The 46,777-nt window shown below is 55.1% G+C and carries 60 protein-coding genes and 1 rRNA gene (1 of these 61 running past the window's edge); 4 read left to right on the top strand and 57 right to left on the bottom strand.

What is annotated here, in order from left to right; translation table 11 throughout:
* From ACFFT4_RS18015 to ACFFT4_RS18005, 3 genes are all read right to left on the bottom strand, one after another.
* Positions 1-200, bottom strand: a 16S ribosomal RNA gene (locus tag ACFFT4_RS18015); the annotation flags it as partial.
* A 354-nt stretch (positions 201-554) separates the two neighbouring features.
* Positions 555-785 carry a hypothetical protein gene (locus ACFFT4_RS18010; RefSeq protein WP_378049977.1) on the bottom strand — a complete coding sequence of 77 codons (231 nt, stop codon included), beginning with the start codon at positions 783-785 and terminating at the stop codon, positions 555-557.
* A gap of 179 nt (positions 786-964) precedes the next feature.
* The gene (locus ACFFT4_RS18005; protein WP_378049975.1) at positions 965-1,576 is read right to left on the bottom strand and encodes a stage II sporulation protein M; all 612 of its coding nucleotides are present in this window, start codon (positions 1,574-1,576) and stop codon (positions 965-967) included.
* A gap of 208 nt (positions 1,577-1,784) precedes the next feature.
* Here ACFFT4_RS18005 and pdaB point away from each other — a divergent pair, with 208 nt between their 5' ends.
* Complete coding sequence (pdaB, locus tag ACFFT4_RS18000) at positions 1,785-2,585, top strand: polysaccharide deacetylase family sporulation protein PdaB (protein ID WP_378049972.1); 801 nt, start codon at positions 1,785-1,787, stop codon at positions 2,583-2,585.
* On the opposite strand, the gene ACFFT4_RS17995 is transcribed toward pdaB, so the two are convergent.
* On the bottom strand, positions 2,578-3,192 hold the full coding sequence (locus ACFFT4_RS17995; protein WP_378049970.1) for a KinB-signaling pathway activation protein: 615 nt from the start codon (positions 3,190-3,192) through the stop codon (positions 2,578-2,580). The two genes, pdaB and ACFFT4_RS17995, sit on opposite strands and share 8 nt — an antisense overlap.
* Before the next feature lie 132 nt (positions 3,193-3,324).
* Between ACFFT4_RS17995 and gerD the strand changes: the two genes are divergently transcribed.
* Positions 3,325-4,029 (top strand): spore germination lipoprotein GerD, encoded by a 705-nt coding sequence (gene gerD / locus ACFFT4_RS17990; RefSeq protein WP_378049968.1) that lies wholly within the window; start codon positions 3,325-3,327, stop codon positions 4,027-4,029.
* Between the two features lie 64 nt (positions 4,030-4,093).
* On the opposite strand, the gene salA is transcribed toward gerD, so the two are convergent.
* The 43 genes from salA to ACFFT4_RS17775 all read right to left on the bottom strand — a co-directional run bounded on the left by salA (position 4,094) and on the right by ACFFT4_RS17775 (position 29,803).
* Entirely contained in the window at positions 4,094-5,224 is a 1,131-nt protein-coding gene (gene salA, locus ACFFT4_RS17985; RefSeq protein WP_378049966.1) for an iron-sulfur carrier protein/transcriptional regulator SalA, read from the bottom strand.
* Between the two features lie 45 nt (positions 5,225-5,269).
* Positions 5,270-6,088, bottom strand: coding sequence for an N-acetylmuramoyl-L-alanine amidase CwlD (gene cwlD, locus ACFFT4_RS17980; protein WP_378049964.1), 819 nt, complete (start codon positions 6,086-6,088; stop codon positions 5,270-5,272).
* A 62-nt stretch (positions 6,089-6,150) separates the two neighbouring features.
* Complete coding sequence (gene sat, locus ACFFT4_RS17975) at positions 6,151-7,329, bottom strand: sulfate adenylyltransferase (protein ID WP_378049962.1); 1,179 nt, start codon at positions 7,327-7,329, stop codon at positions 6,151-6,153.
* A 44-nt stretch (positions 7,330-7,373) separates the two neighbouring features.
* Entirely contained in the window at positions 7,374-8,066 is a 693-nt protein-coding gene (locus ACFFT4_RS17970) for a phosphoadenylyl-sulfate reductase (RefSeq protein ID WP_378049960.1), read from the bottom strand.
* Positions 8,067-8,242: 176 nt separating this feature from the next.
* The gene (locus ACFFT4_RS17965; RefSeq protein ID WP_378049958.1) at positions 8,243-8,995 is read right to left on the bottom strand and encodes a Fic family protein; all 753 of its coding nucleotides are present in this window, start codon (positions 8,993-8,995) and stop codon (positions 8,243-8,245) included.
* 175 nt (positions 8,996-9,170) lie between these two features.
* A complete protein-coding gene (gene rpsI, locus ACFFT4_RS17960) occupies positions 9,171-9,563 on the bottom strand; it encodes a 30S ribosomal protein S9 (RefSeq protein ID WP_378049956.1) in 393 nt (130 codons plus the stop codon).
* An 18-nt stretch (positions 9,564-9,581) separates the two neighbouring features.
* Positions 9,582-10,019: a 50S ribosomal protein L13 gene (rplM, locus tag ACFFT4_RS17955; RefSeq protein WP_378049954.1), complete on the bottom strand. Its 438-nt coding sequence runs from the start codon at positions 10,017-10,019 to the stop codon at positions 9,582-9,584.
* Between the two features lie 273 nt (positions 10,020-10,292).
* A complete protein-coding gene (gene truA / locus ACFFT4_RS17950; RefSeq protein ID WP_378049952.1) occupies positions 10,293-11,123 on the bottom strand; it encodes a tRNA pseudouridine(38-40) synthase TruA in 831 nt (276 codons plus the stop codon).
* Between the two features lie 93 nt (positions 11,124-11,216).
* The gene (rplQ, locus tag ACFFT4_RS17945) at positions 11,217-11,582 is read right to left on the bottom strand and encodes a 50S ribosomal protein L17 (protein WP_378049950.1); all 366 of its coding nucleotides are present in this window, start codon (positions 11,580-11,582) and stop codon (positions 11,217-11,219) included.
* Positions 11,583-11,615: 33 nt separating this feature from the next.
* Positions 11,616-12,560: a DNA-directed RNA polymerase subunit alpha gene (locus ACFFT4_RS17940; protein ID WP_378049948.1), complete on the bottom strand. Its 945-nt coding sequence runs from the start codon at positions 12,558-12,560 to the stop codon at positions 11,616-11,618.
* Between the two features lie 169 nt (positions 12,561-12,729).
* A complete protein-coding gene (gene rpsK / locus ACFFT4_RS17935; protein WP_378049946.1) occupies positions 12,730-13,128 on the bottom strand; it encodes a 30S ribosomal protein S11 in 399 nt (132 codons plus the stop codon).
* A gap of 16 nt (positions 13,129-13,144) precedes the next feature.
* Complete coding sequence (gene rpsM, locus ACFFT4_RS17930; protein WP_094050606.1) at positions 13,145-13,513, bottom strand: 30S ribosomal protein S13; 369 nt, start codon at positions 13,511-13,513, stop codon at positions 13,145-13,147.
* A 25-nt stretch (positions 13,514-13,538) separates the two neighbouring features.
* The gene (gene rpmJ, locus ACFFT4_RS17925; protein ID WP_003333770.1) at positions 13,539-13,652 is read right to left on the bottom strand and encodes a 50S ribosomal protein L36; all 114 of its coding nucleotides are present in this window, start codon (positions 13,650-13,652) and stop codon (positions 13,539-13,541) included.
* 153 nt (positions 13,653-13,805) lie between these two features.
* On the bottom strand, positions 13,806-14,021 hold the full coding sequence (gene infA / locus ACFFT4_RS17920) for a translation initiation factor IF-1 (RefSeq protein WP_116065578.1): 216 nt from the start codon (positions 14,019-14,021) through the stop codon (positions 13,806-13,808).
* Between the two features lie 2 nt (positions 14,022-14,023).
* Complete coding sequence (locus ACFFT4_RS17915; RefSeq protein ID WP_378049943.1) at positions 14,024-14,332, bottom strand: hypothetical protein; 309 nt, start codon at positions 14,330-14,332, stop codon at positions 14,024-14,026.
* Between the two features lie 15 nt (positions 14,333-14,347).
* On the bottom strand, positions 14,348-15,094 hold the full coding sequence (gene map / locus ACFFT4_RS17910) for a type I methionyl aminopeptidase (protein ID WP_378049941.1): 747 nt from the start codon (positions 15,092-15,094) through the stop codon (positions 14,348-14,350).
* 6 nt (positions 15,095-15,100) lie between these two features.
* Entirely contained in the window at positions 15,101-15,745 is a 645-nt protein-coding gene (locus ACFFT4_RS17905; RefSeq protein ID WP_378049939.1) for an adenylate kinase, read from the bottom strand.
* A gap of 27 nt (positions 15,746-15,772) precedes the next feature.
* Positions 15,773-17,071, bottom strand: coding sequence for a preprotein translocase subunit SecY (gene secY, locus ACFFT4_RS17900; protein ID WP_378049937.1), 1,299 nt, complete (start codon positions 17,069-17,071; stop codon positions 15,773-15,775).
* Positions 17,071-17,514, bottom strand: coding sequence for a 50S ribosomal protein L15 (rplO, locus tag ACFFT4_RS17895; RefSeq protein WP_378049935.1), 444 nt, complete (start codon positions 17,512-17,514; stop codon positions 17,071-17,073). The genes secY and rplO overlap by 1 nt, the downstream gene beginning before the upstream one ends.
* Before the next feature lie 40 nt (positions 17,515-17,554).
* Positions 17,555-17,734 (bottom strand): 50S ribosomal protein L30, encoded by a 180-nt coding sequence (gene rpmD, locus ACFFT4_RS17890; RefSeq protein WP_378049933.1) that lies wholly within the window; start codon positions 17,732-17,734, stop codon positions 17,555-17,557.
* 13 nt (positions 17,735-17,747) lie between these two features.
* Entirely contained in the window at positions 17,748-18,245 is a 498-nt protein-coding gene (rpsE, locus tag ACFFT4_RS17885) for a 30S ribosomal protein S5 (RefSeq protein WP_378049931.1), read from the bottom strand.
* A gap of 29 nt (positions 18,246-18,274) precedes the next feature.
* Positions 18,275-18,640: a 50S ribosomal protein L18 gene (gene rplR, locus ACFFT4_RS17880; protein WP_378049929.1), complete on the bottom strand. Its 366-nt coding sequence runs from the start codon at positions 18,638-18,640 to the stop codon at positions 18,275-18,277.
* 61 nt (positions 18,641-18,701) lie between these two features.
* Positions 18,702-19,244 carry a 50S ribosomal protein L6 gene (gene rplF, locus ACFFT4_RS17875; protein ID WP_378049927.1) on the bottom strand — a complete coding sequence of 181 codons (543 nt, stop codon included), beginning with the start codon at positions 19,242-19,244 and terminating at the stop codon, positions 18,702-18,704.
* Between the two features lie 30 nt (positions 19,245-19,274).
* Positions 19,275-19,673, bottom strand: coding sequence for a 30S ribosomal protein S8 (rpsH, locus tag ACFFT4_RS17870; RefSeq protein ID WP_378049925.1), 399 nt, complete (start codon positions 19,671-19,673; stop codon positions 19,275-19,277).
* 30 nt (positions 19,674-19,703) lie between these two features.
* Positions 19,704-19,889: a type Z 30S ribosomal protein S14 gene (locus ACFFT4_RS17865; protein WP_027087364.1), complete on the bottom strand. Its 186-nt coding sequence runs from the start codon at positions 19,887-19,889 to the stop codon at positions 19,704-19,706.
* Positions 19,890-19,981: 92 nt separating this feature from the next.
* Positions 19,982-20,524, bottom strand: a complete 543-nt coding sequence (gene rplE / locus ACFFT4_RS17860) for a 50S ribosomal protein L5 (RefSeq protein ID WP_378049922.1) — start codon at positions 20,522-20,524, stop codon at positions 19,982-19,984.
* A gap of 35 nt (positions 20,525-20,559) precedes the next feature.
* Positions 20,560-20,913: a 50S ribosomal protein L24 gene (rplX, locus tag ACFFT4_RS17855; RefSeq protein ID WP_378049920.1), complete on the bottom strand. Its 354-nt coding sequence runs from the start codon at positions 20,911-20,913 to the stop codon at positions 20,560-20,562.
* Between the two features lie 45 nt (positions 20,914-20,958).
* A complete protein-coding gene (gene rplN, locus ACFFT4_RS17850; RefSeq protein WP_378049918.1) occupies positions 20,959-21,327 on the bottom strand; it encodes a 50S ribosomal protein L14 in 369 nt (122 codons plus the stop codon).
* Between the two features lie 34 nt (positions 21,328-21,361).
* Positions 21,362-21,625: a 30S ribosomal protein S17 gene (gene rpsQ / locus ACFFT4_RS17845; protein ID WP_378049916.1), complete on the bottom strand. Its 264-nt coding sequence runs from the start codon at positions 21,623-21,625 to the stop codon at positions 21,362-21,364.
* Positions 21,626-21,648: 23 nt separating this feature from the next.
* Positions 21,649-21,846 carry a 50S ribosomal protein L29 gene (rpmC, locus tag ACFFT4_RS17840; protein WP_094050620.1) on the bottom strand — a complete coding sequence of 66 codons (198 nt, stop codon included), beginning with the start codon at positions 21,844-21,846 and terminating at the stop codon, positions 21,649-21,651.
* A complete protein-coding gene (gene rplP / locus ACFFT4_RS17835) occupies positions 21,833-22,270 on the bottom strand; it encodes a 50S ribosomal protein L16 (protein ID WP_116065564.1) in 438 nt (145 codons plus the stop codon). Before rplP ends, rpmC begins: the two co-directional genes overlap by 14 nt.
* 2 nt (positions 22,271-22,272) lie before the next feature.
* Positions 22,273-22,935: a 30S ribosomal protein S3 gene (gene rpsC / locus ACFFT4_RS17830; RefSeq protein ID WP_378049913.1), complete on the bottom strand. Its 663-nt coding sequence runs from the start codon at positions 22,933-22,935 to the stop codon at positions 22,273-22,275.
* A 13-nt stretch (positions 22,936-22,948) separates the two neighbouring features.
* On the bottom strand, positions 22,949-23,287 hold the full coding sequence (gene rplV, locus ACFFT4_RS17825; RefSeq protein WP_094050623.1) for a 50S ribosomal protein L22: 339 nt from the start codon (positions 23,285-23,287) through the stop codon (positions 22,949-22,951).
* Between the two features lie 185 nt (positions 23,288-23,472).
* Complete coding sequence (rpsS, locus tag ACFFT4_RS17820; protein ID WP_378049911.1) at positions 23,473-23,754, bottom strand: 30S ribosomal protein S19; 282 nt, start codon at positions 23,752-23,754, stop codon at positions 23,473-23,475.
* 60 nt (positions 23,755-23,814) lie between these two features.
* Positions 23,815-24,645 carry a 50S ribosomal protein L2 gene (gene rplB, locus ACFFT4_RS17815; RefSeq protein ID WP_378049909.1) on the bottom strand — a complete coding sequence of 277 codons (831 nt, stop codon included), beginning with the start codon at positions 24,643-24,645 and terminating at the stop codon, positions 23,815-23,817.
* Between the two features lie 30 nt (positions 24,646-24,675).
* Positions 24,676-24,969 carry a 50S ribosomal protein L23 gene (gene rplW / locus ACFFT4_RS17810; protein ID WP_094050626.1) on the bottom strand — a complete coding sequence of 98 codons (294 nt, stop codon included), beginning with the start codon at positions 24,967-24,969 and terminating at the stop codon, positions 24,676-24,678.
* A complete protein-coding gene (gene rplD, locus ACFFT4_RS17805; protein ID WP_378049906.1) occupies positions 24,969-25,592 on the bottom strand; it encodes a 50S ribosomal protein L4 in 624 nt (207 codons plus the stop codon). The genes rplW and rplD overlap by 1 nt, the downstream gene beginning before the upstream one ends.
* 31 nt (positions 25,593-25,623) lie before the next feature.
* On the bottom strand, positions 25,624-26,250 hold the full coding sequence (rplC, locus tag ACFFT4_RS17800) for a 50S ribosomal protein L3 (RefSeq protein WP_378049904.1): 627 nt from the start codon (positions 26,248-26,250) through the stop codon (positions 25,624-25,626).
* Between the two features lie 45 nt (positions 26,251-26,295).
* A complete protein-coding gene (gene rpsJ / locus ACFFT4_RS17795) occupies positions 26,296-26,604 on the bottom strand; it encodes a 30S ribosomal protein S10 (RefSeq protein WP_116065558.1) in 309 nt (102 codons plus the stop codon).
* A gap of 474 nt (positions 26,605-27,078) precedes the next feature.
* A complete protein-coding gene (spoVAE, locus tag ACFFT4_RS17790) occupies positions 27,079-27,429 on the bottom strand; it encodes a stage V sporulation protein AE (protein WP_378049902.1) in 351 nt (116 codons plus the stop codon).
* Complete coding sequence (gene spoVAD, locus ACFFT4_RS17785) at positions 27,426-28,442, bottom strand: stage V sporulation protein AD (RefSeq protein WP_378049899.1); 1,017 nt, start codon at positions 28,440-28,442, stop codon at positions 27,426-27,428. Before spoVAD ends, spoVAE begins: the two co-directional genes overlap by 4 nt.
* Before the next feature lie 2 nt (positions 28,443-28,444).
* The gene (spoVAC, locus tag ACFFT4_RS17780) at positions 28,445-28,930 is read right to left on the bottom strand and encodes a stage V sporulation protein AC (protein WP_378049897.1); all 486 of its coding nucleotides are present in this window, start codon (positions 28,928-28,930) and stop codon (positions 28,445-28,447) included.
* Between the two features lie 12 nt (positions 28,931-28,942).
* Positions 28,943-29,803, bottom strand: a complete 861-nt coding sequence (locus ACFFT4_RS17775; protein WP_378049895.1) for a DUF421 domain-containing protein — start codon at positions 29,801-29,803, stop codon at positions 28,943-28,945.
* Between the two features lie 196 nt (positions 29,804-29,999).
* On the opposite strand from ACFFT4_RS17775, the gene ACFFT4_RS17770 reads away from it, so the two are divergent.
* Complete coding sequence (locus ACFFT4_RS17770; RefSeq protein WP_378049893.1) at positions 30,000-30,206, top strand: DUF1657 domain-containing protein; 207 nt, start codon at positions 30,000-30,002, stop codon at positions 30,204-30,206.
* 143 nt (positions 30,207-30,349) lie between these two features.
* Positions 30,350-30,928: a YitT family protein gene (locus tag ACFFT4_RS17765; RefSeq protein WP_378049982.1), complete on the top strand. Its 579-nt coding sequence runs from the start codon at positions 30,350-30,352 to the stop codon at positions 30,926-30,928.
* Positions 30,929-31,090: 162 nt separating this feature from the next.
* Here ACFFT4_RS17765 and tuf read toward each other — a convergent pair whose 3' ends face one another.
* The 10 genes from tuf to rpoC all read right to left on the bottom strand — a co-directional run.
* A complete protein-coding gene (tuf, locus tag ACFFT4_RS17760) occupies positions 31,091-32,284 on the bottom strand; it encodes an elongation factor Tu (RefSeq protein ID WP_378049891.1) in 1,194 nt (397 codons plus the stop codon).
* Between the two features lie 101 nt (positions 32,285-32,385).
* The gene (fusA, locus tag ACFFT4_RS17755) at positions 32,386-34,461 is read right to left on the bottom strand and encodes an elongation factor G (RefSeq protein WP_378049889.1); all 2,076 of its coding nucleotides are present in this window, start codon (positions 34,459-34,461) and stop codon (positions 32,386-32,388) included.
* A 39-nt stretch (positions 34,462-34,500) separates the two neighbouring features.
* On the bottom strand, positions 34,501-34,971 hold the full coding sequence (rpsG, locus tag ACFFT4_RS17750; protein WP_378049887.1) for a 30S ribosomal protein S7: 471 nt from the start codon (positions 34,969-34,971) through the stop codon (positions 34,501-34,503).
* Between the two features lie 57 nt (positions 34,972-35,028).
* Entirely contained in the window at positions 35,029-35,451 is a 423-nt protein-coding gene (gene rpsL, locus ACFFT4_RS17745; protein ID WP_378049885.1) for a 30S ribosomal protein S12, read from the bottom strand.
* Between the two features lie 321 nt (positions 35,452-35,772).
* Positions 35,773-40,299, bottom strand: a complete 4,527-nt coding sequence (locus ACFFT4_RS17740; protein ID WP_378049884.1) for an S-layer homology domain-containing protein — start codon at positions 40,297-40,299, stop codon at positions 35,773-35,775.
* Positions 40,300-40,680: 381 nt separating this feature from the next.
* Positions 40,681-43,761 (bottom strand): ATP-binding protein, encoded by a 3,081-nt coding sequence (locus ACFFT4_RS17735; protein ID WP_378049882.1) that lies wholly within the window; start codon positions 43,759-43,761, stop codon positions 40,681-40,683.
* On the bottom strand, positions 43,761-44,909 hold the full coding sequence (locus ACFFT4_RS17730; RefSeq protein WP_378049880.1) for a response regulator: 1,149 nt from the start codon (positions 44,907-44,909) through the stop codon (positions 43,761-43,763). Before ACFFT4_RS17730 ends, ACFFT4_RS17735 begins: the two co-directional genes overlap by 1 nt.
* A gap of 3 nt (positions 44,910-44,912) precedes the next feature.
* Entirely contained in the window at positions 44,913-45,617 is a 705-nt protein-coding gene (locus tag ACFFT4_RS17725; protein ID WP_378049878.1) for a hypothetical protein, read from the bottom strand.
* Entirely contained in the window at positions 45,614-46,471 is an 858-nt protein-coding gene (locus ACFFT4_RS17720; RefSeq protein WP_378049876.1) for an ATP-binding cassette domain-containing protein, read from the bottom strand. The genes ACFFT4_RS17725 and ACFFT4_RS17720 overlap by 4 nt, the downstream gene beginning before the upstream one ends.
* Positions 46,472-46,635: 164 nt before the next feature.
* Positions 46,636-46,777, bottom strand: the 3' portion of a protein-coding gene (rpoC, locus tag ACFFT4_RS17715) for a DNA-directed RNA polymerase subunit beta' (protein WP_378049874.1). The gene runs 3,482 nt beyond the window's last position; 142 of the gene's 3,624 nt are visible here — the last part of the coding sequence; its start codon lies off the right edge, out of view; the stop codon is at positions 46,636-46,638.

The raw sequence follows: 46,777 nt of genomic DNA, 5'->3' as shown, positions 1-46,777 counted from the left end.
TCATGCGACCAAACCGTTTATCCGGTCTTAGCATCCGTTTCCGAATGTTATCCCGATCTTGAGGGCAGGTTGCCTACGTGTTACTCACCCGTCCGCCGCTAAGTTACTCAAGAGCAAGCTCCATCATAACTCCGCTCGACTTGCATGTATTAGGCACGCCGCCAGCGTTCGTCCTGAGCCAGGATCAAACTCTCCATAATAGGACTCACCGAAGGTGATGTCCAAAGATCTTTCACGGCAGGGCTTCCAAAGGAAGTCCCGAGAGTGAAAGATCCCTTACAGAGCCTTTGAGGCTCATTTCCTGCTGGTATTGCTTGTTGTTTCTTACGCTCAATGTTCAGTTTTCAAAGAACAATCGGTATTTCCTTTTTCGCCCACCGCGTTAACGGCGACCTTTATAATGTATCACAGCTGACTAGCTCTTGGCAACAGGTATTTTCTGGTTCCTTGTTTTGCCGCTCTTTCAAACCTGCCAGCTCGTCCGCCCAAAAAGCGGGGCGAAAGCTAATTTATCATATAAGCATGATGCAGGTCAAGCTTTAATTGCGATTTTTTCAAGATTTGTGGCTTTGCGGCTTCAAGCCGAGCGCGTACCGGGATAATTCCCTTGGCGGAGCAATGCGGGCATACATCCGAAAAATGATTTTATACCGTCTCGTTATCGCTTCTTTAACCGGTCCGTCCAACCGGCGGTCGCTCATATCGAGCAGCATTTCGTCCATTTCCTTACGCAGCAAATAGTCGAATTCCTTGCATTCCTTGTCCGTAAACATCATACCGAGCATAGAGTGCGAACCCTCCCGTAATTATGCAGCTTAGAGGGCCGGAACTTTCGCCACATGAAACCCAGTGGAATGCTCCGGCGTGTTCTACTGTTATGCTCCTTTTCTGCCAACTTTATGACACCGGGATCCGGAAATCGAATCGTTCAAAGCTTTCGTCGGCAGTCAGTCGGCAGCCGGCCTCAGCTCTTCATCAGCCAATATGTAATCGTGCTCTCGACAACCGCGCCCAGCAGCAGCAGGGAAACGATAACGATCAGCGCCGGCACCGCTCCCGTCGCCGTGCGGACAAACGGGCTCCACGGCTCCTTTTTTCCGAAGGCGGACCCGAACACTCCTCCGATTAAAGTCATTCCGAACCGGATTCCGAACGCGCACGCCAAGAACACCGCGCTCATTTCCAGAATGCCGTGCGGGAGCAGCCCCTTGACGACAAGCTGAAATACGTTCTCTCCGCTCGCCGAGAAGCCCGCCAGCAAATAGCCGACCATCATTCCGTTGGCAATCAGCGTGTAGATCGGCATCAAGCCTGCGATAATGCCCATCCCCATAGCCATCAGCGAAGCGACGATATTGTTCACCGTGATCAGCAGAAAGGCCGTCATTTCGGGCGTGTCGGATTGCTGGATCGAGCCGGAGATCGAAGCGATCTTGCTCACCTGATCGTTCAAAAACTCCGTCGGAGCGTTGGGATTTCCCCCGATGACCATTCCGGCGAAAAACAGCATGATCGAGAAGATGAAGTACGGGCGGATTTCCTTCCAAGCAAGCAGCAAGCCTGCGCGAGTAAACATAAGCTTTTCCCCCAATTGGCCGGTTGTCCCCTTTGACGCTGTCGAATCGCGCCAGCGAATGTCCGGTACGGATTTTTGAGCTTTCTCTATACGAATATCTCTATGGGTCAAGCATACATTGATAGTATCCAAGTCCGCGGCTAGTCCAGTGTATAAGCAGGGAGAAGTCGTCAGACCATTTCACTCCGGAAAGGAGCCGATCGAATTCATGAATCCTTTTTTCGTTTTTAACGGACGACGCATCAAGAAGGTATTCTTCCTTACGGTGGCGGCCATTCTGTCCGTAGCCGTCATCTGGGTCGAGAAAAACAACCTGAGCGTCTTCGCGCCGCACCCTCCCGCCGCCGTCTATAACGTGCCGACCGACCGCAAGGTGATCGCCCTGACATTCGACATCAGTTGGGGAGAAAAAAGAGCCGAACCGATTCTCGAGATTCTGAAGGCGAAGAACGTGCAGAACGTCACCTTTTTCCTGTCGTCCCCCTGGAGCAAAGCCCACCCGGATCTGGTGAAAAAAATCGCCGAATCCGGCTACGAAATCGGCAGCCACGGCCATAAGCACGACAACTACAGCCAATACAGCGACGAGGAGATACGCCGCCAGATTACGATCGCGGACGGTATTTTACGGGATATGACCGGCAAGTCGCCCGCGCTGATCCGGCTGCCCAACGGAGACTTCGACAAACGCGTTCTTCGCATTGCCGACGAACTCAATTACAAAGTCATTCAATGGGACACCGATTCGCTGGATTGGAAAAACCCGGGGGCGGACTCGATCGTGAGCCGGGTCGTGGAGAACGCGCACGAGGGCGATATCGTTCTGATGCACGCCAGCGATTCCAGCAAGCAGACGCACCAGGCGCTGCCACTTATTATCGATCAGCTGCGCGCCAAAGGGTACGAATTCGTAACCGTATCGCAGCTGATCAACCAGACGGAAACCAAAAGCAAAGTCGTGCAGGACCGTTCCGCCTGGAACGAGCTGGCATCCCCTTACTTTATTTAGCCGAAGCGACGGCCGGCCGGGACTCGGTCGGCTGTCCCAATATTTTATGCAGCTGCATGATCTGGTAACCGTTGCAAATGAACAGCGGGATGAGCTGGTACATCAACGAGGACAGGTCCCCCGTTCGGAATGCGGGGATCGCTTCCAGCACGGTAATCGCGACCATGAAGAATATCGTCGGAATCCACGCCCCTGCCGATGTCTGGCTGACTTTAAACCAGGCGACCAGGGCCGAGCTGGCGAGCAGTCCCAGCGGAACGGCCCAGAACGTCACAGCCGGAAATTCGGAATCGTAAGTCCAGTAGGCGATCTCGAACAGGACGAACAAAGCCAGAAAGCCTTGAATCGCCACCCAGTAATACGGACGCTTGAAAATGCTGCGGGCGATGTAATTCAGCATCATGTACGCGAAAAAGCCCATATGCGCGAACGCTCCGAAGGTCATTCCGATCAGAGCCATCATCAGAACGTAGGATAACCACCCGCTCGCCTCGACGTTGCGAAAGTCGGGATTGAATAATTGAATGCACACGCTTCCTGCCACAGTGACGATAGCCCCGATTACAATCGTCATCCCGAATAATTTCATCCATTTGCGTAAGCTCAAGTGGGGAAACCTCCTCTAAGTAATCAACCTTCATTTTACCATGAACAAGCTAAAAAGCCATGAACAACTCCTTATATTCACAAGGTTGTCGAAGCATACTACAGCCATAACCCTATGAAGGGAGTGGACGGTATGCGATATCGCCTGCGAGGGCTCGGATGTCTGCTGGGGGTTTCTCTCCTGCTGACCTCATGCGGACAGGAATCCGGGGGCGGGGGCAATGCGCAAGTCAGTTATAAAGAAGTCAAATCGATGGTCATCGACATCCTGGGCTCCGAAGAAGCCCAGAAGGCGATGGAGAAAGCCTCCACCGCCCAGTACGGCGAAAGCACGCTGCAGATGAAAAGCATGACCCCGTCGGATCAGGCCCAGGTCAGACTGGTCGTGAAGGACGTTCTGACCGCGCCGGAATATTCGACCATTCTGGAAGGAATTATGCGCGACCCCAAGTTCGCGGGAGAATTCGCCAAGGCGGTCAGCAAAGACAACAAGCAGATCCATAAGGATCTGATGAAGGATCCGGCCTATCAGAAGGAACTCGTAGATATGTTCAAAACGCCGGAAATGGCCAAAATTTTATCCGACTCGATGAAAAATCCCGACGTTCGCAAGGTCATCATGGGCTCCGTTACCGAGCAGATGCAGAATCCTCTGTTCAAGCTGGAAATCATGAAGCTTCTGCAGAGCGTCGTGAAGGAAGAACTGACCCCGCAGGCCGAGAAAAAGCAGCAGAAGAAAGAGGGCCAAAGCGGCGGCGGTGAAAGTGCCGAAGGCGGGGGCGAGGAAGGCGGCGGCGAAGGCGAAGCGGAAGGCGACGGAGGAGAAAGCGAATCTTGACGCAGCAAAAGGCTATTCGCGGGACGGAATTCTTTCCGCTTCCGGAATAGCCTTTTCGTTTGCCTTATTTGCCGCAGCGGTCGATAACCGCTTGCGCCAGCGTTAAGTATTCGCGCCCGATTTCCGATTCCGCCTTGTATACCGACGGAGAGAAGTCCGGCTCTGCCGGATGGTTGTCGGGAGCTCCGAGCGGGAATTGCGCCAGCAGCTCCGTGCCGAGCGTCTCGGCCAGCTTGCCGCCGCCTCCGCGCCCGAATACGTACTCCCGCTCGCCCGTCGATTTGCTCTCGAAGTAGGACATGTTCTCGACGACGCCGATGATCTCGTGATTCGTCTTGATCGCCATCGCTCCGGCCCGGGCCGCGACGAACGCGGCGGTCGCGTGAGGCGTCGTGACGATGATTTCCTTGCTCTGCGGAATCATCTGGTGAACGTCCAAAGCCACGTCCCCGGTTCCCGGCGGCAGGTCGAGCAGCAGGTAGTCCAGCTCGCCCCAATCGATCTCCGCGAAGAAATTGCGCAGCATCTTCCCGAGCATCGGTCCGCGCCAGACGACGGGGCTGTTGTCCTCGACGAAGAAGCCCATCGAGATCACCTTCACCCCGAAACGTTCGATCGGCTTGATCTTGTCGCCGACCTGCTCCGGGCGCTCCTCGATGCCCATCATATCCGGAACGCTGAAGCCGTAAATATCGCTGTCGATCAGGCCGACCCGCTTGCCCTTGCGGGCCAGCGCAACGGCCAGATTGACCGTGACGGTCGACTTGCCGACGCCGCCTTTGCCGCTGGCGATCGCGATGAACTCCACGCCGCTCTCCGGATGGAGAATCGTATGCTGCTCCAGACCGGCTCCATGCCCCCGTACGGGAGCTTCCTGGGCCGGGGCCGCCGTCGCGGCTCCGGAAGCGGAGGAACCGCTCCCCCGGCCTCCTGCAGCCTCCGCCAGCTCGCGCTCCGTCATTGCGCGAACGCGAATATGGGGCTGAACGCCAGCGAGGCCGGAGAGCGCCTTGGCAATGTCCTCTTCCACGCCGGAAGCCTGTCCCAGGCTATCCGGATGAAGGACGACGGTCAGCGAGACGCCCGACTCCCGAATCATCATGTCCCGAACCAGCCCAAGAGCGGCGAGACTTCGTTTAAGGGTAGGCTCCAGCACGGGCTGCAGAGCCTCCAGTACATTTTCTTTGGTGACCACGAATTCGACCCCCATCACATTGTATTGCGTCCTATCCTATAAGCATTATAGCACAGGCTTGGCCGAATCACCGGATTGTACGGAGGACTCCGGCGTTCCGGACGCAAATTTGAGAATACCGCGGTAGATGGACGCCGCTACCTTCCGCTGGTACTCCTCGTCCGCAAGCAGATGGGCTTCCTCGGGATGCGACAGAAATCCGACTTCCACGAGCGCGGTCGGCATCTTCAGCGTCTTGAGCAGATAGACGGTATCGGCTTGCTTGGCGATCCGCTGCGTGTTGCCGAGCATGCTTCTCAGCTCGGTCTGGATATCCGCGGCCAGCCGCTTGCCTTCCGCATTACTGGCCGAATAGAACGTCTGCGCGCCGGACCATCTGGGAGAAGGGATGCTGTTCATGTGGATGCTGACGGTCAGATCGGCCTGCTTCTGGCTGACCTCGTCCGCTCTGCGCAGCAAATCCTCCGTTTTGCGGCGGGAGTAGCTCTTCGTCTCGGGCCGGGCCAGATCGTAATCGCCCTCCCTGGTCAACAGCACCAGCGCCCCGGCCTGCTGCAGATAATCCCGCAGATACAGCACGATGGCCAGGTTCAGGTCCTTCTCGATCACGCCCTCCCTGCTGACCGCTCCGCCGTCCGCGCCCCCATGTCCGGCGTCGAGGGCGATCACCTTGCCGGACAGCGGAAGCGTCCAATGCGTCCAAGTGCGCGACGACGGAATTTCGCTCAGGAACACGGTGGCGATCAGCGCCAGCAAGCAGAAGACGATGCCGAGCCTGAACAAAGCCTGCTTCGTGATCCAGACGACGACCCTTTGGCGGCTTTTCGGCAAGCGAAGCCGCGGTTTGCGATGTTCGTTTAACAAAATAAATCCACCTCGTCCCGGGAAAACTCCCTACATCATATGGGACAAGGCGGATTTTTATGTTAGATCGAATAGCTTTTGCTCGCTTCGGCCATGCCTTCGATCAGAATGGCGGCCACTTCCGGACGCGAAAACTCCGGCGGCGGGCAAATTCCCTCTCGCAGCAAAGCGCGCACCTTCGTGCCGGACAGCGTCAGATGGTCTTCCTTGCTGTGCGGGCACGTCTTGCTCGAAGCCATGTTCCCGCATTTCTTGCAGAAGAAGCTGTGCTCGAAATAAAGCGGCGTAATGCCGAGTTGTTCGGACGTAAACGTCTTAAGCAGATCCTGCGCTTCGTAGGTGCCGTAGTAGTCGCCCACGCCCGCATGGTCCCTGCCGACGATAAAGTGGGTGCATCCGTAGTTTTTGCGCACCAGCGCATGGAAGATCGCTTCACGCGGACCCGCGTAGCGCATGGCCGCCGGGAATACGCCCAGGAACACGCGGTCGTTCGGGTAATAGTTTTCCAGCAGGGCCAGATAACTCTTCATTCTGACGTTGGCCGGAACGTCGTCGGATTTCGTCTCCCCGACGAGCGGATTGAGGAACAATCCGTCGACGATTTCCATCGCCGCTTTTTGGATATATTCATGCGCCCTGTGCACGGGGTTGCGGGTTTGGAAGCCGACGACGCTCTTCCAGCCTTTCTCCGCGAAGATGCGCCGGGTTTCCGCGGGGTCGAAATAAAACTCGTTGAACTTCTCGGGAACGGGACGATTCAGCACTTGCACCGGTCCGCCGATATAGGTGTCCGGGCGGTCGAACAGCTTCACCACGCCGGGGTGCTCCATGTCGTCCGTCTTGAACACCTTCACGGCTTCGTGCCGCTTATCCGCTTTGTAGATGCTCTCTACGTCGATTACGCCGTAGACGACGCCGTCGCTCTCGCCGACCAGAGCCGCCTTCTGCCCCACGGACAGCTTCTTCGCGTAATCCTCCGAAACCGCCAGCGTAATCGGGATACTCCAGATCTCTCCGCTCGTCAGCTTCAAGTCGTTCACTACGGACAAGTAATCGTTCTCGTTCATAAATCCGGTCAACGGGCTGAACGCCCCGACGCCGATCAGATCCAGATCGGAGATCGTCCACGCATTGACGGGGATCGCTACCCATTCGGCGGCCTGGGCCAGCAGAGCCTCGCGTTCCTCCCCTTCGACTACCCGGTTAATCAACGTTCCACCGTGCGGCAATATTGCGCTCATCTTCTGAATGGCTCCTTCGTTAAGCGATAAATTTCCGTACTCTATTACTTATGCAAGCCGCACTCCGTTTTCTCATTGCCCGCCCAGCGTCCGGACCGCGGGTCTTCGCCCGGCATAACCGGTTTCGTGCAATACTCGCAGCCGATGCTCGGGAAGTTCTGATCGTGCAGCGGATTGTAGATCAAGTCGTTCTCCCGAATATACGCCCACACGTCTTCCGAGGTCCATGCGGCAATCGGATTAAACTTCACGAGCCCGAACTTGGTATCGTACTCCACTTTCTTTGCGTTGGCGCGGGTCGGCGCCTGATCACGGCGAATGCCGGTAATCCACGCTTCGTACCCGGAAAGCACGCGAGTCAGCGGCTCGACCTTGCGCAGGTTGCAGCAAGCGGTAGGATCGCTCTTCCACAGCTGGGCTCCGTATTCCGCCTCTTGCTGCTCCGGCGTCAGCTTGGATTTGACCTCGACGAACTTCAGGTTGTACCGCTCGGCAATGCGATCCCGCGTCTCGTACGTTTCCTTGAAATGAAAATCCGTATCCAGATAGAAAATATCCGTCGACGGGCTGATCTTCTGGATCATATCGACCAGCACGACGTCTTCCGCTCCGAAGCTGCACGCGAACGTAATGTTCGGGAACGTCTCGATCGCCCACGCGATAACGGTCTCGGCAGGCGCGTTCTCGAACTCCTCCGCTTTGACGCGAATCAGATTTTCCTTCTCGATCAAGTTCATTTTCTCTCGACCTCCACTTAAACCCTAGTATTTAAGTATGAATACACCCATTATACGCCTGCGACGGAAATACTTCAATCCAAAATAGATTAAAGTATATGCAAAACCCGCCGCATCAAACAAAAAAAGGAACGAATTTATCGTCCCTTCCGATGGAGAAAACAAGGTACCCTCCGCTATCCATTTAGTTTCTCCGCCATTTCCAATATAGCGATATACCGCTTCAATTCTTCCAGTACATATTCTTGAACAAGCTCGACGAGTTTCGAAGGATCGCCCTCATTCTCATGGTAGAATTTAAAACTGTCATAATATCTGCGCGTATCTTGAAATTTCACGTTGATTGGCGGATACCCGGCCGATAATAAATCAAGATTCATCAGCAGTCTGCCCGTCCGGCCATTGCCGTCAATAAACGGGTGAATGCTTTCGAACTTCAAATGAAAGGCTGCAATGCGCTCCACAACATGCATTTCATTCATGCGGGTATGATATTCGTCTATAAGCTGCTCCATCTTAAAAGGAATCTCGTATGGCTGTGAAGGCGTATAGTTGGAGCCCGTTATAATCACCGGTACGCTGCGATACTTCCCTCTCTCGCTCGAAATCCCCATTAGCACAAGGCTATGGATGTTCTTAATTATTTGTTCCGATAACGCCTGCTTCTCCTTCACCGTTTCTTCCACATAGTAATACGCTTCTTTATGTCCGACAGCCTCCAGATGATGACTCAAAGGCTTTTTGTCAATAGTGAGGCCTTCCTTTAGAACAAGCGAAGTTTCCTCCAACGTCAAAGTGTTTCCCTCGATTGCGTTGGAGTTATATACAAAATCAATCATGAAGTCCTCTGCCAGCCTCTTCACGCTATCTGCCGAAAGCGGGCGCAAGGATTTTAACTTGGTGAACAACTTATCCAATTCTTGAAACAATTTGTGCACCTACTTTTTTCAAATGTCTTTGGATTAATTATACATACACTCGTACAAAATTGAAACGAACGCAGCTGTGCGGATTATTTTATAACGTTGAACTTTTGACAAAAAAAAAGCCCTCGTCCCTTTGGAAATAACTCCAAAGAGGCGAAGGCCTTGATCCAGCTGTGTTTTAACGCTTCGAGAATTGAGGCGCGCGGCGAGCCGCTTTCAAGCCGTATTTCTTACGTTCCTTCATGCGCGGATCGCGAGTCAGGAATCCGGCTTTCTTCAGCGGGGAGCGAAGCTCCGGATCCGCTTTGATCAGAGCGCGGGAAATGCCGTGACGGATTGCGCCGGCTTGACCGGAAGTACCGCCGCCGTGCGCGAGCACGAGGATGTCGTACTTGCTGCCCGTTTCGGTCAGATTGAGCGGTTGCTTAACGATCAGCTTCAACGTCTCTACGTCGAAATAGTCGTTGATTTCACGCTTGTTGATAATGATGCGGCCTTCACCCGGCACGAGACGAACCCGCGCAACGGAGTGCTTGCGGCGACCCGTTCCTAAATATTGCACTTGAGCCATTCGAAAGTCCTCCTTTTATTATCCGCGAAGTTCGTAAACTTCAGGTTGTTGGGCTTGATGTGGATGTTCGCTGCCTGCGTACACTTTCAGCTTGCCTTGCAGCTGATGTCCGAGCTTGTTCTTCGGAAGCATGCCGTATACCGCCAATTCGATAATGCGGGCAGGCTTCTTGTTCAGCATTTCCTGAGCGGTCGTCGCTTTCAGTCCGCCCGGATAGTGAGAGTGCGTGTAGTATTTCTTTTGTTGCAGCTTCTTGCCTGTCAGAACGATTTTCTCCGCATTGATGACGATAACGAAATCTCCGGTATCGATGTGGGGAGTAAATTCCGGCTTGTGTTTGCCGCGGATCAAAGATGCAGCTTCGCTGGCCAGACGACCGAGAGTTTTGCCTTCGGCGTCGATGATGTGCCATTTGCGCTCGACTTCAAGCGGCTTAGCCATATAAGTAGTACGCATGAAACATCCTCCTTCGGGTATTTTCCCTGCTTGTATGGGGTACGTCGATTACATTTCGTTCATTATTCGCATAGTCATATCGGGTACTGCTTGCAAACGATGCGTCTGACTTGGATGTTGGAAACCGAATCGCTTCGATTCCGTCAAACACACCAAAAGATCGGCATTTCCGCGCTGGGGCCGTGGGTAGCCACGCAGAAAGCACAAAGATTATTGTACATGAAACCAGGCGTATATGCAAGCAACGATTAGCAAAAAATTAAAGTTTGCCGCTCATGTCGGCAGCTGCCCGTATACGACCTCCCACAGCGATAAGCCGTGCGGAACGGCCGTCGGTCCGGCCAACGCCCGATCGCGGGCGGCGAGGATGTCCGCGACGTTCTGCGGCTCTCGCTTGCCTTCGCCGACCTGAATCAACGTTCCCGCGATAATCCGCACCATGTTGTACAGAAACCCCGTTCCGGTCACGTACAGATGAACGATTCCTCTCGTCTTGCCGGGATAATGCCGCTCGTCCCACTCCCGGTTGTAGATCGGGTTCGCATACAGACCATCCGACTCCAGCCTGCTCTCAAGCTCCAGATTGGCCCGAACAATCGTGCGCACGTGGCTGGGCTTGGTCGATAGAGGCGACGTAAACGTGGAAAAGTCGTGCTCTCCGACCAGATACGCCAGTCCCTCCCTCATCGCTTCCAGATCAAGCGGGGTAGGATGGTGAAATTCATACCTTCTGCGAAACAAATCCGGCACCCGGTTGCAATTGATCGTATAGCGGTAGGTCTTGTTCAAGGCATGATGCCGGGAGTGGAAATTGTCGGGAACGAGATACGCGCTCTGAACGACGATGTCGCCGGGCAGTCTCGTATTCAGCGCGATCGCCCAGCGTTCGATCGGAATGCTCGACGACGTCAGGAAATTCACGACCTGGCATCTGGCATGCACGCCGGCATCCGTACGGCCCGATCCCAGCAGGCGCGCCCGCTCGCCGGACAGCTTGAAGATCGCCTCCTCAAGCTTGCCCTGAACGGTGCTCTCGCCCGGCTGGCTTTGAAATCCGCTATAGTCCGTTCCGTCATAGCTGACGATTAGAGCGATATTGCGCACGCCATCTCCTCCAGCCTGTCGTTAGCCGCCAAGTCCCACAAAAAAAGGATGATCCGAATGCGAGATTCGGTCCATCCTTTTTTGCTCCGCTGCTTACGCGCGGTCCACCAGCTCGAGATACACCATCGGAGCCGAATCTCCGCGGCGAGGTCCCAGCTTCAGAATGCGCGTATATCCGCCCGGACGCTCCGAATAACGCGATGCGAGCTCGGAGAACAGCTTTTGGATGGCGTCTTGCTCGCCATTCAGCGTCTCGCGACGAACGAACGCCGCCACTTGGCGACGAGCGTGCAAGTCGCCGCGCTTAGCCAACGTGATCAGACGCTCTGCGATCGAGCGAACTTCCTTGGCTTTCGCCTCGGTCGTCTGGATACGCTCATACAGGAACAGGTCGGTCGTCAGATCGCGGAACAATGCTTTCCGCGCGCTGGAATCGCGACTCAGTTTTTGATAAGCCATTTTGTTTTCCCTCCTTTGCTGCTGGTAACGATGCTATTCCTCAAAGCGCAAGCCGAGTCCCAATTCTTCGAGCTTCTCTTGAACTTCCTCCAGAGACTTGCGGCCCAGGTTGCGGACCTTCATCATGTCTTCCTCGGTTTTCGTGATCAGCTCTTGAACGGTGTTGATGCCGGCGCGCTTCAGGCAGTTGTAAGAACGGACGGAGAGATCGAGCTCTTCGATGGTCATCTCGAGCACTTTTTCCTTCTTGTCCTCTTCTTTTTCCTTCATCGTCTCGGTATCTTTGGCCTCATCCGTAAGTCCTACGAACAAGGAGAGATGGTCGGTCAAAATTTTGGCGCCCAAGCTCACCGCTTCTTCAGGCCGGATGCTGCCGTCGGTCCATACCTCAAGCGTAAGCTTGTCGTAGTTCGTGACCTGGCCGACACGCGTATTCTCGACTTGATAGTTGACGCGGGTAATCGGGGTATAGATCGAATCGACCGGAATGACGCCGATCGGCTGATCTTCCTTCTTGTTTCGATCCGAAGGGACGTAACCGCGGCCTACGCGCGCGAAAATGCGCATGTGAAGCCGGGCTCCCGAAGCCAGAGTCGCAATGTGCAAATCCGGATTCAGAATTTCGACGTCGCTGTCCGCGCGAATATCGCCGGCCGTTACGACTCCGTCGCCTTCCGCATCGATCTCGAGCACTTTCTCCTCGTCCGAGTGGATCTTCAGCGACAAGCGCTTCAGATTGAGGATAATTTGCGTTACATCCTCGATCACACCCGGAATCGTGGAAAATTCATGAAGCACGCCGTCGATCTGTACCGATACTACGGCGGCGCCCGGCAAGGACGACAGCAGAATGCGGCGGAGAGAGTTGCCGAGCGTCATGCCGTAGCCGCGCTCCAGCGGCTCCACGACAAAACGCCCGTATCTCTTGTCATCATGAATTTCCACGGAATCGATTTTTGGTTTCTCGATTACTATCATAACCAAAACCTCCTTCAAAACGTCGCAGACGTTGCCTTTGTTCCCCCGACGAAAGCTTTCGTCTTCATTCACATAGAGAAATGTTTATAGGGTAAACCGTGTAGTATGCCTAACCGTTACAACCATTATTCTCAAGTTGTTCTTGTTTGATACCACAACAGCAACGTTGTTAAACGCGGCGGCGTTTCGGAGGACGGCAACCGTTATGCGGGATCGGCGTTACGTCTCTGATCATGCTGACTTCAAGACCGGCAGCTTGCAACGAACGAATCGCGGCTTCGCGGCCTGCGCCGGGACCTTTAACGGAAACCTCAACCAAACGCATTCCATGTTCCATCGCAGCGCGAGCCGCGGATTCGGCAGCCATCTGAGCTGCGAACGGCGTGCTCTTACGGGAACCTTTGAAACCGAGGTTACCGGAGCTTGCCCAGGAAATGGCATTGCCGTGCGGGTCCGTAATCGTAACGATCGTATTGTTGAACGTGGAACGGATATGTGCCACGCCGGAGTCGATGTTCTTCCGATCACGACGCTTGGTACGAACGACTTTCTTGCCCTTTTGTGCCATGTTTTGTTATCCCCCCTTATTTCTTCTTGTTCGCTACCGTACGACGCGGACCTTTGCGTGTACGAGCGTTCGTCTTCGAACGTTGTCCGCGAACCGGAAGACCGCGGCGGTGACGGATGCCACGATAGCAGCCGATTTCGATCAGCCGTTTGATGTTTAGTGCAATTTCGCGACGCAGGTCGCCCTCGACCTTCACTTCTTTGTCGATCGTTTCGCGCAGACGAGCCAACTCGTCTTCGGTCAGATCACGAACGCGAGTGTCGGGATTGACGCCCGTGGACGCCAGCACCTTCTGGGAAGTGGACTTGCCAATTCCGAAGATGTACGTCAGGGCGATTTCCACGCGCTTGTCGCGCGGGAGGTCAACACCAGATATACGTGCCATAGTTTAGAGGCACCTCCTTCTATCGTTAGCCTTGTTTTTGTTTATGCTTCGGGTTTTCGCAAATAACCATCACGTTACCTTTGCGGCGAATGACTTTGCATTTTTCGCAAATCGGTTTGACCGACGGTCTCACCTTCATGATAATACCCTCCTTAATTGTGCGATCCGAACGTGCGCGTCTTCGACGTCGCGGTCCGGTCGTCACGAGTGCGATCCGAACGTGCGCGTTCTTTGACGTCGCGGTTCGGTCGTCACGGGTGTGACAGCGACTGTTGTCACGGAGCGAACGAACTTATTTGCGGTACGTAATGCGACCGCGCGTCAGGTCGTAGGGAGACAATTGAATAACCACTTTATCCCCCGTCAGAATCCGTATGAAATGCATCCGGAGCTTGCCGGAAACATGAGCAAGGATTTGATGTCCGTTCTCGAGCTCTACCTTGAACATGGCATTCGGCAACGGTTCAACGACCGTACCTTCCACCTCGATGACGTCCTCTTTGGCCACCGTCATTCTCCTTTCTCTTCAGCATGCGTTTCGAGCCGTCGTTCAACTTGACCGATAGCGAACCGAAGCTTCGCGTTGGTTACGCGTCCAGTGTCGCGAATGCTGCTGGCGACTTCCTCGCTTCGGACTCCGATCCGTTCGAGATGCAGCACGTTTTTGCGTTTGGGCCGATCGAAGCGGCGTTTATCGCCGTCGGCCACGAGCGCGAACCGCTCCTCGACGAGGGCGATCACGACCGCTAGCTCACCTTCGTCTTTGCCACGCCGGCTTCTTACGAGATCGCCGGGCGCAAGCTTCACTTGTACCGTCATATCCTTCACCTGGCTTTACGCACGGGTCAATATTTCGTACCCGTCATCGGTCACGGCAATCGTATGCTCGAAATGCGCGCACAGGGATCCGTCCACCGTAACGACCGTCCAATTGTCGGACAAGGTCTTCACGTAGCGTTCTCCCAGATTCACCATCGGTTCGATCGCGAGCGTCATTCCCGGCTTCAGTCTCGGTCCCCGATCCGGCGCTCCGTAATTCGGAATTTGCGGTTCTTCGTGAAGAGCCGCGCCTACGCCATGACCGACATATTCTCTGACGACGGACATGCCGGCGTCTTCGATGACCTTCTGAATGCCGTGGGAAACCGTGAACAGCCTGACGTCCGGGCGGACCAACTCAAGTCCCGCATAGAGGGAAGCTTCGGTCACGTCCAGCAATCTTTGGGCTTCGCCGCTGATCTGCCCGACTCCGTACGTCCATGCGGAGTCGCCGTGATACCCTTGATACTGTGCGCCGATATCGATGCTGATGATGTCGCCTTCTACGAGCTTCCGCGGTCCGGGGAACCCATGCACGAGTTCCTCGTTCGTGGAGGCGCATATGCTGGCGGGAAAACCGTTGTAACCTTTGAAAGAGGGAACGGCGCCTTGGCTTCGGATGAACGCGTCGGCGATACGATCCAGTTCGGCGGTCGTAACCCCGGGAACGATCGCTTGTTTCATCAAGCGATGCGTCTCCGCGACAATTCGGCCCGCCTCACGCATTAAGTTCAACTCTTTCTCGGACTTGATCACGATCATGGCCGATTAACCTCTGAGCAAGGACGCGATGTCGGATGTTACCGCATCGATATCCTTCTCTCCATCGACTTCTCGGAGCAACCCTTTGTCGCCGTAATACGTCAGCAGCGGAGCCGTCTTGCTCGCATATTCGTCAAGACGCGTGCCCACCTTCTCCTCCGTATCGTCGGAACGCTGATACAGCTCTCCCCCGTCCTTGTCGCAGATGCCTTCCTGCTTCGGAGGGTTGAAAACAATATGATACGTTGTGCCGCAAACTTTGCAGATCCGTCTTCCGGTCAAGCGGGCCAGCAAAAAGCCGCGGTCCACCTTGAGGTTGATGACATGGTCGATTTTGCGACCCATTTCGGCAAGCATGCCGTCCAGCGCTTCGGCTTGGGCGATCGTCCGGGGAAAGCCGTCGAGCAGAAATCCGCTCTCGCAGTCCTTCTCCGCAAGTCGATCGCGCACGATGCCGTTCGTCACTTCGTCCGGAACGAGAAGACCTTGGTCGACGTACTCCTTGGCCTTCTGCCCCAGCGGCGTGCCTTGCTTCATGGCTAAGCGAAACGCATCACCGGTCGAGATGTGCGGAATGCCGAATTGCGCGACGATCCGCTCTGCCTGCGTTCCTTTACCGGCGCCAGGAGGCCCCATAAACAAGATGTTCATTGCTGTTCCTCCTGTCCGTCTCGAAGATTACTTATTGATGAACCCTTTGTAGTGGCGTTTGATCAGCTGGCTCTCGATTTGCTTCATCGTCTCAAGCGCAACCCCGACTACGATGAGCAGCGAGGTGCCGCCCAGTTGAACCGTACGAGGAAGATCCGCAAGATATCCGAAGAATACCGGCAGAACCGAGATCAAAGCCAGGAAGATCGCGCCGGCAAGCGTGATGCGGGTAATGACCCGCGTCAGGAATCCGGCGGTCGGCTTGCCCGGACGAATGCCCGGAATGTAGCCGCCGTTCTTCTTCATGTTGTCGGCCAACTGTTGAGGGTTGAACTGAACGAACGTGTAGAAGAACGTAAAGCCGACAATCAGCAGCACGTACAGGACCATGCCAAGCGGCTTGTCGTAGTACAGGTGGCTGATGATCCACTGCGCCCAAGCCTGGTTTGCCCAGAACTGCGCAATCGTAATCGGGAACATCAACAGCGATACCGCGAAAATAACCGGGATAACGCCGGCGCCATTCACTTTAAGCGGAATGTGCGTCGATTGGCCGCCGTACATTTTCTGTCCGACAACCCGTTTTGCGTATTGAACCGGGATTTTGCGCACCCCTTGCTGAATGAAGATGACGCCCGCGATGATCAGCACGACCACGATCAGGATGATCAGCACCTTCACGATGTTCAAGAACAGTTGGCTGGAATCTACGAATTGGGTTTCGTAAATGTCGCGAACGTGCTTGGGCATGGAGGCGATAATCGCCGCGAAGATCAGGATCGAAATCCCGTTGCCGATGCCTTTCTCGTTGATCTGCTCGCCGAGCCACATCAGGAACGCGGTACCTGCCGTCAATACGATGGCAATCATAAGATACGTCGCCACATTCGCATCGATGACCATTTCGTAAGCGTACATCCGGTTAAAGCCGATTGCCGTTGCGAAAGCCTGGATAAGACCCAGAACAATCGTTCCGTAACGAGTGATCTGAGCCAGCTTGCGCTTGCCGTTCTCGCCTTCCTTCTGCCATTCCGAGAACTTCGGAATAACGTCCATGGAGAGCAGTTGAACGATGATGGAAGCCGTGATGTACGGCGTGATCCCCAGAGCAAAGATCGAGAAGTTGAACAGCGCACCGCCGGAGAATGTGTTCAGAAGGCCGAACAGGTCTGCACCCGCTTGGTCGGCCATCGTCAGAACGTCTTTGTTAATGTTCGGGACCGGGATGAAGGAACCGATACGATAAATTAACAGGATGAAAAGGGTGAAGAGGATCCTCTTGCGAAGGTCCTCGACTTTCCAAATGTTAGTGACGGTCGCGAACATTAGATCACCTCGGTTTTACCGCCGGCGGCTTGAATTTTTTCTGCTGCAGACTGAGAGAACTTATGAGCTTTAACAGTCAGCTGCACGTTCAGATCGCCATTGCCCAGAATTTTAATTCCGTCTTTCGCGTTTTTCAGAATGCCTTCGCTCAGAAGCAATTCCGGCGTCACTTCCGTTCCCGCCGCAAAACGGTTCAACTGGTCAAGATTGACGATCGCGAATACAGTCGCGAAACGATCGTTGTTGAAACCGCGCTTAGGAACCCGACGGTACAACGGGTTTTGTCCGCCCTCGAAACCGGGACGTACTCCGCCGCCGGAACGAGCGTTCTGCCCTTTGTGACCGCGACCGGACGTTTTGCCGAGGCCGCTGCCGGCGCCGCGCCCGACCCGCTTGCGAGTGGACTTGGAGCCTGCGTTAGGAGACAGCTCATGCAATTTCATCGTACGTCGCACCTCCTTGATTTTTATGCTTGGTATTGACTTACACTTCTTTAACTTCAATCAGGTGACTGACCGTATTGATCATGCCGCGGATCGCGACATTGTCTTCCTTGACTACGGACGAATGCAGCTTGCCGAGGCCCAGAGATTTCACCGTTTGGCGCTGATTCTCGGGACGGCCGATCAAACTGCGAACGAGGGTAATTTGAACCTGTGCCATCTGTTTCCCCTCCTTAGCGGAATAGCTCTGCAACGGTTTTTCCGCGCAGTTTCGCTACGTCTTCGGCGCGTTTCAGGCGAGACAATCCTTCCAACGTCGCATTAACCATGTTGATGGAGTTGGAGGACCCCAGCGATTTCGTCAAAATATCGCCGACTCCAGCCAGTTCGAGCACCGCGCGGACCGGTCCGCCCGCGATAACGCCCGTACCTTCCGAAGCTGGTTTCAACAACACTTTGCCGGCGCCGAAACTTCCCATAACGGCGTGCGGAATCGTCGTTCCAACGAACGGTACGAAGACCAGATTTTTCTTGGCGTCTTCGACGCCTTTGCGAATCGCGTCAGGAACTTCGGACGCTTTGCCGATGCCCGCGCCAACCCAGCCTTTGCCGTCTCCGACAACGACGAGTGCGCTGAAGCTGAAGCGGCGTCCGCCCTTGACGACTTTGGAGACACGGTTAATTTGCACCATTTTCTCCGTCAGTTCCAATGTGTTCGGATCTACACGCAAGTCGTTTACCTCCTTGTGTCAAAAGTGAATTAAAACTGTAAACCGGCTTCGCGTGCAGCATCCGCCAGTGCTTGAATACGTCCGTGATACAGGTAGCCGCCGCGATCGAACACGACGCTCTCGTACCCTTTATCCTTCGCGCGTTTGGCGATCAATTCGCCAACCTTGCGTGCAGCTTCCACATTGCCGCCGTTTCCGACCTCAACAAGCTCCTTGTCGACTGTCGATGCGCTGGCCAGCGTTACGCCTTTAACGTCATCGATCAGTTGAGCGTAGATGTGCTTGGAGGAACGAAACACGGACAGACGTGGACGCTCGTTTGTCCCGCTGATTTTCTTACGAACCCTAAGGTGTCTTTTCAGACGAGCCTTGTTTTTATCGGCTTTGGTAATCATCCGCATTTACACTCCCTTCATTGGATTAACGCCGCGCGGCCCTTAAGCCGCCGCGTTCGTCTTATTTCTTCTTGCCTGCTTTACCCTCTTTACGGATAATGCGTTCGCCTTCGTACTTGATTCCTTTGCCTTTGTAAGGCTCAGGAGGACGAACGGAGCGAATTTTAGCAGCGATCTCGCCAACGGCTTCTTTATTGATGCCTTTAACGATGATTTTGTTCTGAGCAGGAACCTCGAATTCAATTCCGTTCTCAGGAACGAACTCAACCGGGTGAGAATAACCGACGTTCAGTACCAGCTTCTCGCCGGACTTGCTCGCACGGTAACCTACACCGACCAGCTCGAGGTTTTTCGCATAACCTTCCGTTACGCCGCTGACCATGTTGGCCACTACGCTGCGGGTCGTTCCGTGCAGAGCACGGTGAAGCTTGTTATCGGAAGGACGTTCGACAGTAATGACATCGGACTCGTACGAAACTTTCATATCGCCGTGCAGCGCGCGGGACAAAGTTCCTTTCGGTCCTTTGATCGTAATGACGTTATTATCCAGGTTCACGTTCACGCCGTTAGGCACCTGAATCGGTTTGCGTCCAATACGGGACATGGGTACACCTCCAATCGTGTGACAGTTAAATTACCAAACGTAGCAGAGCACTTCGCCGCCGGATTTGCCTTGACGGGCTTCCTTGTCGGTGATGATGCCTTTGGATGTGGAAATGATCGCGATGCCGAGGCCACCCAACACGCGCGGCACTTCATTCGACTTCGTGTATACGCGCAGGCCGGGCTTGCTGATGCGCTTAAGGCCCGTAATAACGCGCTCGTTGTTCGGTCCGTATTTCAGGAAAATGCGGATCAAACCTTGTTTGTTGTCTTCCACGTACTCGGCGTCACGGATAAAGCCTTCGCGCTTAAGGATTTCGGCAATTTGCTTCTTCACTTTAGACGCAGGCAATTCCACAGACTCATGACGCACCAGATTCGCGTTGCGAATGCGCGTCAACATATCTGCAATAGGATCAGACATAACCATGGGGTAAACCTCCTTCCCGAACTAGGCTGATTACCAGCTCGCTTTTTTAACGCCAGGAATCTGGCCCTTATACGCTAACTCGCGGAAACAGATCCGGCAGATTTTGAACTTTTGCAGAACGGAATGCGGACGTCCGCAGCGTTCGCAGCGCGTGTAAGCTTGGACTTTAAACTTCGGCGCGCGTTGCTGCTTGATTTTCATCGATGTTTTTGCCACTTGCCTTCACACCTCCATTAGGTAACCTTTTGCTATTGACGGGGGTATCGTAGGACGCATACCCGAGCAGTCGACGAAGTCGACGACCAGGGTCACTTCGCAAACGGCATACCCAATTGGGTGAGCAGCTCACGCGCTTCTTCGTCCGATTGTGCCGTCGTAACGATGACGATATCCATCCCGCGAACTTTATCGATCTTGTCGTATTCGATCTCCGGGAAGATCAGCTGTTCCTTCAAACCGAGCGTGTAGTTGCCGCGGCCGTCGAACGACTTGGTCGATACGCCGTGGAAGTCGCGCACGCGAGGAAGAGAAATGTTGAACAGCTTATCCAGGAAGTGATACATCCGTTCGCCGCGCAGCGTTACCTTAACGCCGATCGGCAAGTTCTCCCGCAGACGGAAGCCTGCGATCGATTTCTTGGCCCGCGTAACCACAGGCTTCTGGCCGGCAATCTTCTGCATGTCCTCAACCGCGAAATCGATGATCTTGGAGTTGGCGACCGCTTCGCCGACACCCATGTTGATGACGACTTTCTCGATTTTCGGCACTTGCATAACGGATTTGTAGCTAAACTTCTGCATCAGCGCAGGAGTGATTTCATTCAGGAAACGTTCCTTCATTCTTGCTGCCATGAGTCACAATGACCTCCTTTCCGTTCTTGCTTCGATTAGTCGATCGATTCTCCGGAACGTTTTGCGACCCGGACTTTCTTGCCGTTATCGAGCGTTTTGTAGCCGATACGAGTCGGTTTGCCGCTCTTGGGATCGATATGCATGACGTTCGAAGCGTGAATCGGAGCTTCGCGTTCGATGATACCGCCTTGCTGGTTTTGCGGGTTCGGGCGAGTATGACGCTTGATCATATTCACGCCTTCGACAAGAACGCGATTCTCGCGCGGGTAAGCGGCGATAATGCGGCCTTTCTTGCCTTTGTCTTTGCCGGAGATGACGATCACGTTGTCGTCTTTCTTCACGTGCAGTTTATTGTTGTGCGATTCAAGCACTTTTTTCAGACGGGGCATGGGTACACCTCCTTGAGTGTTTCTCCATCGGTGCGCTCCGGAGTCTTACAGAACTTCCGGTGCCAGGGATATGATTTTCATGAAGTCGCGTTCGCGAAGTTCGCGGGCAACGGGTCCGAAGATCCGGGTGCCGCGAGGGCTCTTGTCTTCCTTAACGATAACGGCTGCGTTCTCGTCGAACGCGATATAGGAGCCGTCCTTGCGGCGTACCGAACGTTTCGTACGAACGATAACACACTTGACTACGTCGCCTTTCTTGACAACGCCGCCTGGTGTTGCTTGTTTGACGGAGCATACGATCATATCACCGATATGTCCTACGCGACGTCCCATGCCGCCAAGCACGCGGATGCACATCAATTCTTTCGCGCCGGAGTTGTCGGCAACTTTCAGACGCGTAAACGGTTGAATCATCGCAGGGTCCTCCTTTCAGTAGCAGGTAGTCGAATTAAGCCAATACGGCTTTCTCGACGACTTCGACCAGACGCCATCTCTTGTCTTTCGACAGCGGGCGGGTCTCCATGATTTTCACGGTGTCGCCAATTTGCGCTTCGTTGTTCTCGTCGTGCGCCTTGAACTTCTTGGTGTATTTGATCCGCTTGTGATACAGGCTGTGCTTCTTGTAAGTCTCGACAGCTACCACAATCGTTTTGTCCATTTTATCGCTGACGACTTTGCCGATTTGCTCTTTGCGATTATTGCGTTCGCTCATGGTCATCCTCCTTTTCCCGGGTTTTAGCCGATGCCGAGTTCACGCTCGCGCAAAATGGTTTTAGCCCGAGCGATTTCTTTCCGCAGTTCGCCAAGGCGGTGCGGGGTGTCCAGTTGGCCGGTAGCCAGTTGGAAGCGGAGGTTGAACAGTTCATCCTTGAAGCCGGCGATCTTCTGCTCGAGTTCCGCCGATGTCAGGTTGCGAAATTCACTGGCTTTCATTTGCTTCACCACCCAGTTCTTCACGTTTCACAAACTTCGTCTTCACCGGCAGCTTGTGAGCGGCAAGACGCATTGCTTCGCGTGCGATCTCCTCGGATACCCCTGCGAGCTCGAACATTACTTTGCCCGGTTTCACAACGGCAACCCATGCTTCTACGTTACCTTTACCGCTACCCATCCGCACCTCGAGAGGCTTCTGGGTGATCGGTTTCGAAGGGAAGATTTTGATCCAGACTTTACCGCCCCGTTTGATGTAACGAGTCATCGCGATACGAGCAGCCTCGATCTGACGGTTCGTTACCCAAGAAGCTTCCTGTGCCTGCAGGCCGAATTCGCCGAAGTGAACTTCGGTGCCGCCTTTGGCGCGGCCTTTCATTTTACCGCGGTGTACTTTGCGGTGTTTGACGCGTTTAGGGACCAACATGATCAGTTGCCTCCTTCCTGGACAGCTCTTTTCTTCGTCGGAAGGACTTCGCCGCGGTAGATCCATACTTTTACGCCGATGCGGCCGTAAGTCGTATGAGCTTCCGCCGTGCCGTAATCGATGTCGGCGCGAAGCGTGTGAAGCGGCACTGTGCCTTCGCTGTATCCTTCTTGACGTGCAATTTCCGCTCCGCCCAGACGGCCGCTAACGGAAGTTTTGATGCCCTTTGCTCCGGCGCGCTGCGTACGCTGCATCGCTTGCTTCATCGCGCGGCGGAAGGAAACGCGGCGCTCCAGCTGCTGTGCGATGCTCTCGGCTACGAGAACAGCGTCCAGTTCCGGATTTTTGATTTCGGAGATGTTGATGTGTACTTTTTTGCCGTTCGTCAGTTTGGTCAGTTGGCCGCGAAGCACTTCGACTTCCGAGCCGCCTTTACCGATAACGATGCCGGGCTTAGCCGTATGAATCGTAACGTTGACGCGGTTGGCCGCACGTTCGATTTCGATTTTCGAGACCGCAGCCTCTTTCAGCTTCTTCTTCAGGAATTCGCGGATTTTGACGTCCTCGATGAGGAGGGTGCCGAAATCTTTGTCCGCATACCATTTGGATTCCCAGTCGCGAATGATGCCGATGCGAAGACCGACGGGATTTACTTTTTGACCCACACGTTGTCCCTCCTTATTTCTCGGATACGACCAGCGTAATATGGCTGGAGCGTTTGAAAATACTGAATGCGCGACCTTGGGAACGAGGCTGGAACCGTTTCATAGTCGGTCCTTCGTTAACGAAGGCTTCGGAAACGACCAATTTGTTCACGTCGAGCTGATAGTTGTGTTCGGCGTTGGCAATCGCGGAGTTCAGCAGCTTCTCCAGAACCGGAGAGGCCGAACGAGGCGTATGACGCAAAATCGCGATCGCGTCTCCTACCTTCTTGCCGCGGATCAAGTCCACGACCAGGCGGACTTTGCGCGCCGGAATGCGGATATTATTGACGACAGCTTTCGCTTGCTGAGACATCGGTGTACCTCCTCCCTTACGTACGTCTCGCGACGACCGCCCGCAACGTCTTCAACGTCCGGTGCGAATCCCGCTTCGTAGGGTGCTATATTGATGCTGATCGAGCCGGGCGCCCGGATGGCGCGCTCCTCTCGACTGCACGATGACGATCGAATCGCGGCGCCGGAGGCGCGCATCCGATCGAATTAACGTCTACCCGTTTTCTTGTCGTCGTCCGTGTGACCCTTGAACGTGCGCGTAGGCGCGAACTCGCCCAGCTTGTGACCGACCATATCCTCGGACACGTAAACCGGCACGTGCTTGCGTCCGTCGTATACCGCGAACGTCTGACCCACGAATTGCGGGAAAATCGTCGAACGGCGGGACCACGTCTTGATGACGGTTTTTTTATTCGAACCGGACAGCTCTTCTACTTTCTTAAGCAGATAAGCGTCCACGAAAGGTCCTTTTTTCAAACTGCGACCCATGGAATGCTCCTCCCTTCAAGCGGCTTGAGAGTTCCCGTCCGCACCGGCAGGCAAGCAAGATTACTTGCTGCGGCGGCGAACGATATATTTGTTCGAAGCTTTTTTCTTCTTGCGCGTCTTGTAGCCCAGAGTAGGCTGACCCCATGGAGACAGCGGGGATTTGCGGCCGATCGGCGCGCGTCCTTCGCCACCGCCGTGCGGGTGGTCGTTCGGGTTCATGACGACACCGCGGACAACCGGACGATTGCCGAGCCAGCGTTTGCGTCCTGCTTTACCGATGTTGATCAGCTCGTGGTCTTGGTTGCCGACCGTGCCGATCGTTGCGCGGCAAGTTTTCAGGATGCGGCGAATCTCGCCGGAGGTCAAACGAATCGTCACATACGCTTCTTCTTTACCCAGCAGTTGAGCGCTCGTGCCCGCTGCGCGAACGAGTTGTCCGCCCTTGCCCGGCTTCAGCTCAATGTTGTGGATAACCGTACCGACCGGAATGTTCTCCAGCGGAAGCGCGTTGCCCAGCTTGATGTCGGCGTCAGGTCCGGACGTAATTACGTCGCCGACTTTGAGGCCTTTCGGAGCGATGATATAAGCCTTCTCACCGTCCGCATAGTTGATCAGAGCGATATAAGACGTACGGTTCGGATCGTATTCAATCGTAGCCACGCGGCCGGGAATGCCGTCCTTCGTGCGCTTAAAGTCGATAATCCGGTATTTACGCTTATGTCCGCCGCCATGGTGACGAACGGTAATTTTACCTTGGTGGTTGCGGCCTGCGCGTTTGGAGAGCGGCGCGAGCAGCGATTTCTCGGGCTCGTTCGTCGTGATCTCCTCGAACGTCGCGATCGTCATTTGACGCCGGCTGGCCGTTGTCGGATTAAACTTTTTGACTGGCAATTGGATTCCCTCCTTACTTAAGAGACTTGGTTATACGGAAGCTTCAAAGAAATCCAGCGGCTTGCTGTCTTCGGAAAGCTGCACGATCGCTTTTTTCCATTCGGACGTATATCCGCTGTGTCTGCCGTAGCGCTTCGGCTTGGCCGGCATTCTAAGGGTATTGACACCGACGACCTTCACCTTGAAGATCTGCTCGATTGCTTGCTTGATTTCGGTCTTGTTGGCTTTCAGTTCGACCTCGAACACATATTTGCGCTGTTCGATGAACTCGCTCGTACGCTCGGTGATCACCGGACGCTTGATCAGATCGCGAGGGTTTCTCATTACGCGAACACCTCCTCGACTTTAGCGACCGCATCCTTCGTGATGATCAGCTGGTCGTGCTTCATCACGTCGAGGACGTTGATTCCGTCAGCAGCGACGAACTTCACGCCTGGGATGTTGCGGGCGGACAGTGCGACATTCTCTTCGTAATCCGCGGTCACGACAAGCGCTTTGCGGGAGACTTGGAGATTGCTCAAAATTTTGGCGAATTCCTTCGTTTTCGGCTGGGCCAGGCTCAGTTGATCCAGAACGATCAGTTGGTTGTCCACAACCTTGCTGGAAAGAGCGGATTTGATCGCCAAACGGCGAACTTTCTTAGGCAGTTTGAAGCCGTAGCTGCGTGGCGTCGGTCCGAAGACGATGCCGCCGCCTTTCCATTGCGGCGCACGGATGCTGCCCTGACGAGCGCGGCCCGTTCCTTTTTGTTTCCACGGCTTGCGTCCGCCCCCGCGCACTTCCGAACGTCCTTTGGTGTCGTGCGTGCCGGAACGAACGGCGGCTTGCTGGAGCAATACGGCGCTGTGCAGAACGTGTACGTTCGGCTGCAAGCCGAATACTCCTTCCGCCAGATCCAATTGTCCGACTTCCTTGCCGTCTACGTTAAATACGGATACTTTCGGCATGAGTGGTCCTCCTTTCCTCTTACGTTACGAATTATTTCTTCACCGCAGAGCGGATTTTGAGATAGCTGTTGCGAGCGCCCGGTACGGACCCCTTGATCAACAGCACGTTGCGCTCTACGTCGACTTTAACGACCTCCAGGTTTTGAACCGTGATCGTCTCGCCGCCCATGCGACCGTGCATTTTTTTGCCTTTCGGCACGCGGTTGGCGTCGCGAATCGTCGCGAGGGAGCCGTTGCCGCGGTGATATTTTGAACCGTGCGTCATTTTGCCGCGGGCAAAGCCCCAGCGTTTGATCGCGCCTGCGGTTCCTTTACCTTTGGAAATCCCCGTCACGTCAACAGCATCGCCTTCGGAGAATTGGTCAACCTTAAGTTCCTGACCAACCTCAACTTCTGCCGGCGTAATTCCGCTGACTTCGCGGATGAAGCGCTTGGGTCCCGTGCCTGCCTTTTTGGCGTGGCCGATAGCGGGTTTGGTAGCCAGCTTCTCGCGTTTGTCCGCGAAGCCGAGCTGAACTGCTTCGTATCCGTCGTTATCCGCAGTTTTCTTTTGCAATACGATATTCGGAGTCGCTTCTACGACGGTAACAGGCACTACGCTGCCGTCGGCCGCGAAGATTTGCGTCATTCCGATTTTACGTCCCAAGATTCCTGACATGTTGACACCTCTTTTCTTGATGGATCTGTTCGGCCTTAAGCCTTATTACAGTTTGATTTCGATATCGACGCCAGACGGCAGGTCGAGACGCATCAGCGCGTCTACCGTTTGCGGCGTCGGATTGACGATATCAATCAAACGCTTGTGCGTACGCATTTCGAATTGTTCGCGAGAGTCCTTGTACTTGTGGACCGCGCGCAGGATCGTGATGATCTGCTTTTCGGTCGGCAGCGGAATCGGACCCGAGACGCCTGCACCCGTACGTTTTGCCGTTTCTACGATTTTCTCCGCGGATTGATCGAGGACACGGTGATCATAAGCCTTCAAACGGATGCGGATTTTTTGCTTTGCCATAGAATTCCCTCCTTCATTCGCCCAATTTTGGAATCGGACATACTCCGCGAGAATAACCCGACTTGCACCGCTGGCCTTCCTTATGGCAAAGGGGCCGGGTGTGTCGGCAACCTCTCGCATCAGCGCACAGTCACAGACCAACATTCACTATTATAGCGATCTGCCCAAACGATTGCAACAAATAATTTTCAGCTTTTTTCATTTTGCGCAAACGTTAATCGCTCACGGCAAAAAGGAGGCTGTCCCATAAGCCGACCGAGCTGCTTTATAAGGATAATCGATATTAACGATGCAAGGGGTATGTACCTCCTTCCGATGCTATACGCTCCTGAAACCTGAATAGGTAAACCCGTTAATGGGTGGTTTCAGGAGCGTATGAGGCATTCTCCAGGAGGTACATACCCCTTCTTTACATATCGATCATCTTGAGCAGCTCCGCTTATGGGACAGCCCCGCAATACGAATGAAGCTATGTTACCCTTTGGGCTTGACCAGCAGCGCGGCGAAGAACGAGAACACGATTGCCGCGGAGATCCCCGCGCTGGTTACCTTGAAAATTCCGGTGACGACGCCGATCCATCCGTCCTTCTGCAATTGTTCGAGCGCTCCGTGAACGAGCGCGTTGCCGAAGCTTGTAATCGGCACGGTCGCACCGGCCCCGGCGAACTTGATCAGCGGATCGTACAGGCCGACGCCGTCGAGGATCGCTCCGAGCACGACAAGCAGCGTCATCGTATGCGCGGGGGTCAGCTTGAAGACGTCGAAGCAGATTTGGCCGAGGATGCAGATCGCTCCCCCGATCGCAAAAGCCCACAGGTAGATCATGGCGTCCCCTCGCTCTCGATGGATACCGCGTGAGCAATGCAGGGTATCGTTTCTCCTTGCTGGTAGGAAAGCGGGGACAGCAGCGCTCCCGTGGCAACGACCAGAATCCGTTTGAATTCGCCTTTGCGCATGCGATTCAGCAGATGGCCGTACGTCACGACGGCAGAGCAGCCGCAGCCGCTTGCGCCGGCTTGAACCTGCTGCTCCTCGTAATTATAGATCATCATGCCGCAGTCGGAATATGTCGTTTGATCCATCCGTATCTTGTGCTTGGCGAACAAATCGCATGCGATCTCATATCCGATCCTGGACAGATCCCCGGTCACGATCAGATCGTAGTGCCCCGGCTCGATTCTCAGATCGCGGAGATGCGCCTGAATGGTGTCGACCGCGGCCGGCGCCATCGCGGCGCCCATATTAAAAGGATCGGTCAGCCCCATGTCGATGACTCTGCCGATCGTCGCGGACGTAACCGCGAATCCGTCGCCCTCGCGGGATACGACGGCCGCCCCCGCCCCCGTAACCGTATACTGCGCGGTCGGCGGTTTCTGCGAGCCGTATTCCGTCGGGTAGCGGTACTGCTTCTCGACGGAAGCGTTGTGGCTGCAGGCGGTGGCGAGCGCATATTTGGCCGAACCCGAATTCACGAGATTGGCGGCGACGGCGAGTCCCTCCATGGAAGTCGAACAGGCGCCGAAAATGCCGAGATACGGAATAGACAGCGTGCGGGCCGCAAAGCTTGTGCTGATAATCTGGTTCATCAGATCTCCGCCGACAAGGAATTGGACTTGCCCCGCGGTGACTCCCGCATTCTCCAGCGCCAGCTTGGACGCTTCCTCCAGCAGCGCTTTCTCCGCCTTCTCCCAGCTGGACTGACCCAGCAGCAGATCCCCGTGAACGATATCGAAATCGTCCGCCAGCGGTCCTTGTCCTTCGAACGGGCCGACGACCGTCGCGGTGCCCCGGATTCGCGGACGATTCTCGAACACCCAGCTTTGGTGGCCTCGCAGCATCGTTAATGCCCCCCTGCCCCGTGCGGATTAATTAGGAAATGCAGGATCCCGACGATAAAAGCGGCCACGGTTCCGAATACGATGACGGGTCCGGCCAACGTGAACATTTTACCCCCGACCCCGAGCACGAGTCCTTCGCTTCGCGCTTCGATGGATGCGGAGGCCATCGAATTGGCGAATCCCGTTACCGGAACGGCGGTGCCGGCGCCGGCCCATTGCGCGATTTTGTCGTAGACGCCGAAGCCGGTCAGGACGACGGATAACAGAATCATCACCGCCACCGCAGGGTTTGCGGCCTTCTCCCTGTCAAAGCCGCCCCAATGCACGAACATATCCGTAACCGCTTGGCCGATCAGGCAGACCGTGCCGCCGACGAGGAAGGCGCGAACGCAGTTTTTCAGCACGGGTCTCGCCGGCTCGCGTTTATCGGATAGCTCCTTATACTCCTGCTGGACGGGAGTCAGTTTTTTCTTTTTGCTGTTCGACATAAATACGCTCCTCTAACGCTGAAGTACGGGTCTAAGCTCCTCGATAATCCCCACCATCTCGGCAGCGCATCGTTCATACATTTCCTTGGCGTCCTTGCTCCTTGTCGTCAACCCGAACAACATCAGATCCGCTTCGCATTTTTTCAAAGTCGAGAACAATAAAGCCTTCTCCTGCGGAACGGGAACTTTGATCTTATCGTCGTACAGATCGACGTAAAACTGACCGTACGTATCGACCTGGCCCAGATAAATATTTTCCACCGTCACGCCGAGCTTCTCCATCTCTTTGTTCAGCCATTCCCGGCTCAGCCCCATCGTCGCGAGCGGCTCGTCCATAATTTTGCCGTCCATGACGACGGCCTGAGGCTCCTGCTCCGGTCCGACCTTGATGCCCAAATGTCTGGCGGTGATCGGTTGATTCTCGCGGGTCAGCAGCACGTTGATATCGCCGCTCGATTCCATAACCGCGAATTCGACGTCGGCCACCCGGAAAGCCATCTTCTTCCGCAGCTGCTCCATCAGTTCGTCGGTCGTCAGCCTTTCCTTCTTTAAATTGTCTTCGAGCACTTTACCGTCTTTAATGAGGACTCGCGCTTTGCTGTCCAGAAAATCGCGCATCTTTTTGCTTTTCATTTGAAGAAACTCGATGCCGAGCGATACGAGAGACCATACCGACAGCGCTACAACGCCCAGGTACCATTCGGTCTGCAAATCCATCGAGATGTAAGCGACGAGATTCCCCAGCGTGATCCCGGTAATGTACTCGAACAAAGAGAGCTGCGAGACTTGTCTTTTGCCCAGCAATTTCGTAATGGTGAAAAGCACGACTACGGCGACCAAGGTCCGTATCGCGATCTGTAATGCGTCCGGCACGTCGAATCCCCCTTTGACCAACAGCCTCAACGGTATCAATTGTTTGTTAAAATCGCCTGTATTATGAATTTTCCGCAGTGCATTCCATTCCCTCGAAAGGGAGAAAATTGAAAATGCTCCGTGGCGGCCCCGATGAATAAAAACGCAACCCGAAATCGATAATATATTCGTTCATTCCAAATTGGAGGTGATTTCATTGACAGTAGCATCCGACGTAAAAACCTGCCTGGCTTCGCTGAAAAGCGCCCAAGCCAGCCTCGAAACGTTTGCCTTGTCGACGCAAAATCAAGAGGCCAAAACGTTGTTCACGAACGCCGCGGGACAAACCCAGCAGATCGTTCAACAAGTCGAAAGCCGGGTTCAGCAATTGGAAAACGAAGAGCCTCAGTACAAAGGCTTCTGAGGCATCGCTTGGTCGTCGGATTGATATTCGAAAATTCAGGAGGGCTCAGCCCTCCTTTTTGCCATCCGGCGTTCTTTAAGCCTATCCGACAGCCATATAGATAAGACAGGCCTTGTCGCGAAGGAGTGGTCGGATTGATTTCCATGCACAAAATCTTCATGATTTTCATAGGCAGTCTGTTCATTGCCTGCGGGATCGATTTCTTCATTATGCCGATCAAAGCGCTGGACGGGGGTTTTATCGGTTTGGCGCTCATCGGAAACTATCTGTTTAAGGCGAAACCCGGAATCATCTTGATATCGCTTAGTCTTCCGGTTTTTATGTATGTCTGGATGAAGGCGCGGGGTATGTTTTTCTACAGTCTTTTCGGTCTCGTATTCCTGTCGTATTTGGTCGACTTGTTCGAGCCGTACGAGCCCTTGGGCCGTCTCGTTCACGAGCACCCGTTCGCGGCGGCGATGGCCGGAGGACTGCTGATCGGAATCGGGTTCGGCATTTTGCTGCGCAACGATACGAGTGCGGGCGGAATCGATCTTCTGGCGAAGCTGCTTGCCGCCCGGCTGAAGCTTAACGTAGGAGTGCTGATTCTGATTATGGATGCGATCGTGGTCGGCATAGGAGGGTTGATCTTCTCTTTGGACACCTTTTTCCTGTCCGTGGCGACGGTGACGACCGGCGGTTTGGCCACGAGTCTATATACGAGCAAGTTTTTCGATTATTAAGGCGCGCAGCAAGCAAAAACGCGTTCGCCGTCCTTAGGACGGCGAACGCGTTTTTGTCGGAGACGATACAGACAAGGATAAGGGTGAAGCTTATAAATTCCGTATCGTCGAAAAATAAAACCGTCCGGCGGATTGCCGAACGGTTTTATCGATGTGAAGCTCTTATTTTTGGATCGTAGCAACGGCGCCTGCGCCAACCGTACGGCCGCCTTCGCGGATCGAGAAGCGAGTGCCTTCTTCGATTGCGATCGGAGCGATCAGTTGAACGGTAACCGTGATGTTATCGCCAGGCATAACCATTTCCGTGCCTTCCGGCAGGTTAACGATGCCCGTAACGTCCGTCGTACGGAAGTAGAACTGAGGACGGTAGCCCGTGAAGAAAGGCTTGTGACGTCCGCCTTCCGCTTGAGTCAGAACGTAGATTTGAGCGGTGAATTCCGTGTGAGGCTTAACGGAACCCGGCTTAGCCAATACTTGGCCGCGCTCGATATCTTTACGGTCAACGCCGCGGAGCAATGCGCCGATGTTGTCGCCGGCTTGAGCTTGGTCAAGCAGCTTACGGAACATTTCAACGCCCGTTACAACCGTCTTGCGAGTTTCTTCGTGCAGACCGATGATTTCGGCCTCGTCGCCGACTTTGATGATACCGCGCTCGACACGGCCCGTAGCAACCGTACCGCGACCCGTGATCGTGAACACGTCCTCGACCGGCATCAGGAAAGGCTTGTCAGTTGCGCGCTCAGGGATCGGGATATACTTCTCGATCTCGTCGAACAGCTCAACGATCTTGTCAGCCCAAGGGCCGTCCGGATTAGCCAAAGCTTCACGGGATGCGCCGCGAACGATCGGAGTGTCGTCGCCCGGGAATTCATACTCGGTCAGCAGGTCGCGAACTTCCATCTCGACCAGCTCGAGCAGCTCTTCGTCTTCAACCATGTCGCATTTGTTCAAGTAAACGACGATGTAAGGAACGCCTACTTGACGGGAGAGCAGGATGTGCTCGCGCGTTTGCGGCATTGGGCCGTCAGCTGCGGATACGACCAGGATTGCGCCGTCCATTTGAGCAGCGCCCGTGATCATGTTTTTAACGTAGTCGGCGTGTCCCGGGCAGTCAACGTGAGCGTAGTGACGGTTAGGCGTCTCATACTCGACGTGAGCGGTGGAAATCGTGATTCCGCGCTCGCGCTCTTCCGGAGCCTTGTCGATTTGGTCGAATGCAACAGCAGCGCCGCTGCCGTATTTTTTGTTCAATACCGAAGTGATTGCAGCCGTTGTCGTCGTTTTGCCGTGGTCAACGTGACCGATCGTACCGATGTTAATGTGCGGTTTTGTACGTTCGAACTTAGCCTTAGCCATGGATACTGTTCCTCCTTAATGAAGAAAAGGTTTTTGGATTTATTTGATGACGGGGGAGCGCCGCATCATGCGATTCCCGCCCGTCCGCTTTCTGAAACGCATTAAGCGCCCTTGCTCTTGGAGATGATTTCTTCGGAAATCGACTTAGGCACTTCTTCGTAGTGCGACAGTTCCATCGAGAACACGCCGCGTCCTTGCGTACCGGAACGAAGAGTCGTGGAGTATCCGAACATCTCGGCCAACGGCACCTTCGCACGGACGATCTGAGCGCCGAAACGCATATCCGATCCTTCGATGCGGCCGCGGCGGGAGCTCAGCATGCCCATAACGTCGCCGAAGTATTCTTCGGGCACCGTTACTTCAACCTTCATGATCGGCTCGAGCAGCACAGGATCGCATTTGTCCTTCGCCGCTTTAAGCGCCATCGATCCGGCGATTTTGAACGCCATCTCCGAGGAGTCGACGTCGTGGTAAGATCCGTCGAAGATCGTTGCTTTGATATCGACGAGCGGGAAGCCGGCCAATACGCCGTTCTTCATCGACTCTTCGATACCGGCTTGTACCGGAGCGATATATTCGCGCGGTACGACACCGCCGACGATCTTGTTCTCGAACTGGAAGCCTGTACCCGCCTCCAGCGGTTCGAACTCGATCCAGACGTGGCCGTATTGACCGCGTCCGCCGGATTGACGAACGAACTTGCCTTCGACTTTCGCCGCTTGGCGGAACGTCTCGCGGTAAGCAACCTGCGGCTTACCGACGTTCGTCTCGACTTTGAATTCGCGAAGCATACGGTCAACGAGAATTTCGAGGTGAAGCTCGCCCATCCCCGAGATGATCGTTTGGCCGGTTTCTTCGTCCGTGTGAGCGCGGAACGTCGGATCTTCTTCGGCCAGCTTCTGCAGAGCGATGCCCATCTTGTCTTGGTCGGCTTTGGTTTTCGGCTCGACCGCGAGCTGGATAACCGGCTCCGGGAAGTTCATGGACTCCAGAATAACCGGACTCTTCTCGTCGCACAGCGTGTCGCCTGTCGTCGTGTCCTTCAGGCCTACCGCCGCAGCAATATCTCCGGAGTAGACGATGTCGATCTCTTGACGGCTGTTCGCGTGCATTTGGAGAATACGTCCGATACGCTCGCGTTTGCCTTTCGTCGCGTTGATGACGTAGGAACCGGAGTTCAGTACACCGGAGTAAACGCGGAAGAAAGTCAGACGGCCCACGTAAGGGTCGGTCATGATTTTGAACGCCAGCGCCGCGAACGGCTCGCTGTCCGAAGACTTGCGCGTCGTTTCCGTGCCGTCTTCCAGAACGCCCTTGATGTCGGGAACGTCCGTCGGAGCGGGCAGGTAAGCGACAACCGCGTCCAGCATCGGTTGAATGCCTTTGTTGCGATAGGAAGTACCGCAGACGACCGGGAAGATTTTCACTTCGCAGACGCCTTTGCGCAGAGCCGCTTTGATTTCTTCAACGGTCAGCTCTTCGCCTTCCAGATACTTCATCGTCAGATCTTCGTCAAGCTCGGCAACCTTCTCTACGAGAATGGCGCGCAGCTCTTCGACTTTATCGGCGTATTCCGCAGGAACTTCGATCTCGTCCGGCGCTTTGCCTTTGTCATCGGTGTACTTGTATGCAACGCGTTCAATAATGTCGATCATGCCGATAAACGTATCCTCGGCACCCATCGGATATTGAATCGCAACCGCATTCGCGTTCAGACGCTCTCTCATGTCGTTGATAACGTTGAGATAGTCCGCGCCGATGATGTCCATCTTGTTAACGTAAGCGATCCGCGGAACGCCGTAGCGGTCGGCTTGACGCCATACCGTCTCGGATTGCGGTTCTACGCCTTCTTTGGCGCTGAATACGCCAACGGCCCCATCCAATACGCGCAGGGAGCGCTCGACTTCCACCGTAAAGTCAACGTGACCCGGAGTGTCGATAATATTGATGCGGTGACCTTTCCACTGAGCAGTCGTTGCAGCGGACGTAATCGTGATTCCGCGCTCTTGTTCTTGCTCCATCCAGTCCATCGTCGCAGCGCCTTCGTGCACTTCGCCGATTTTGTGAGTACGGCCGGTAAAGAACAAAATCCGTTCAGTCGTCGTGGTTTTACCCGCATCAATGTGCGCCATAATCCCGATATTGCGCGTATTTTGCAAGGAGAACTCTCTAGCCATGAATATAGTCTCCCTTCAAAATGTCTAGCTTCGCGAAAATTACCAGCGGTAGTGCGCGAACGCTCTGTTCGCTTCCGCCATTTTGTGAGTGTCCTCACGCTTCTTGACTGCTGCGCCCGTGTTGTTGGAAGCGTCCAGAATTTCTGCAGCCAGACGTTCTTCCATCGTTTTCTCGCCGCGGTTGCGGGCGTAGTTCACGAGCCAGCGCAGTCCGAGGGACGTGCGGCGCTCAGGCTTGACTTCTACCGGAACTTGATAGTTCGCTCCGCCTACGCGGCGAGCCTTAACTTCAAGCACTGGCATGATATTCTTAATCGCTGCTTCAAAAACCTCCATCGGGTCTTTGCCGGAGCGCTCTTGAATCAATTTGAACGCATCGTAAAGCAATTGTTGCGCTACGCCTCTCTTACCGTCGATCATAATCCGGTTGACAAGGCGAGTTACCAGCTTGCTGTTGTACAGCGGATCCGGAAGTACGTCCCGTTTCGGAACCGGTCCTTTGCGTGGCATCAAGGTTCCTCCTTTCTCTTTCTTGACGTTCAGGCGAGCTTAGCCGCCGGAACGGAATTAGGATTTTTTGGCTTTCGGCTTCTTCGTTCCGTATTTGGAGCGAGCTTGTTGACGGTTGTTGACTCCCGCCGTATCCAGCGCTCCGCGGACGATGTGGTAACGAACGCCCGGAAGGTCTTTAACACGGCCTCCGCGTACAAGAACAACGCTGTGCTCCTGCAGGTTGTGTCCGATTCCTCCGATGTAGGCGGTCACCTCTACGCGGTTCGTCAGACGAACACGGGCGTATTTACGAAGAGCGGAGTTCGGCTTCTTCGGCGTCATCGTTCCTACACGGGTGCAAACCCCGCGCTTTTGAGGAGCACTCAGGTCCGTCTCTACGCGTTTGAGAGCGTTGAACCCTTTTTGAAGCGCCGGCGATTTCGATTTAACGACCTTCGATTGACGACCTTTGCGAACGAGTTGGTTAATTGTTGGCATGCTGCCACCCCCTTCCCATGATGGGTACAAATAAGAAAATAAGCGATTGGATCGATGCGCCTCGTGAAGCCCACAGATCCAGGCGGTTCATTTCGAGAGATGAGAAAGGGCTCGACCGGCCTTCCCGCCTATCAGCGGTCAGCCGCATCAAACCCGTTATTCCTATTCTCAATCGGCCAGGCGGTTATTCATCCGCCGCAGCTTTCACCATCGCCTAAGTCCGCACCGCTCACGGCACGCCGTAACGACGCGCCTCTGGCACACACTAGAACATAGTATCACTTCGAAAATGGTGTGTCAAGAACCTAGTTTTAGATCATTTTAGATCAGATCCGACTTCTGCAATAAACGCCGGATCATCGTTGCCGTCTCGGCACGGGTCATATAATCCTTCGGCGCAAGAATGTTCCCCGCTCTTCCGGATACTACACCGGCCTGCAAATTATCGGCAACGCCGCCTAGCGCCCATGAAGCCACTGCCGCCGCGTCTTCGAACGAGCGAAGCGCCCCGTCTGCCGGACGTTCGGGCAGTTGCTCTTTCAGACCGGTGATCGCCATCGCCTTGGACAGGATCAACATGGCCTGCTCCCTCGTCACCTTGTCGTCCGGTCTGAACGTACCGTCGCCCATGCCGCTGATCAGCCCGTGCGCATAAGCCGTATGAACCGCGCTGCCGTACCAGTCTTCGGACTTCACATCCGAGAACGGCGTCGCTCCGTTTTCCGGTTTGAGTCCCAGCCCGCGAACGACGATAGCCGCAAATTCGGCTCGGGTGATTTCCCGATCGGGCGCGAACATCCCGTTCCCGATTCCGTCTACGATCATCCGGGAGCCCATATCGTTCACAGCCTCCTTCGCCCAATGCTTCTCCGCGTCGCCGAATTCGAGAGGATGCCATACGACCGCATACAAGCTGTTGGTCAAGCTGTTGATTTGGGCCTCGTACTTTCCGTCGATTTGGCGGACCTTGGTCGGGACGTGACGCACGGTCCCGTCCGGCTCGACGACAACGCCGGTCGTAATCTTGCTCGGATCGATTCCTTCCGGAATCGCGATCGTTCTTTCCACATAGACGTCGAACCTCGCGACTTCGACGGTCTTCTCTCCATAGACGGCGCTCACCGTAAAGCCGAGCGGCCGGGCGACAAGCTCAAATCGGCCTTGCGCCGCCGCGTTCTCCGCGACCTTCAGCTCGTCCGCCGTCGGAACGGCAATTTCAATCCGCACCCTCAAGTCCTGCAAAGCTGCCGCACTGCCCGCCTGCGCGGAGATGGAGTCGATCCGGATTTGATTCGCCGGAAGCGTGTACGTCGCATAGTCGGTTTTGAACTCGAGAACGGCTTGCTTGTCCTCCATGTTCTTGATCATCCGGCCGTTCAGCTCGGCAACGACGATATCGAACGGCTTGCCGATCGGAATCGTGACGACGGCATGCCGCCCTTCCGCCGCAAGCTTGTCGCCGAGCTTTTTCTCATCCACGGCGACCGTCATGACGGTCCGATCGCCGCGCTCGGACACCTTGGCGGCGCCCGCGTTCTCGACTTTCCCGTTCACCAGAATGTCCACGCCCGTTTCGTCCGCGGCGCCCGGCGCCGTCGGAGCGGAAGGCTGGGATTGGGACGGCGAAGAGCCGCCGTTATCGGCAGGCGGAGCTGTCGGAACGACCGCGTTCGATTCTGCCGAAGCCGCGCTTTTTCCCGCGCCGTTGATCGCTTTAACCGTGAACGTGTAGCTTACTCCGTTCGTTAATCCCGTGACCGTAATCGGACTGGAGCCGCCGGCCACGACCGCATTCCCCGGCGATACGATCACCTCGTACCCTGTAATCGGGCTTCCGCCGGTCTCGGAAGGAGGCGTAAACGTGATGACGGCCCGGCCTTTCCCCGCGGCCGCCGTCACCTCGGTCGGAGCTCCTGGCACGGCGGACGGAGTCACGGCGACCAGGTTCGATGCCGCGCTCAAGCCGCCCGGATTTTCCGATTTGACGATAAAGTAGTAGGTCGTGCCGTTAACCAGATTAAACGCGCCGTAAGTCGCCGAAGTGACGGTCGCCACCTCCGCGAAGTCGGACGGATTCGGATCGGCTGCCATATAAACGCGGTACTGCGTCGCGTTCGGTACGGGGCTCCAGCCCAGAGTCGCCAGACGATCTCCGCCCAGCGCGGCCAGATCCTGCGGATTGGCCGGGGCGTTCGGCAAGTGGACGGCTTGCGTCACGACAAACGACACCGGCGCCAGATGATCCGCGGCAACCGTAACCGTTGCCGTATAGGTATTCGCCGGCAAGCCGTCTTTGACAGCGAGCCCAAAGCTTGTCGACGCGCCGCCGACCAGCGCGGAATCCGGAGGCGTCACGACGAAGTCGGAGGCGTTGGCTCCGCTTAGCGTGACCGACAGATTCGCCAATGCGCCGGTGCCGGTATTCGCAATCGAGACGGGTCTCGACTCTTGGGTTCCCGCTGTGTATCCCAACGTAAGCGGCGTTAGCGTCTGGTCCGAGATCGGGGCGATCGAATAGGAGTAGGCTTCAGTGACCGTAATCGTCGCCGTTCCTTTTTTGCTCGCGTCGAACACGGAAGTCGCCGTAATCGTATATACGCCGGGAATCGTTTCCGGCGCTGCCGTGACGTTGCCGGTGTTATCCACCGTCACCTGGCCGCCGCCGTCTTCGCTCGACCACGTTACCGCCTCGTCCGCTCCCCCCGCCGCGACTACCGAAGCGGAAAGCTGCTTGCTCCCTCCTTGCATGATGCTTGCGGCGCTCGGTTCGATGCTTACGCTATGAATAGCCGGCGCCGCCGTTACCGTAATCGTCGCCGTTCCTTGTTTGCTCGCGTCGAACACGGAAGTGGCCGTAATCGTATAGTCTCCGGGCACGGCATCCGCCGCGGCGCTCACTTTACCAGCTTCGTCCACCGTCACCTTTTGGTCGACTCCGTTGCTCGACCACGTCACCGACGGCGTCGCTCCCCCTGCCGCGACTACCGAAGCGGAAAGCTCCTTGCTCTCTCCCTGCATGACGCTTGCGGTGCTCGGATCGATGCTTACGCTATGAATAGCGGGCGCAATCGTTACCGTGATCGTCGCCGTTCCTTGTTTGCTCCCGTCGAATACGGAAGTGGCCGTAATCGTATAGTCTCCGGGCACGGCGTCCGCCGCGGCGCTCACTTTGCCGGCTCCGTCCACCGTCACCTTTTGGTCGACGCCGCTGCTCGACCACGTTACCGTATTATTCGCTCCGCCTACCGCGACTACCGAAGCGGAAAGCTCCTTGCTCTCTCCCTGCATGACGCTTGCGCTGGCCGGATCAATGCTTACGCTATGAACGGCAGGCGCCGGCGTGACCGTGATCGTCGCGGTTCCTTGTTTGCCGGCGTCGAATACGGAGGTGGCCGTAATCGTATAGTCTCCGGGCACAGCGTCCGCCGCGACGCTCACTTTGCCGGTTCCGTCCACCGTCACCTTCTGGTCGACGCCGCTGCTCGACCATGTTACCGTATTATTCGCTCCGCCTACCGCGTCTACCGTAGCCAAAAGCTGTCGGATTCCGCCTTGCACGACAGTCGCGGAGGCCAGATTTAGCGTCACGCTGCGCACGGCCGGCGCTATATACTTGGCGACTCGAATTTGATTGTATTTCCCCGCCTCCGGGCTCTTCTCCTGCCAGGTTACGAATAATTCGCTGTTTCCTGCGGCTATCGCGGGATCGATAGCGGCTTCCCCGACATTCTTGTTCAAGCCGTCGTTGCCGCCTCCGTCGACGAACGTCCATTCCCCGCCGTCGTATTTCCTGACTCGAATTTGATAGATAATAGTCCCGTATTTCAGCTCTTGCCACGTTGCAAACAATTCGTTGTTGAATGCAATCAAAGCAGGTTCCCTGACCTGGAACCCGTCATAGCGGTTCAAACCGTACGTACTGCTGCCTTCGGCCTTCTCCCACCCCGTTCCGTTATACCGCTTGGCCCGAATTTTGCTATCCGTCGATCGCACCGGCGCTTCTTCCCAAATGACGACCAAGAAATCGTCGAGAGCGGCCATTGAAGGTTTATTCCCGTTGTAATAATCCACCATGTTTAATCCGTTAGCGGAGTCTCCGTCCACGCTCGTCCAGTTCTTATCGCCATCATATCTATTGACCCGGATTTGACCGGAATTTCCGTTCGATTCAACCCATGTAAGATATAAGGAGCCTTGGAATACAGCCATAGCGGGATATAATCCGCTTATTGCTTCATTCCGGTTCAACCCCTTCTGACCGCCTTGGTCGAGACTCGTCCAGCTCTTATTGCCCTCATACTTTTTAACCCGGATTTGAAGAACGTCGGCATCGTTTTTCTCCTGCCAAGCCGCATATAAGGCATTGTCGAACACAACCAGAGCAGGGGCCGTGGCTTCTTTCTCAGGTGTTATGTTTAATCCGTTGCCTTCGACGACCTCCGTCCAACCAAATCCGTCATAGCTCTTGACCTTAATTTGACTATAGGGAATGCTCATCTCTTCCCATGCCAGATAAAGCTTCCCGTTAAATACCATCATCGTAGGATTATTCGCGTTCTTTTCGAGGTTATAATTCATTCCATCCCCATCGATGCTTGTCCAGATGGCGCCAATCAATTTCTTGACGCGGATTTTATTGACCGTTTTGCTCCCCGATTGGTTCGATTCCACCCAGGCCGCATAGACTTCGTTTTTATACACGGCTATCGTTGGAACGTTGGCATGGTTATAAGTAAACTGGTTTATACCGTTTACCCCGTTCCCGTCTATCAGCGGCCAACTGGACGCCGCCGCGGAAGCCTGACCGCCGCCGACCGAGAGAAGAGGCATGAACAGCGCAAACGCCAATATAAAATAAGCCGCCTTCCGTAACCGATGTCTCCTCGCATGCTTATTCGTTGCCGGGACCAATTCGCATCTTCCTTTCCATAGTCGCCTTCATTCGCTTAGTCCGGATTTCTCAGCCCAGCATATCCGACGGCACCTTAAAGAAACCTTAAAAGTCGACATTTTTCTCCAACCAAGCATAAACGGCTTACGCCGTCCTTGGGATCGGCGGGATAACGTTTATGTCGGAGGTGATTCAGATAAGTATGCGAATTTTATACTTTCTGAATCACCAAGCAAAAACGCCTGCGGCGTCCATAAGACGGCGAACGCGTTTTTGTCGGAGACGATACAGACAAAAAAGACCCTCATCGAAAATGATGAGAGCCTGTCGCGTCAACTTTACGGTGCCGCCCGCCGATGCGAAGAAACAGAAACGGGAATTCGCACGGTAACCTTCGTTCCGCGTCCCGGCTCGCTTTCGAGCTCGAGCGAAATCCCGTACTCGTATTTCAACCGCTTGTCGATATTTTGCAGCCCGACCCCTTGCGGATCGTCCGCATCCGTTCGTTCGAGCAGCGCCTTCAGCCGTTCGGGCGCGATTCCGACGCCGTCGTCGGCAACGATGAAACGCCACGTTCCTTTCGACCGATCCGCCGTCATCGTCACGGTGCCGCCCTCCAGCCGATCGCCGATGCCGTGGCGAATCGCATTTTCTACAAGCGGCTGCAGCAGAAGCGGCGGCATGCGCAGGCTGTAGGCGGACTCCGGAATATGGTAATCAAAGCGAATCCGATCTTTAAACCGGGCCCGCTCGATTTCCACGTACGTTCGGATAAGGCTGAATTCTTCTTCAAAGCCGATGCGCTCTTCCGTATTGCTGAACCGGAAGCTGCCGCGCAAGTAATCGGCGAGATCCACAATCATCCTCCGCGCGCGCTCGACATCGGTATAGCTCGAGGCCACAATGCTGTTAAGCACGTTATACATAAAATGAGGCTTGATCTGCGATTGCAGAAACGCCAGCTCCATGCGTACCGCTCGCCCGAGCGATTCCTTCACCGCGAGCAAGCTGCCGATTCGGGCCTTAAGCTCCTCCAGATCAAACGGCTTCGGCAAGTAATCGTTCGCTCCCGCCTGGAAGGCGGCCACCTTATCCTGGGGCTGAATGGCCGCGGTAACCATCAGGACGGGCAGCTCCAGCAGCGAGTAACGCTTGCGAATCTCCTGGCACGTCTCATAACCCGATATGCCCGGCATCATCAAATCGAGAATGACGAGATCGATTCGGCCCGAGCGGTCGATCTGCTCCAGCGCCTCGTAGCCGTTCTTGACCGCGATCACGCGATAATCGAGAGTTTGCAGCGCATCCAGCAGCACCTTCAGGTTTACGTACTGATCGTCGACGATCAGCACCGTATGCTTGCCGTCCCGATTCGTCTCATACGGCGTCGCGAAGGAGTATTCGGTTTCCTTGGGCACGACCGCAGAGCCGGAATAAGACAAGCTCGGTGCCTTCTCGCTCCGCTGATTGGCGATCGGAAGCGTGAACGTAAAGGTCGAACCGGCCCCCGGAGCGGAAGACACCGTAAGCGTTCCTTTTTGCAGCTCGACCAGCTGCTTGGCGATCGCCAGCCCTAACCCGAAGCCGCGCTGCCGATTGCCCTCGAGCGATTTGAACGGCTCGAAAATAAACGGGATATCGCGAGGGTCGATGCCTTTCCCCGTATCCTGAACGGCGATTTCAAGCCAGCCTCCCCGTTCTCTCCCCATAACGACGATCCTTCCGTTCTCCGTATGCTTGATCGCGTTGTCGAGCAAGTTGCCGATCACCTGGCTCAGACGGATTTCGTCGGCGTAAGCGAACGGCAGTTGTCCGGGCACCAGGTTGACCAGCTGAATCCGGTTTTCCGTGCACAGATAGGAATAGAAGCGCACTTGCGCCTCGGCGACCGAACGAACGTCGATCGGCGCCGGAACGATCCTCAGCTCGCCCTGCTTCAGCTTGGATAAATCCAAAATGTCGTAAACAAGCTGGGAAAGCTTCCGCGTAATATCGGTAATCAGTTGAAGCTTTTCCCGCTGCTCCGTTGTCGGCGGATAGGAGGCGTCGTCCAGCATCGACCGGGAAATGTTCATTAGCCCGTGGAGCGGCGTCTTGAATTCGTGCGAGGTTCTTGCCAGGAAGTCGTCCTTCAGCTTGTCCGCTTCCAGCAGCTTCCCGGACAGCTCCTCGATTTTCTGGAACGCGTTCGAGAACCGGAGCGACATCAACAGCGCGAGCATCAGCAGAACGAGGAAAGGCTCGACCGGCGGGAGCGAATAGATCGGCACGGCGAAATACACGTTCATGTTCTGATTCAGAACCAGGGCGTTTAACGCCATCGCCGCCACGGCCAAATAACCGCTGCCCGGAACTTTGTGCAGGGCCGTATAGACGAAGACGTACGTGGCGTACAACAGCGCAAACGTCACGTAAAACGACGTCAGCTGCCGAAACAGCCCCGTCGACAGCTCGACCGCGAAGCCGCAATTCAGCGCGGCGAGGACCGCCCCAGCAATCAGCCCGCCCCGGGTGAGCCACTTTAAGTTATAAGGCCGAAAAGCGGTATACACATATAGAAAAAATCCGAGCCCTACGCCAACCGTCGAAACCATCTGAATACGGAAATATAGCCAGAACGGAAACGAGCCGACCGCATCGAAAAGAACCCTCTCGCCGCTGACGCTGGTGAATACGGCGATAAACAAGCATATGGCGCCGAATACCGCATACGACAAATCGTTTCTTCGCTGGGAGAACAAGCCGATGAAATATAGCCCCATAATCAGAAAAGCGGTTAATGCAATCCAGTCATGAGCCGTCGCTCGCTGGCGAAGTCCGGCGATTTGATCCGCCTCGCCCAAGTGAAGGGATTCGCCGATCCCGCTGCCTGCCCGGAACTCGTAGTTGGCCGCCTCGATCAGAATCTCATTCCAGCCCGGCCGTAAATTGAAATAGCTGACATAGGGTTTATTTAGCGCCCGGTAATGCGGCTTCTCCGCCGGATTGCCGCTTGCTCCGACGACTTTTCCGTTGACGACGAGACGGTTGGAGATGAGGATTGCCGCCGTTTTTAATCCGTATACCTCGCTTGCATCGCCGATTTGAATCCGCAGCCGATAGGTTGCCATGCCGAGCGTATCCATCTGCTTGGACCAATATCCGGGGACCTGAATCCTATCGGGCGTTAATCCCGCCGCGGCGTCGGTCGAAGCAAACTCGGGAGCGGAGGAAAACAGCAGCCGATTCGGATAAAGCTCCCACTCCCCGTCCAGCCGCACAATTCCGTCTTCGTCGAAATTCCAAGCGGTCAAGTCCATTAAACCGTTCTCCGCCAAGGGCATAGGCTTCTTATGAACAGAGAAGTAGGCCAACAGCGCCCCATAGGTTGCCAGCAACAGAGACAGCGTGATGATCGCGGCCGCGACTTTTTTTCTCATCAGGCCTGCCGCTCCGTCTTTTCTTTCGTTTGTCGGATAAGCAGCAGCGTCTCTTCCTCCAGCTCGGCTCCCAATTGGACGCGTACGGCTTGCTCCAGCTGCCGGCAGACGCGAAGCGCCTCGTTGCGATTGCCAGTCTTCAGGTGCAGTTGGATCAGCTCGCGCCCGTCGATCTCCGAATCGGGGACAAGAGACAGCAGGCTTTGCAGGCTGTCCGCCGCCAGGGCAAGATTGCCCCGACTGCGGAAATGCGCATATCCTTTACGAAGCGCGCGAGCGTAATCGGCTTTCAGTTCCAACTGCCTGGGAGCGGCCCATCCGAAATCGCAAGCCTCCATATACTCGCCTTCGTACAATCGCTTCAAATTGTCGAATAACCCGACATCCATCTCGTCTGCCGCCCTTGCTTTGGCCAGCTGCCTTTCGAATTCGGTTACGTCGACCGTCGCCCCGTCCATGACTGCGACGAACCCTTGATCCGCTTTGAGAATCCGGATCGGAAGCCGATGCTCCGTCAAGCTTCTTCTTAAATAGGACAGACAGGTATATAAGTACGTTTTCGCCTTGTTCAAGTCGTGTTCCGGCCAGAGCGCCTCGATGATCGCCGCCGTATGGACGGCCTTTCCCGCGTGGTGGATCAGAAACGCGCACAGCTCCTTCTCTTTTTTCGTCTTCCAGGTCAGCACCTTGTTTCCGGAGCCCGGCAAATCGATATGAAAGCCGCCCAGACAGCGGACAGCCGGAGGAAATCCTGCGCTCGCCGGACCCTGAACGACAGGCTCCGGCAGGATCTGCTGCCGAATGCGCGCGACCGATTTCCGAAGTCTGTCCTGTGTGAACGGCTTCAGAAGATAATCGGTCGATTGGATTTCGAACGCTTCCACCGCATATTCCGCATAAGCCGTCGTGAATACAATCGGCATTCGGGGAACCCTGCTTCTGATTTTTCTGGCGGCTTCCATGCCCTTCATTCCCGGCATTTGGTTATCCAGGAATACTGCATCCACAGAGATACGGCCTAAATCTTCAATCGCTTGCAGCGGATTGAGATACCTGCCCGCAATCTGGACATCCCCAATCTGTCCGAGCAGAATCTCCAGCAAATCCAGCGCGTCTTCTTCGTCGTCTATGAGCATTACGCGAATCATCGGCTATAGCCTCCTGATTTTCATCAGTCGCAAATAAACTACCCCCAAAATCAAGCTATAAATCGGCGGGGCAAGCAAGGCGAACGCTGCCTCCGCCGTCGAGACCGTTTCGTAACGGTTAAAGACGTCGATCAGCGAAAATACCGGCGGAAGCAAATGCACGACAAAGCCCGCCGATTCGGGAAGCGAATCCCGAATGCCGCCCGCGGCGAAGGAAAGCGACAGCGCCAGAACCAGACCGATGATGGCGTAATTCAGTTTTCCGATTAACTTGCAGGTAAACAGATAAGAGATCCCGACTCCCAGCAGCGCCAATCCCATATGACCGGCCAATCCCGCCAGAATTTCTCCGACTCCGGGCTGCCTGTCGAACTTCTCTAATACGATGGGGTAAAAGGTCGCAACCAGCGTCAGCAGTCCGCAGGCTCCGGCCATGAGCAGCCATCTGCCGACATGATACGCCATCCATCCTCCGGAATGCAGCACGCCGACAAGCTGCTGCGTTTCGTCTTCGGCGTCCACGAATCCGAAGCCTAACCACGCAGCGGTCAAAAACGTTAAAGAAACCGTCAAAGAATAACTGGGCATGACCGGATTCGGCACAACGCCGTAAATGAAAACGAGAAAAATCGCGAATGCCAGGAGCGGACCGACGTAGCGATAGGATCTGGCGTAGTCCCGGAAAGCATAACGCATCATGCCTATCATTCCGCGACATCCCTCCCTTTTTCCTCCGCGACGGAAACAATGCTTCCCCCGGAGTTCAATACGGCGAGCAGGAAAGCGTCTGCTTGGTCGGCCTGCACGGAAACCGCCCAGCCCGCCTGTCCTCTCTCCCTGCTTATTGATCCCTCGAAGCCGGCGCATGCTTCCCGGGCCATTGCTTCCTCCAATCGGAATTCGATTCTCTTGGTGCGGAGCGGCGCTCCCCTCGCCCCTTCCTCGTCGATGAGCTTCCCCTCTGCCAGTCGCACGATCCGGTCGGCAATCCGCTGCGCAAGCAGGAGTTCATGCGACGAGTACACAATCGAGATTCCCTTGGCTTTTAGAATGACTAACGCTTCGGTCAGTTCTTCGCGCGTCCGATCGTCCAACCCGGACAAAGGCTCGTCCAACAGCAGCAGTTCGGGTTCCTCCAACAAGGCCTGCATCAAATTCACTTTCTGCAGCATCCCTTTAGAGTAATTTCTTAAACGTCCAGAGTTGGGGGGAAGCTGGAACAGCTCCATCAATTCGGCTATTCGCCGTTCCGACTGTTCGAGACTCATCCCTCTAACACCACTCATTGCCCTCAAGTATTCCTCGGCCGTAAAGCGAAGTTTGGGAAAACGATCCGGCGCAAACCCGATTTGCTTAAACGGAAGCCTCGATCGTCTCTCCCCCGCATCGATTGGACTCAGTCCGCTGATGATTTTGAGAAGAGTGCTTTTGCCGGAACCGTTGCGTCCGAGCAGCGCGACGACTTCGCCGGGATGAAGCGATAGAGACAGCTTGTTCAATACGGTCTTTCCGGACAATCGACGTTTAACGTCGACAAGAGCGACAAGCGGGGTCTTCGTCATGATTTTCCTCCCGATAGCTCAAGCACAAACGCCTGCGGCGTCCACAGGACGGCGAACGCGTTTTTGTCGGAGACGATACAGACATGATTAAGGCTGAAACTTATAAATTCTGTATCGTCAAAAAAAAGCGGATACCGTTGCAGGTATCCGCTTAAGATGACTTTTTACTCCGCTCCTACAGGTTCAAGCTCTGCCGCTTCATCCGTCGGTTCGTCAAACGGCGACACGACCTTGATGTTGCGATAGCGCGCCATTCCCGTACCGGCCGGAATGAGCTTTCCGATAATGACGTTCTCCTTGAGCCCG

It is taken from the genome of Cohnella cellulosilytica (assembly GCF_042431195.1).
In the GTDB taxonomy this organism is placed as follows: domain Bacteria; phylum Bacillota; class Bacilli; order Paenibacillales; family Paenibacillaceae; genus Cohnella; species Cohnella cellulosilytica.
The sequence above is the reverse complement of the archived record's forward strand: the minus strand, read 5'-3'. Positions and strand labels throughout refer to the sequence as shown.

Bases quoted from the DNA above. Each gene is read 5' to 3' on its own strand.
- ACFFT4_RS18010 (WP_378049977.1), bottom strand. From the start codon at position 785: ATGCTCGGTATGATGTTTACGGACAAGGAATGCAAGGAATTCGACTAT.
- ACFFT4_RS18005 (WP_378049975.1), bottom strand. From the start codon at position 1,576: ATGTTTACTCGCGCAGGCTTGCTGCTTGCTTGGAAGGAAATCCGCCCG.
- pdaB (WP_378049972.1), top strand. From the start codon at position 1,785: ATGAATCCTTTTTTCGTTTTTAACGGACGACGCATCAAGAAGGTATTC.
- gerD (WP_378049968.1), top strand. From the start codon at position 3,325: ATGCGATATCGCCTGCGAGGGCTCGGATGTCTGCTGGGGGTTTCTCTC.
- sat (WP_378049962.1), bottom strand. From the start codon at position 7,329: ATGAGCGCAATATTGCCGCACGGTGGAACGTTGATTAACCGGGTAGTC.
- ACFFT4_RS17970 (WP_378049960.1), bottom strand. From the start codon at position 8,066: ATGAACTTGATCGAGAAGGAAAATCTGATTCGCGTCAAAGCGGAGGAG.
- rpsI (WP_378049956.1), bottom strand. From the start codon at position 9,563: ATGGCTCAAGTGCAATATTTAGGAACGGGTCGCCGCAAGCACTCCGTT.
- rplM (WP_378049954.1), bottom strand. From the start codon at position 10,019: ATGCGTACTACTTATATGGCTAAGCCGCTTGAAGTCGAGCGCAAATGG.
- rplQ (WP_378049950.1), bottom strand. From the start codon at position 11,582: ATGGCTTATCAAAAACTGAGTCGCGATTCCAGCGCGCGGAAAGCATTG.
- ACFFT4_RS17940 (WP_378049948.1), bottom strand. From the start codon at position 12,560: ATGATAGTAATCGAGAAACCAAAAATCGATTCCGTGGAAATTCATGAT.
- rpsK (WP_378049946.1), bottom strand. From the start codon at position 13,128: ATGGCACAAAAGGGCAAGAAAGTCGTTCGTACCAAGCGTCGTGATCGG.
- rpsM (WP_094050606.1), bottom strand. From the start codon at position 13,513: ATGGCACGTATATCTGGTGTTGACCTCCCGCGCGACAAGCGCGTGGAA.
- rpmJ (WP_003333770.1), bottom strand. From the start codon at position 13,652: ATGAAGGTGAGACCGTCGGTCAAACCGATTTGCGAAAAATGCAAAGTC.
- ACFFT4_RS17915 (WP_378049943.1), bottom strand. From the start codon at position 14,332: ATGACGGTACAAGTGAAGCTTGCGCCCGGCGATCTCGTAAGAAGCCGG.
- map (WP_378049941.1), bottom strand. From the start codon at position 15,094: ATGATCGTGATCAAGTCCGAGAAAGAGTTGAACTTAATGCGTGAGGCG.
- ACFFT4_RS17905 (WP_378049939.1), bottom strand. From the start codon at position 15,745: ATGAACATCTTGTTTATGGGGCCTCCTGGCGCCGGTAAAGGAACGCAG.
- secY (WP_378049937.1), bottom strand. From the start codon at position 17,071: ATGTTCGCGACCGTCACTAACATTTGGAAAGTCGAGGACCTTCGCAAG.
- rplO (WP_378049935.1), bottom strand. From the start codon at position 17,514: ATGAAATTGCATGAGCTGTCTCCTAACGCAGGCTCCAAGTCCACTCGC.
- rpmD (WP_378049933.1), bottom strand. From the start codon at position 17,734: ATGGCACAGGTTCAAATTACCCTCGTTCGCAGTTTGATCGGCCGTCCC.
- rplR (WP_378049929.1), bottom strand. From the start codon at position 18,640: ATGATTACCAAAGCCGATAAAAACAAGGCTCGTCTGAAAAGACACCTT.
- rplF (WP_378049927.1), bottom strand. From the start codon at position 19,244: ATGTCCCGTATTGGACGCAAACCGATTCAGGTGCCTAACGGCGTGAAC.
- rpsH (WP_378049925.1), bottom strand. From the start codon at position 19,673: ATGGTTATGTCTGATCCTATTGCAGATATGTTGACGCGCATTCGCAAC.
- rplE (WP_378049922.1), bottom strand. From the start codon at position 20,524: ATGGCAGCAAGAATGAAGGAACGTTTCCTGAATGAAATCACTCCTGCG.
- rplX (WP_378049920.1), bottom strand. From the start codon at position 20,913: ATGCCCCGTCTGAAAAAAGTGCTTGAATCGCACAACAATAAACTGCAC.
- rplN (WP_378049918.1), bottom strand. From the start codon at position 21,327: ATGATTCAACCGTTTACGCGTCTGAAAGTTGCCGACAACTCCGGCGCG.
- rpsQ (WP_378049916.1), bottom strand. From the start codon at position 21,625: ATGAGCGAACGCAATAATCGCAAAGAGCAAATCGGCAAAGTCGTCAGC.
- rpmC (WP_094050620.1), bottom strand. From the start codon at position 21,846: ATGAAAGCCAGTGAATTTCGCAACCTGACATCGGCGGAACTCGAGCAG.
- rplP (WP_116065564.1), bottom strand. From the start codon at position 22,270: ATGTTGGTCCCTAAACGCGTCAAACACCGCAAAGTACACCGCGGTAAA.
- rplV (WP_094050623.1), bottom strand. From the start codon at position 23,287: ATGTCTCAGCAAGCGAAAGCTGTCGTCAATAATATCCGCATTCCGGCG.
- rpsS (WP_378049911.1), bottom strand. From the start codon at position 23,754: ATGGGTCGCAGTTTGAAAAAAGGACCTTTCGTGGACGCTTATCTGCTT.
- rplW (WP_094050626.1), bottom strand. From the start codon at position 24,969: ATGAGAAACCCTCGCGATCTGATCAAGCGTCCGGTGATCACCGAGCGT.
- rplD (WP_378049906.1), bottom strand. From the start codon at position 25,592: ATGCCGAAAGTATCCGTATTTAACGTAGACGGCAAGGAAGTCGGACAA.
- rplC (WP_378049904.1), bottom strand. From the start codon at position 26,250: ATGTCAGGAATCTTGGGACGTAAAATCGGAATGACGCAAATCTTCGCG.
- rpsJ (WP_116065558.1), bottom strand. From the start codon at position 26,604: ATGGCAAAGCAAAAAATCCGCATCCGTTTGAAGGCTTATGATCACCGT.
- spoVAE (WP_378049902.1), bottom strand. From the start codon at position 27,429: ATGATCTACCTGTGGGCTTTTGCGATCGGGGGAGCGATCTGCATCCTC.
- spoVAD (WP_378049899.1), bottom strand. From the start codon at position 28,442: ATGCTGCGAGGCCACCAAAGCTGGGTGTTCGAGAATCGTCCGCGAATC.
- spoVAC (WP_378049897.1), bottom strand. From the start codon at position 28,930: ATGTCGAACAGCAAAAAGAAAAAACTGACTCCCGTCCAGCAGGAGTAT.
- ACFFT4_RS17765 (WP_378049982.1), top strand. From the start codon at position 30,350: ATGCACAAAATCTTCATGATTTTCATAGGCAGTCTGTTCATTGCCTGC.
- tuf (WP_378049891.1), bottom strand. From the start codon at position 32,284: ATGGCTAAGGCTAAGTTCGAACGTACAAAACCGCACATTAACATCGGT.
- fusA (WP_378049889.1), bottom strand. From the start codon at position 34,461: ATGGCTAGAGAGTTCTCCTTGCAAAATACGCGCAATATCGGGATTATG.
- rpsG (WP_378049887.1), bottom strand. From the start codon at position 34,971: ATGCCACGCAAAGGACCGGTTCCGAAACGGGACGTACTTCCGGATCCG.
- rpsL (WP_378049885.1), bottom strand. From the start codon at position 35,451: ATGCCAACAATTAACCAACTCGTTCGCAAAGGTCGTCAATCGAAGGTC.
- ACFFT4_RS17735 (WP_378049882.1), bottom strand. From the start codon at position 43,761: ATGAGAAAAAAAGTCGCGGCCGCGATCATCACGCTGTCTCTGTTGCTG.
- ACFFT4_RS17730 (WP_378049880.1), bottom strand. From the start codon at position 44,909: ATGATTCGCGTAATGCTCATAGACGACGAAGAAGACGCGCTGGATTTG.
- ACFFT4_RS17725 (WP_378049878.1), bottom strand. From the start codon at position 45,617: ATGATAGGCATGATGCGTTATGCTTTCCGGGACTACGCCAGATCCTAT.
- ACFFT4_RS17720 (WP_378049876.1), bottom strand. From the start codon at position 46,471: ATGACGAAGACCCCGCTTGTCGCTCTTGTCGACGTTAAACGTCGATTG.